The 56535-nt window shown below is 67.2% G+C and carries 52 protein-coding genes and 2 pseudogenes; 32 read left to right on the top strand and 22 right to left on the bottom strand.

What is annotated here, in order from left to right; translation table 11 throughout:
* Nucleotides 1–19 precede the first annotated feature (19 nt).
* The gene (locus tag DQ353_RS16875) at nucleotides 20–937 is read left to right on the top strand and encodes a LysR family transcriptional regulator (protein ID WP_113764295.1); all 918 of its coding nucleotides are present in this window, start codon (nucleotides 20–22) and stop codon (nucleotides 935–937) included.
* 101 nt (nucleotides 938–1038) lie between these two features.
* Nucleotides 1039–2112, top strand: coding sequence for an FUSC family protein (locus tag DQ353_RS16870; protein WP_286166870.1), 1074 nt, complete (start codon nucleotides 1039–1041; stop codon nucleotides 2110–2112).
* A 28-nt stretch (nucleotides 2113–2140) separates the two neighbouring features.
* On the opposite strand, the gene DQ353_RS16865 is transcribed toward DQ353_RS16870, so the two are convergent.
* From DQ353_RS16865 to DQ353_RS16850, 4 genes are all read right to left on the bottom strand, one after another.
* Nucleotides 2141–3094 (bottom strand): CobW family GTP-binding protein, encoded by a 954-nt coding sequence (locus tag DQ353_RS16865; RefSeq protein ID WP_113764293.1) that lies wholly within the window; start codon nucleotides 3092–3094, stop codon nucleotides 2141–2143.
* On the bottom strand, nucleotides 3091–4770 hold the full coding sequence (locus tag DQ353_RS16860; protein ID WP_113764291.1) for an amidohydrolase: 1680 nt from the start codon (nucleotides 4768–4770) through the stop codon (nucleotides 3091–3093). The genes DQ353_RS16865 and DQ353_RS16860 overlap by 4 nt, the downstream gene beginning before the upstream one ends.
* Nucleotides 4771–5051: 281 nt before the next feature.
* Entirely contained in the window at nucleotides 5052–5798 is a 747-nt protein-coding gene (locus DQ353_RS16855) for an aspartate/glutamate racemase family protein (protein ID WP_113764289.1), read from the bottom strand.
* A gap of 47 nt (nucleotides 5799–5845) precedes the next feature.
* Nucleotides 5846–7366, bottom strand: coding sequence for an NCS1 family nucleobase:cation symporter-1 (locus DQ353_RS16850; protein WP_113764287.1), 1521 nt, complete (start codon nucleotides 7364–7366; stop codon nucleotides 5846–5848).
* Between the two features lie 301 nt (nucleotides 7367–7667).
* Between DQ353_RS16850 and DQ353_RS16845 the strand changes: the two genes are divergently transcribed.
* From DQ353_RS16845 to DQ353_RS16820, 6 genes are all read left to right on the top strand, one after another.
* Nucleotides 7668–8459, top strand: a complete 792-nt coding sequence (locus tag DQ353_RS16845; protein ID WP_113764309.1) for a hydroxypyruvate isomerase family protein — start codon at nucleotides 7668–7670, stop codon at nucleotides 8457–8459.
* Nucleotides 8460–8530: 71 nt separating this feature from the next.
* On the top strand, nucleotides 8531–9448 hold the full coding sequence (locus DQ353_RS16840; RefSeq protein WP_113764285.1) for a 2-hydroxy-3-oxopropionate reductase: 918 nt from the start codon (nucleotides 8531–8533) through the stop codon (nucleotides 9446–9448).
* Nucleotides 9449–9617: 169 nt separating this feature from the next.
* Nucleotides 9618–11423: a glyoxylate carboligase gene (gene gcl / locus DQ353_RS16835; RefSeq protein WP_113764283.1), complete on the top strand. Its 1806-nt coding sequence runs from the start codon at nucleotides 9618–9620 to the stop codon at nucleotides 11421–11423.
* Between the two features lie 27 nt (nucleotides 11424–11450).
* Nucleotides 11451–12599 (top strand): glycerate kinase, encoded by a 1149-nt coding sequence (locus tag DQ353_RS16830; protein ID WP_113764281.1) that lies wholly within the window; start codon nucleotides 11451–11453, stop codon nucleotides 12597–12599.
* A gap of 61 nt (nucleotides 12600–12660) precedes the next feature.
* A complete protein-coding gene (gene allB / locus DQ353_RS16825; protein ID WP_113764279.1) occupies nucleotides 12661–14052 on the top strand; it encodes an allantoinase AllB in 1392 nt (463 codons plus the stop codon).
* Nucleotides 14053–14353: 301 nt separating this feature from the next.
* Nucleotides 14354–14770: a hypothetical protein gene (locus DQ353_RS16820; protein WP_113764277.1), complete on the top strand. Its 417-nt coding sequence runs from the start codon at nucleotides 14354–14356 to the stop codon at nucleotides 14768–14770.
* Between the two features lie 12 nt (nucleotides 14771–14782).
* Here the strand turns inward: DQ353_RS16820 and DQ353_RS16815 are convergent, their stop codons facing one another.
* The gene (locus DQ353_RS16815; protein WP_181578454.1) at nucleotides 14783–15958 is read right to left on the bottom strand and encodes a siderophore-interacting protein; all 1176 of its coding nucleotides are present in this window, start codon (nucleotides 15956–15958) and stop codon (nucleotides 14783–14785) included.
* Between the two features lie 127 nt (nucleotides 15959–16085).
* The gene (locus tag DQ353_RS16810) at nucleotides 16086–16979 is read right to left on the bottom strand and encodes a LysR family transcriptional regulator (RefSeq protein ID WP_113764307.1); all 894 of its coding nucleotides are present in this window, start codon (nucleotides 16977–16979) and stop codon (nucleotides 16086–16088) included.
* Between the two features lie 84 nt (nucleotides 16980–17063).
* Here DQ353_RS16810 and DQ353_RS16805 point away from each other — a divergent pair, with 84 nt between their 5' ends.
* Complete coding sequence (locus tag DQ353_RS16805) at nucleotides 17064–17984, top strand: EamA family transporter (RefSeq protein WP_286166869.1); 921 nt, start codon at nucleotides 17064–17066, stop codon at nucleotides 17982–17984.
* A gap of 367 nt (nucleotides 17985–18351) precedes the next feature.
* Here the strand turns inward: DQ353_RS16805 and DQ353_RS16800 are convergent, their stop codons facing one another.
* The 3 genes from DQ353_RS16800 to DQ353_RS16790 all read right to left on the bottom strand — a co-directional run bounded on the left by DQ353_RS16800 (nucleotide 18352) and on the right by DQ353_RS16790 (nucleotide 21698).
* Entirely contained in the window at nucleotides 18352–19416 is a 1065-nt protein-coding gene (locus DQ353_RS16800) for a maleylacetate reductase (protein ID WP_113764273.1), read from the bottom strand.
* Nucleotides 19417–19549: 133 nt separating this feature from the next.
* Nucleotides 19550–20029 carry a MarR family winged helix-turn-helix transcriptional regulator gene (locus DQ353_RS16795; protein WP_181578453.1) on the bottom strand — a complete coding sequence of 160 codons (480 nt, stop codon included), beginning with the start codon at nucleotides 20027–20029 and terminating at the stop codon, nucleotides 19550–19552.
* 10 nt (nucleotides 20030–20039) lie between these two features.
* Complete coding sequence (locus tag DQ353_RS16790) at nucleotides 20040–21698, bottom strand: MDR family MFS transporter (protein WP_502696411.1); 1659 nt, start codon at nucleotides 21696–21698, stop codon at nucleotides 20040–20042.
* 315 nt (nucleotides 21699–22013) lie between these two features.
* Here DQ353_RS16790 and DQ353_RS16785 point away from each other — a divergent pair, with 315 nt between their 5' ends.
* The 6 genes and pseudogenes from DQ353_RS16785 (at nucleotide 22014) to DQ353_RS16760 (ending at nucleotide 26073) form a co-directional block, all read left to right on the top strand.
* The gene (locus DQ353_RS16785) at nucleotides 22014–22721 is read left to right on the top strand and encodes a FadR/GntR family transcriptional regulator (RefSeq protein ID WP_113764269.1); all 708 of its coding nucleotides are present in this window, start codon (nucleotides 22014–22016) and stop codon (nucleotides 22719–22721) included.
* Nucleotides 22718–23683: an asparaginase gene (locus DQ353_RS16780; protein WP_113764267.1), complete on the top strand. Its 966-nt coding sequence runs from the start codon at nucleotides 22718–22720 to the stop codon at nucleotides 23681–23683. The genes DQ353_RS16785 and DQ353_RS16780 overlap by 4 nt, the downstream gene beginning before the upstream one ends.
* 139 nt (nucleotides 23684–23822) lie before the next feature.
* Nucleotides 23823–24585: pseudogene (locus DQ353_RS16775) on the top strand (lyase family protein); the annotation flags it as partial.
* Between the two features lie 7 nt (nucleotides 24586–24592).
* The gene (locus tag DQ353_RS16770; RefSeq protein WP_353616706.1) at nucleotides 24593–24850 is read left to right on the top strand and encodes a hypothetical protein; all 258 of its coding nucleotides are present in this window, start codon (nucleotides 24593–24595) and stop codon (nucleotides 24848–24850) included.
* Nucleotides 24851–24947: 97 nt separating this feature from the next.
* A complete protein-coding gene (locus DQ353_RS16765; RefSeq protein WP_113764265.1) occupies nucleotides 24948–25199 on the top strand; it encodes an SHOCT domain-containing protein in 252 nt (83 codons plus the stop codon).
* Nucleotides 25200–25461: 262 nt separating this feature from the next.
* Nucleotides 25462–26073 carry a hypothetical protein gene (locus DQ353_RS16760; protein ID WP_113764263.1) on the top strand — a complete coding sequence of 204 codons (612 nt, stop codon included), beginning with the start codon at nucleotides 25462–25464 and terminating at the stop codon, nucleotides 26071–26073.
* Nucleotides 26074–26091: 18 nt separating this feature from the next.
* Here the strand turns inward: DQ353_RS16760 and bcp are convergent, their stop codons facing one another.
* Nucleotides 26092–26580 carry a thioredoxin-dependent thiol peroxidase gene (gene bcp, locus DQ353_RS16755; RefSeq protein ID WP_113764261.1) on the bottom strand — a complete coding sequence of 163 codons (489 nt, stop codon included), beginning with the start codon at nucleotides 26578–26580 and terminating at the stop codon, nucleotides 26092–26094.
* Between the two features lie 291 nt (nucleotides 26581–26871).
* Here bcp and DQ353_RS16750 point away from each other — a divergent pair, with 291 nt between their 5' ends.
* Nucleotides 26872–28605 (top strand): ABC transporter ATP-binding protein, encoded by a 1734-nt coding sequence (locus DQ353_RS16750; RefSeq protein WP_113764259.1) that lies wholly within the window; start codon nucleotides 26872–26874, stop codon nucleotides 28603–28605.
* Entirely contained in the window at nucleotides 28606–30687 is a 2082-nt protein-coding gene (locus DQ353_RS16745; RefSeq protein ID WP_113764257.1) for an ABC transporter ATP-binding protein, read from the top strand.
* 23 nt (nucleotides 30688–30710) lie between these two features.
* Here DQ353_RS16745 and DQ353_RS16740 read toward each other — a convergent pair whose 3' ends face one another.
* The 3 genes from DQ353_RS16740 to DQ353_RS16730 form a co-directional block, all read right to left on the bottom strand.
* The gene (locus tag DQ353_RS16740; protein ID WP_113764255.1) at nucleotides 30711–32378 is read right to left on the bottom strand and encodes an ABC transporter permease; all 1668 of its coding nucleotides are present in this window, start codon (nucleotides 32376–32378) and stop codon (nucleotides 30711–30713) included.
* Complete coding sequence (locus tag DQ353_RS16735) at nucleotides 32375–33316, bottom strand: ABC transporter ATP-binding protein (protein WP_113764253.1); 942 nt, start codon at nucleotides 33314–33316, stop codon at nucleotides 32375–32377. Before DQ353_RS16735 ends, DQ353_RS16740 begins: the two co-directional genes overlap by 4 nt.
* A gap of 515 nt (nucleotides 33317–33831) precedes the next feature.
* Nucleotides 33832–34026, bottom strand: a complete 195-nt coding sequence (locus DQ353_RS16730) for a hypothetical protein (RefSeq protein ID WP_146755299.1) — start codon at nucleotides 34024–34026, stop codon at nucleotides 33832–33834.
* Between the two features lie 979 nt (nucleotides 34027–35005).
* On the opposite strand from DQ353_RS16730, the gene DQ353_RS16720 reads away from it, so the two are divergent.
* From DQ353_RS16720 to DQ353_RS16705, 4 genes are all read left to right on the top strand, one after another.
* The gene (locus DQ353_RS16720) at nucleotides 35006–37213 is read left to right on the top strand and encodes an acyltransferase family protein (RefSeq protein ID WP_113764247.1); all 2208 of its coding nucleotides are present in this window, start codon (nucleotides 35006–35008) and stop codon (nucleotides 37211–37213) included.
* Nucleotides 37214–37352: 139 nt separating this feature from the next.
* Nucleotides 37353–37997: a pentapeptide repeat-containing protein gene (locus tag DQ353_RS16715; RefSeq protein ID WP_181578452.1), complete on the top strand. Its 645-nt coding sequence runs from the start codon at nucleotides 37353–37355 to the stop codon at nucleotides 37995–37997.
* 56 nt (nucleotides 37998–38053) lie between these two features.
* Nucleotides 38054–38818, top strand: a complete 765-nt coding sequence (locus DQ353_RS16710; protein WP_113764243.1) for a CPBP family intramembrane glutamic endopeptidase — start codon at nucleotides 38054–38056, stop codon at nucleotides 38816–38818.
* Between the two features lie 58 nt (nucleotides 38819–38876).
* Entirely contained in the window at nucleotides 38877–40097 is a 1221-nt protein-coding gene (locus DQ353_RS16705; RefSeq protein ID WP_113764241.1) for an MFS transporter, read from the top strand.
* A gap of 251 nt (nucleotides 40098–40348) precedes the next feature.
* Here the strand turns inward: DQ353_RS16705 and DQ353_RS16700 are convergent, their stop codons facing one another.
* Both DQ353_RS16700 and DQ353_RS16695 read right to left on the bottom strand, forming a co-directional pair.
* A complete protein-coding gene (locus DQ353_RS16700) occupies nucleotides 40349–40696 on the bottom strand; it encodes a transcriptional regulator (RefSeq protein ID WP_113764239.1) in 348 nt (115 codons plus the stop codon).
* Nucleotides 40697–40698: 2 nt separating this feature from the next.
* Nucleotides 40699–41100, bottom strand: a complete 402-nt coding sequence (locus DQ353_RS16695; RefSeq protein ID WP_113764237.1) for a hypothetical protein — start codon at nucleotides 41098–41100, stop codon at nucleotides 40699–40701.
* Between the two features lie 408 nt (nucleotides 41101–41508).
* On the opposite strand from DQ353_RS16695, the gene DQ353_RS16685 reads away from it, so the two are divergent.
* A complete protein-coding gene (locus tag DQ353_RS16685) occupies nucleotides 41509–42864 on the top strand; it encodes an MATE family efflux transporter (RefSeq protein ID WP_113764233.1) in 1356 nt (451 codons plus the stop codon).
* A 12-nt stretch (nucleotides 42865–42876) separates the two neighbouring features.
* On the opposite strand, the gene DQ353_RS22760 is transcribed toward DQ353_RS16685, so the two are convergent.
* A complete protein-coding gene (locus DQ353_RS22760; protein WP_181578457.1) occupies nucleotides 42877–43311 on the bottom strand; it encodes a hypothetical protein in 435 nt (144 codons plus the stop codon).
* 51 nt (nucleotides 43312–43362) lie between these two features.
* On the opposite strand from DQ353_RS22760, the gene DQ353_RS16675 reads away from it, so the two are divergent.
* The 7 genes and pseudogenes from DQ353_RS16675 (at nucleotide 43363) to DQ353_RS16650 (ending at nucleotide 47415) form a co-directional block, all read left to right on the top strand.
* Nucleotides 43363–43608, top strand: coding sequence for an alpha-hydroxy-acid oxidizing protein (locus DQ353_RS16675; protein WP_502696409.1), 246 nt, complete (start codon nucleotides 43363–43365; stop codon nucleotides 43606–43608).
* A 430-nt stretch (nucleotides 43609–44038) separates the two neighbouring features.
* A complete protein-coding gene (locus tag DQ353_RS22015) occupies nucleotides 44039–44224 on the top strand; it encodes a hypothetical protein (RefSeq protein ID WP_220094038.1) in 186 nt (61 codons plus the stop codon).
* Nucleotides 44225–44242: 18 nt separating this feature from the next.
* Nucleotides 44243–45193, top strand: coding sequence for an RNA-guided endonuclease InsQ/TnpB family protein (locus tag DQ353_RS16670; RefSeq protein WP_286166867.1), 951 nt, complete (start codon nucleotides 44243–44245; stop codon nucleotides 45191–45193).
* 63 nt (nucleotides 45194–45256) lie between these two features.
* A pseudogene (locus tag DQ353_RS16665) lies at nucleotides 45257–45802 on the top strand (alpha-hydroxy acid oxidase); the annotation flags it as partial.
* A gap of 34 nt (nucleotides 45803–45836) precedes the next feature.
* Complete coding sequence (locus tag DQ353_RS16660; protein WP_181578451.1) at nucleotides 45837–46409, top strand: DUF308 domain-containing protein; 573 nt, start codon at nucleotides 45837–45839, stop codon at nucleotides 46407–46409.
* Nucleotides 46410–46447: 38 nt separating this feature from the next.
* The gene (locus tag DQ353_RS16655; RefSeq protein WP_113764227.1) at nucleotides 46448–46753 is read left to right on the top strand and encodes a hypothetical protein; all 306 of its coding nucleotides are present in this window, start codon (nucleotides 46448–46450) and stop codon (nucleotides 46751–46753) included.
* A gap of 260 nt (nucleotides 46754–47013) precedes the next feature.
* Entirely contained in the window at nucleotides 47014–47415 is a 402-nt protein-coding gene (locus tag DQ353_RS16650) for a hypothetical protein (protein ID WP_113764225.1), read from the top strand.
* Here DQ353_RS16650 and DQ353_RS16645 read toward each other — a convergent pair.
* Nucleotides 47412–47741, bottom strand: a complete 330-nt coding sequence (locus DQ353_RS16645) for a hypothetical protein (protein WP_113764223.1) — start codon at nucleotides 47739–47741, stop codon at nucleotides 47412–47414. The two genes, DQ353_RS16650 and DQ353_RS16645, sit on opposite strands and share 4 nt — an antisense overlap.
* 58 nt (nucleotides 47742–47799) lie before the next feature.
* Nucleotides 47800–48354 (bottom strand): CGNR zinc finger domain-containing protein, encoded by a 555-nt coding sequence (locus DQ353_RS16640; protein ID WP_113764221.1) that lies wholly within the window; start codon nucleotides 48352–48354, stop codon nucleotides 47800–47802.
* A gap of 146 nt (nucleotides 48355–48500) precedes the next feature.
* Here DQ353_RS16640 and DQ353_RS16635 point away from each other — a divergent pair, with 146 nt between their 5' ends.
* On the top strand, nucleotides 48501–49475 hold the full coding sequence (locus tag DQ353_RS16635; RefSeq protein ID WP_113764219.1) for an EamA family transporter: 975 nt from the start codon (nucleotides 48501–48503) through the stop codon (nucleotides 49473–49475).
* Between the two features lie 97 nt (nucleotides 49476–49572).
* Here the strand turns inward: DQ353_RS16635 and DQ353_RS16630 are convergent, their stop codons facing one another.
* From DQ353_RS16630 to DQ353_RS16620, 3 genes are all read right to left on the bottom strand, one after another.
* On the bottom strand, nucleotides 49573–51873 hold the full coding sequence (locus DQ353_RS16630) for a heavy metal translocating P-type ATPase (protein WP_113764217.1): 2301 nt from the start codon (nucleotides 51871–51873) through the stop codon (nucleotides 49573–49575).
* An 83-nt stretch (nucleotides 51874–51956) separates the two neighbouring features.
* Nucleotides 51957–52283, bottom strand: a complete 327-nt coding sequence (locus DQ353_RS16625) for a heavy-metal-associated domain-containing protein (protein WP_113764215.1) — start codon at nucleotides 52281–52283, stop codon at nucleotides 51957–51959.
* Between the two features lie 40 nt (nucleotides 52284–52323).
* Nucleotides 52324–52653, bottom strand: a complete 330-nt coding sequence (locus tag DQ353_RS16620; RefSeq protein ID WP_113764213.1) for a metal-sensitive transcriptional regulator — start codon at nucleotides 52651–52653, stop codon at nucleotides 52324–52326.
* An 82-nt stretch (nucleotides 52654–52735) separates the two neighbouring features.
* On the opposite strand from DQ353_RS16620, the gene DQ353_RS16615 reads away from it, so the two are divergent.
* Nucleotides 52736–54004: a carboxylate--amine ligase gene (locus tag DQ353_RS16615; RefSeq protein WP_113764211.1), complete on the top strand. Its 1269-nt coding sequence runs from the start codon at nucleotides 52736–52738 to the stop codon at nucleotides 54002–54004.
* 320 nt (nucleotides 54005–54324) lie between these two features.
* On the opposite strand, the gene DQ353_RS16610 is transcribed toward DQ353_RS16615, so the two are convergent.
* A complete protein-coding gene (locus DQ353_RS16610) occupies nucleotides 54325–54741 on the bottom strand; it encodes a VOC family protein (protein ID WP_113764209.1) in 417 nt (138 codons plus the stop codon).
* Nucleotides 54742–55097: 356 nt separating this feature from the next.
* Between DQ353_RS16610 and DQ353_RS16605 the strand changes: the two genes are divergently transcribed.
* Complete coding sequence (locus DQ353_RS16605; RefSeq protein WP_113764207.1) at nucleotides 55098–56408, top strand: GAF domain-containing protein; 1311 nt, start codon at nucleotides 55098–55100, stop codon at nucleotides 56406–56408.
* Nucleotides 56409–56535: the final 127 nt, after the last annotated feature.

Raw genomic sequence — 56535 nt, 5'->3', positions numbered from 1 at the left:
GATGCTGTAGACCGGAGACATGTTCATCCGGCAACTCGAGTACATGGTCGCCCTCGCACGCGAGCGGCACTTCGTTCGCGCCGCCCAATCCTGCTCGGTCTCCCAGCCCGCGCTCTCGGAGGGGATCCGGAAGCTGGAAAAAGAACTGGATGTTCCCCTGATCCGCCGGGGCAACAGATTCGAGGGCCTGACCGCCGAGGGGCAGGAACTTGTCACCTGGGCGCGAAGGATCCTCGCGGACCGGGACGCCATGAACGACGAGATCGCCGCCATGCGCACCGGGGTCTCCGGGCAGCTGCGCTTCGGCTCCGTTCCCACCGCCTCGATCGCGGTGTCGCTGTTGAACGCACCGTTCTGCGGACTTCATCCCCAAGCCACCGTTCAGGTGGTCTCCGACCTGACCTCCGGGGACGTCCTGGGCAAGCTGCGGTCCTTCGAGATCGATGCGGGGATCACCTACATCCAGGATCCGGTGCCGGAGGAATTCCGCGTTCTCCCGCTGTACCTGGAACGCCATGTGCTGCTGACCGCCCGGGGTGCCGTGAGCGCGTCCTCGGCAAACTGGGCGCAGGCGGCGGCCCTGCCGCTGTGCCTGCTGGCCCCGAGCATGCAGGGCCGGCGGCGCATCGACGAGGTCTTTGCCGAGGTGGGTGCCATTCCCGCGCCCCGGCTCGAAACCGACTCCGTGGCCTCGCTCTTCGCGCACGTGCAGACGGGTTTGTGGTCGACGATCGTGCCCTCGGCCTGGCTGCATGTCTTCGGGGTCCCGGCCAATCTGCAGGCCGTGCCGTTGGTTTCTCCCCAGCGCTCCGTGCCGGTCGGGTTGGTGACCCTGGCCCGCGACCCCGCCCCGGTATTGGTCCGCGCCTTGCTGTCCGTGGCGGAATCGACCGATCTCACGTTCTTGGAGCACCTCCCGGCCGAGCAGTCACGATAGCCAGCACTTATAACCACATCACCATTGCCTCTTTGACGCTCATGGCCGGAACCGCGCACAGTTGACCCCGGGGCGCGGCGCCCCAAGGTGCGGGAGGCGCAATGGCAGAGATGGTCGAAGCACGGGGAACCGAACCACGTGGCGGGGATGCGGCCTTCGGGGCACTTGATCCACGCGCGCTCCTGGCCATGGGACCGGCGCAGGGCGACCGGCTGGCCGCCTGGCGCGTGGCGCTGGGAGTTGCCGTCCCCTCGCTCGCACTGTTGGCAATCGGCCGGCCGGACCTGGTCATCTACGCCGTCTTCGGGGCCTTCGTCGGCATGTACGGCAGGAACGAGCCGCACCAGCTGCGGATCATCCACCAGGGGCAGGCCGCGGTGCTGCTCGTCGGCGGGACCGTGCTCGGCATCGGACTGGCAGCGGCGCACGTCGGTCCGTGGACGCTGGTGGCGTTCGAGGCCCTGGTCGCGAGCGTGGTCTCGATGGTTGCCGACAAGTACAAGCTCAAGCCCGGCGGCCCCTTCTTCTGCATCTTTGCCTTGGGGGCCTGTGCCTCGGTTCCGCTCGCGGTGCCGTGGTGGTGCGCCGCGCTCATCTGCCTCGGTTCGGCACTCGTTGCCGTGCTGGTCGGGTTCGCCGGTTGGATGGGGTCGCGGGGCTGGGTGCCCGGCGCCGTCCGCCCGGTCGAACCGGCAATCTCGCCGGCGATCCTCGTCCACGCCCTGCGCTACCTCCTGGCCGTCGGCACCGCCGGGGCCGCGGGAATGCTGATGGGGATCGGGCACCCCTACTGGGCGATGGCCGCCGGCGCGGTTCCGCTGGCCGCCGAGACCCTCGGGGCGCGCATCGTCCGCGGAATCCACCGCGTGCTCGGAACGCTGGCCGGGGTCGGTGTGACCGCACTGATCCTGCTGCCGCAGCCCCCCATCATGGTCCTGGGGCTGGCGGTGGTCGTGCTGCAGTTCCCCTCGGAGTTGTTCATGACCCGCCATTACGGGCTGGCGCTGGTCTTCTTCACGCCGCTGATCCTGGTGATGACGTACCTGGCCTCCCCGATGGATCCCGGCATTCTCATGGTCGACCGGGCCGTGGAGACGGTGATCGGGGCCACGGCCGGGGTGCTGGTTGCCGTGTGCATCCGCGAGCCCCGGCCGGCTGGACCCGTGGTGCGCTGAACCGGCTTTCCGACACTGCGGGAGCGGACTACCGGCGAAGTACCCCGCCGGGGTTGCCCAGAACCCCGGTCAGGGCGGCCCGGGCGGACTCGAGCGCGCCGGAGGGATCCGACCCGGCGGCAATCAACACCAGGCCCGGATTCGCCGGGGCGGGACGGCCATCGGCGCGCGGGAGAACCTCCACCCGGCCTGCGGCCAGCTGCACCTCGTGCCAGCGACCGTCGCCTCCCTGCAGCGCGCCCTTGGCACGCACCAGTTCGTGCGCCTGCCCTTCCAGCGCCCGCACCACGGCAGCCATATCGAGCGGTCCGGGCGCGGCCAGGGTGCATCTGGCATGGGAATCGGCATGGGCGTCGGAACCTGCCGCGGGGCCCCGCGTTTCCGGCTCCGGCCGCGGGGCCACGGCGAACGCCCGGGCAGCGGTTCGTTCCGGGTGGGCCCGATCCTGCTCCAGCACCCTGGCCTCCGGGGCCGCTGCCGCGCAGGCACCCAGCGCGGCACCGATTTCCGCGGACATGGCCAGGTCCGTCTTGGTCAGCAGCACCACCTCGGCGGCGGCCAACTGCCGGGCCACGGTGTCCCCGACATACTGATCGCGCAGCAGCCGCACCACGTCGGTGGCATCCGCGCAGACCAGCACCGGCCCGGGGGAGAAACCGGGGTAGCTGCGCCAGGTGGCCAGCTCTCCGGGATCGCCCACGCCGCTGACCTCGCAGAGCACGTTGTCCAGGTCGGTGCGCGCGGCAAGCGCGGTCATGGTGCGGGCCACGTCGTCGCCCAGCTGGCAGCAGATGCAGCCGTTGGTCAGTTCGATGGTGTCTTCGTCCGCCGAGGCGATCAGGTCCGCATCGATGTTCACCGAGCCGAAGTCGTTGACCACCACCGCGGTGCGCCCGGGCAGGGCCCCGGCCAGCAGCACGTTCACCAGCGTGGTCTTTCCGGACCCCAGGTACCCGCCGATGATGCCCAGCCGGGCGCTCACCGGGCTCCCGCAACGGCCGGGGCCTGCACGTTGCTGGTGTGGTGGCGCCCGCCCACCACGGTGCCGTACACGTGGATGGTGCCGATTTCCGCCGCCGGGACCTCCAGCGGGTCCTCGGCCAGCACGGCCATGTCGGCGAACTTCCCGGCCTCCAGCGAACCGATCTCGTGGTCCATCTTGAGCATGTACGCCCCGCCCAGGGTGATGGCCTCCAGCGCCTGCTGCGCGCCGATGCGCTCGGCCTCGCCCATGACCCGTCCGGAAACGGTCAACCGGGTGACCGCGTGCTTCATGGTGTGCAGCGGGCCCAACGGGGTGACCGGGGTGTCGGAGTGCAGCGCGATCGGCACCCCGTGGCGCAGCGCGGTGGCCGCCGCATTCATCCGGGCCGCGCGGTCCGGCCCGACGGTGATGTCCATGTGCTGGTCGCCCCACGCCCAGATGTGGTTGGCGAAGATGTTGGCACAAGCGCCCAGGGTTGCCATGCGCTTGTATTGGGCCGTGGTGCTCATCTGCGAGTGGGTGCAGGTGTGCCGGTGGTCCGGGCGCGGGTGCGCGGTCAGGATGGCTTCAAGGGTGTCCAGGAACAGCTGGGTGGTCTGGTCCCCGTTGCAGTGCACGTGCACCAGCACCCCTGCCTTGTGGAAGGTCTCGAAGGCCTCGCGGAATTCCTCGGGACTCACGGCCCAGATGCCGTTGGGCTGGTCGCCGTAGTAGCCGGGTTCCAGCAGCCGGGCGGTGAAACCCTGGATGGAGCCGTCCAGCATGAGCTTCACGTTGCCGAAACGCAGCTTGTCGGTGGACAGCCCGCGCAGCTTGACCAGCCTTTGCGCTGCCTCGGACAGGGACAGGGCTACTTTTCCGACGCCTACCCCGAAGTGGAAGACGTTCAGACGGGCGGGGAACGCGTCTGTCACCTGCGTGCGGAAGAGCTCGACGCCGGCGTCGTCCATGAGCAGCCGCGAGCCCAGGTCAGTCAGCGTGGTGGTGCCGGTGTTCACCCCGTCCTGGCCGAAGGCGGCAAGCGCGGCGGGGTTCACGCCCATCAGCGGGGCACCCTCGACCAAGGGTGCCCCCAGTGCCATGGCGGCGAATTCCTGCAGTTCCCCGGTGGGCTGTCCGGCCTCGTCCTTGGCCACCCCGGTGACGGTGGTGGACGTGTCGATGCCGCAGGCCCGCATTGCTGCGGAGTTCAGCGTGACCACGTGCCCGCTGGAATGGGTGATGTGCACTGGTCGGGTTGCCGAGACCCGGTCCAGCGCGGTGGCCGAGAGGCGCTCGCCGGGGAAATAGATCGGGTCCAGCCCCCAAGCGAGCAGAGGGGCCTCGGGGTCCTTGAGTTCGGTCTCGGCGGCGCAGAGCCGTGCAATGATGTCCTCGATGCTGCGGCACCCTGGCCAGCGCCGCCCGTCCGGGGCGGTGCGGTCCACAAGCCCCACATAGGTGCTTGCCCACACGTTCCCGGAGCCTGCGTGGCTGTGTGCCTCGACGAACCCGGGCACCAGCACCGCGCCGGCGTAGCGCTCGTCGAGCACCGCCCCGGTGTATTCCATCAGCATCCGGGTCTGGCCTACGGCCCGTATCCGGTCCCCGCGCACCGCCACGGCTTCGGCCGTGGGGTTGGCCGGATCCATGGTGCGGACCAGGCGGGCGGGATAGACGATGGTGGGTTCCATGGGGAAAGTGCCTTTCGCTGGGTACTGGCGATCAGGATAGCGGAACGGGCTTGGATGCTGCCCGGGCCCGGACGGCCAGTGCCACAGGCTCCGGGTGGCGGCGGCGCTTTGCCGGTTGCCCGTGCCGCCCTCGGGGGGGCGGAAGACCCGGGCGTTCGGTGCGGCACTGCTTCGCGGCCGGAGTGCCGCGGCCGGCAAATGCGCGGAGCGCAACAATGGCGATGGCGTCCATGCCCGAACGGGAATGAACGCCATCGCCATGTGCTTTGGTGTTGCCGGAGCTAGGAGATCTCGACCTTGACGTCTGCCTTGGTGATCGGCCAGCCGGTGACGACCTTGGGCCGCGGGGTCGCGTAGGTGCGCACCTTGGAGGTGCTCAGTCCCAGGCGCACCAGCGACTCGGCGATGGTGACCGCGGCGCGCACGCCGTCGACGATGGGCACTCCGGTCGCCTCGGCAACCTTGGCCTCAAGTTCGGCCATGCCGCCGCAGCCGAGCACGATGACCTCGGCCTTGTCGATCTCCACCGCCTGGCGCGACTGCTCCACGATGGCAGCGACCGCACGCTCCGGATCGGACTCGAGCTCGAGCACGCCCAGTCCGCTGGCGCGGACCGAAGCGCAGCGGTCGGTGAGCCCGGCCAGCTTCAGCCGGTCCTCGATCAGCGGCACCGTGCGGTCCAGCGTGGTGACCACGGAGTACTTGTGGCCCAGGAACTGTGCGGTGGAGGCCGCTGCCTCGGTGATGTCCACGACCGGGACGTCGAGCAGTTCCTGCAGGCCCTCGCGGCCGTGTTCCCCGTAGCCGGCCTGGATGACCGCGTCGTACGGTTCGGTGTAGTTCACGACCTTGTCCATCACGGCGATCGCCGCGAGGTAGCTTTCGAAGTTTCCCTCGCAGGAATCCGCTCCGAAGTTGGGCGTCAGCTCGATGATCTCGGTGCCCGGGGAGGCCGCCGAGCGGGCCGAATCGCCGATCGAGCGGGTCATGGACGCCGTGGTGTTGACATTGAGGACCAGAATTCGCATGGGGGAATGCTCCTGTGTAGCTGTGGATCTGAAGAGGGGCAGGCGCCCTAGTGGGTGGGTGCGACGGCGATTTCCTCGCCGCTGACATCCTCGTGTACCTGGCCGCGCTTGGCAATTGCCAGGTAGACGATGGCGCCGAGGCCGGAGCCGATGAACCAGGCGAAGGCCGAGACGGCATGCAGCGCCGGGTTGAAGGCCAGGACCAGGGCCGCGACGGCCGAGACGCCCAGGGCGATGATGGCTCGGAAGTTCACGCCGCGGGTGAAGTGGTACGTACCCTCGGGGTTGGCCCGGTACAGGTCCGGGATGTTGATCTTGGAGCGGCGCATGATCCAGTAGTCGGCCATGATGATGCCGAACAGCGGGCCCAGCAGGGCGCCGAGGCCGCCGAGGAAGTAGGTGATGACCGCGGGGGAGTTGTAGAGGTTCCACGGCAGGATCAGCAGGCCGATGACACCGGAGATGATGCCGGCGCGGCGGAAGTTCAGGTGCTTCGGGAAGAGGTTGGTCAGCGCGTAGATCGGCGCGACGAAGTTGGCCATCAGGTTCACCGCGATGGTCAGGATCAGCAATGCGGCGGAGGCTGCCAGCAGCAGGAAGGTGTTCGGGATGGCTGCGACGACGTCCGAGGGGCTGTCGATGATGGTTCCGTCGATCTTGAACTGCGCACCGGTCAGGACCACGACGATCAGGCCGAAGAGCAGCATGTTCAGCGGGATGCCGAAGAAGTTGCCGCGCACGATCGAGCCCTTGGACTTGGCGCTGCGGGTGAAGTCGCAGAAGTTCAGCACGAAGGTGGCGTAGATGGAGACCCACAGTGCGCCGCCGCCGAGGATTCCGATCCACATGTCGACACCGGTCTTGGTGTCGCCGGTGGACCAGGCGATCGAGCCGCCTGCCTGGATGAACATCCACACGGCCAGTGCACCCATGGTGACAAGGATGACCGGGCCCGCGAAGGCCTCGTACTTGCGGATCATTTCCATGCCGTAGCTGACGATGACCAACTGCAGTGCCCACAGGGCCACGAAACAGATCCATCCGAGGGTGGACAGCCCCAGGAAGAGGTTGGAGTTCAGGGCGGACGCCCCGGGTGCCACGGCCAGGACCATGACCACCAGGACCACGGAGGCCAGGTAGGTCTGGATGCCGAACCAAGCGATGGCGACGCCGCCACGGAGCAGCGCCGGGATCTGTGCCCCGCGGATGCCGAAGGCAATGCGGCTCATGACCGGGAACGGTACGCCGGTCTTCTCTCCCATGAAGCCGGAGAAGTTCAGCAGACCGAACAACAGCAGCGCGCCGAAGCCCAGTGCCACCAGGATCTGCCAGCCACCTAGGCCGAGGGCGAAGAGCCCGATCGCAAACGCATAGTTGCCGAGGGAGTGGACGTCGTTGGCCCACAGCGTGAAGATGCTGTAGCTGGACCAGGTCCGGCCGGCCTTCGTGGTGGGAGCGAGGTCGCTGTTGTAGAGCGAGGCGCTAAGCCCATGGGGGTTCAACTCGTGCAATTCTGTCGACGGCACGCTTGGTACGGACGACGCTGTGCGCACATCTGGATGGGTCATGACTGGTCGTACCTTTCACCACAGGGGGTGTGACGGGGATTACTACGTTGAACGATAATGACACGGTTCCACGTAAAAGAAAAGAGTTTTCGCCTGATGGAAACATTCCGGAAATGCTTGCGGTGGGGATGTTGGGCATTCCCGCCCATGTCGGGTGTCGAAAACCATGAGGTGCGCGGCGGCTGGAAAGGATTTTTGTCCGAGGCGCTTCTTGACAGTGACTCAGACCACTCGGTAGAGTTCTCATCAAGCAATAAACATATTTCACAATATGGAAGTTGGAACCATGAAGGAGTCGAAGATGGCCTACACCGTCAACTGTTCAATCCTGCTCACCGAGCTGCCCCTCCTGGAGCGTGCCGCTGCGGCGAAGTCCGCGGGTTTTGACAGCGTTGAATTCTGGTGGCCTTTTGCCACCGCGGTTCCCTCCGATTCCGAGGTCGATGCCTTCATCGCCTCGATCAAGGACGCGGGCGTCACTCTCGATGGCCTGAACTTCTTCGCCGGGGACATGCCGGCCGGGGACCGCGGCCTGGTTTCCTGGGTGGGACGCGAATCAGAGTTCCTGGCCAACATCGATGTCGTCGCCGGCATCGGTGAGGCGACCGGATGCAAGGGTTTCAACGCCCTGTACGGCAACCGCCAGCCGGGCCTCGACGGCCAGGCACAGGACAAGCTGGCCATCGAGAACCTTCTGGCGGCCGCCAAGGGCGTCGAGCGCATCGGCGGAACGGTGTTGCTCGAACCGATCTCCGGTTCCGAGGCCTACCCGCTGAAGACCTCGGCCGACGCGTTCTTCGTCCTGGACAAGGTCCACGCCGCCGGCGCCTCCAACGTGAAGCTGCTGGCCGACTTCTACCACCTGGCCGTCAACGGCGATGACGTCGCCGCACTGATCGAGGGCCACGCCCACGAATTCGGCCACATCCAGATCGCCGACGATCCGGGACGCGGCGCCCCGGGCACCGGCACCCTCCCGCTGGGCGAATGGGTCACCCGTTCCCGCGACCTCGGCTACGCCGGCGGCGTCGCCCTGGAGTACAAGGCCGCCCACGCGCAGGCCTTCACCTGGCTCATCCGCCAGTCCGCCTAACCCGCACCCCCACCTCTTCCGGGCCACCAGCGCCCAAGCCACCAGCACACACAAGTTTTCAGGAGCACGGCATGTCGAACACGCAAAAAATCGCATTCATCGGCCTGGGCATCATGGGGCTGCCCATGGCCATCAACCTGGCCAAGGCAGGCTTCGAGGTCACCGGCTACAACCGCAGCCCGGAAAAAACCGCGGAACTGGTGGCCGCCGGCGGCAAGGGCGCGGGTTCCATCCCGGAGGCCGTGGCCGGCGCCGACGTCGTAATCACCATGGTCCCGGACTCCGCGGACGTCGAAGCAGTGGTCACCGGCGAGGCGGGCGTCTTCGCCAACGCCAAGGCCGGCACCCTGTGGATCGACAACTCCTCCATCCGCCCGGATGTCTCGTCCCGCCTGGCCGTCGAGGCCCGCGCCGCCGGCATCCGCCCGCTCGACGCCCCGGTCTCCGGCGGCGAGGCCGGCGCCATCGGCGGTGTCCTGTCCATCATGGTCGGCGGCGAGGCGGAAGACTTCGCCGATGCCGAGGCCGTCTTCAACGCCGTGGGCAAGACCATCGTGCTGGTCGGCCCGGCGGGATCCGGCCAGACCGTCAAGGCAGCCAACCAGCTGATCGTGGCCGCCAACATCCAGGCCCTCTCCGAAGCCGTGGTCTTCCTCGAGGCCTACGGCGTGGACACCGACGCGGCCCTGAAGGTCCTCGGCGGCGGACTTGCCGGCTCCAAGGTCCTTGACCAGAAGGGCCAGAAGATCCTTGACCGGTCCTTCGAGCCCGGCTTCCGTCTGGCCCTGCACCACAAGGACATGGGCATCGTGACCTCCGCGGCCCGCGAGGCAGGCGTCGTGCTTCCGCTCGGCGCACTGGTCGCCCAGCTCGTGGCCTCCACCGTGGCCAGCGGCGACGGTGCCCTCGACCACTCCGGACTCTTCCGCGGCGTACAACGCCTCAGCGGTTCCGCAGACGTGCCGGCCGAACCAGTGGCCGCCAACTAGCCCCACGCACCGACGGCGCCCGACCGCTTCCCCTGCGGGAAACGCGCCGCCCACACCACTCGGACCGCCACGCAGCACACGCTGTGCGCCGACGGCCCAACCACACTTCACCGCCTCCCGCCCGCCAGGCACCGCCGGCGACCGGGATTGACACAAGGAGCAGTACACCATGGCAAAGATGCGCGTTGTCGATGCAATTGTCTTGATTTTGGAAAAGGAAGGCGCCACCGAGGCCTTCGGACTGCCCGGAGCGGCGATCAACCCGCTGTACTCGGCCATGCAGCGCCGCGGCACCATCCGCCACACGCTGGCCCGCCACGTTGAAGGCGCCAGCCACATGGCCGACGGCTATTCGCGTGCCACCGGCAAGATCGGCCTGTGCCTGGGCACTTCCGGTCCGGCCGGCACCGACATGATCACCGGCCTCTACGCCGCGATCGCCGACTCCATCCCGATGCTCTGCATCACCGGGCAGGCGCCGACCGACAAGCTGCACAAGGAAGATTTCCAGGCCGTGGACATCGAGTCCATCGCCAAGCCGGTCACCAAGTTCGCGGCCACCGTCCTGGAGCCGGGATTGATCCCGGGCTACTTCGCCAAGGCCTTCCAGATCATGCGCTCGGCACGCCCCGGCCCGGTCCTGCTGGATCTGCCGATCAACGTGCAGATGGCCGAGATCGAATTCGACATCGACGCCTATGAGCCCTTGGTCCCGGACAAGCCGGCAGCCACCCGCGGCCAGGCCGAAAAGGTCCTGGACCTGCTGGTCGCCGCCAAGCACCCGATGATCATTGCCGGCGGCGGCGTCATCAATGCCAACGCCTCGGACAAGCTTGTCGAGCTGGCCGAACTGCTGAACATCCCGGTCTCCCCGACCCTGATGGGCTGGGGCGTCATCCCGGATGACCACCGCCTGCAGTCGGGCATGGTCGGCATCCAGACCCACACCCGCTACGGCAATGTCTCCTTCCTGGCCTCCGACTTCGTGCTGGGCCTGGGCAACCGCTGGGCCAACCGCCACACCGGCGGCCTGGACACGTACCGCAAGGGCCGCAAGTTCGTGCACATCGACATCGAGGGCACCCAGATCGGCCGGGTCTTCTCCCCGGATTTGGGCATCATCTCGGACGCAGGTGCGGCGATCGACCAGCTGCTGGCCGCTGCCCGCGACCGCAAGGCCGCAGGCACCCTGCCCGACTACTCGGCGTGGGCCGACGAGTGCACCGCCCGCAAGGCAACGCTGCACCGCAAGACGAACTTCGACAACGTGCCGATCAAGCCGCAGCGCGTGTACCAGGAAATGAACGCCGCCTTCGGCAAGGACACCACCTACGTGTCCACCATCGGCCTGTCGCAGATCGCCGGCGCGCAGATGCTGCACGTCTACGGCCCGCGCCAGTGGATCAACGCCGGCCAGGCCGGCCCGCTGGGCTGGACCGGTCCCGCTGCCCTGGGCGTGGTGCGCGGCAAACCGAACTCCACCGTTGTGGCGCTCTCGGGCGACTACGACTTCCAGTTCATGATCGAGGAACTTGCCGTCGGCGCTCAGTTCAAGCTGCCGTACATCCACGTCGTGGTCAACAACTCCTACCTGGGCCTGATCCGCCAGTCCCAGCGCCCCTTCGAGATGGATTACCACGTCTCGCTGGGCTTCGAGAACATCAACTCCCCGGAGACCAACGGCTACGGCGTTGACCACGTCAAGGTCGCCGAGGGCCTGGGCTGCAAGGCCGTGCGCGTGGAGGATCCCTCCAAGCTGGCCGAGGGCTTCGCCGAGGCCGGACGACTGGCCGCCGAGTTCCAGGTACCCGTCGTCGTCGAGGTCATCCTGGAGCGTGTGACAAACATTGCCATGGGTGCTGAACTGGATGCAGTGAACGAATTCGAGGACCTGGCCGACGCGGCGGCGGACGCGCCGACGGCATTGGCCCCGCTGGAATCATCGCACGGCGTCCACGTCGGCGCATCGGTCTAGTCAACAAAGGGTAGGGAAGGGCATCTCATGCTGATCGTTGTGGCACCGGACAAGTTCAAGGGAACTCTCACGGGCGCGGAAGTTGCCGCCTCGATCAGTGCCGGGGTGCGCCAGGCGCTGCCGCAGGCCCGCACCCTCACGGTGCCCGTCGCGGACGGCGGCGAGGGAACCCTCGCCGCCGCCCTGGAATGCGGCTTCGTGCAGCACCATGCACGGGTCTCCGGTCCCACCGGGGAACAGGTCCGTGCGGCCTGGGGCCTGTCTGGACACACCGCCATCGTGGAGATGGCCGAGGCCTCGGGCCTCGACCGCCTGGCGGGCGGGGTGAAGGACGCCCTGGGTGCCAGCAGCCTGGGCACCGGCCAGCTGATTGCCGCGGCGCTGGATGCCGGGGCCACCGAGATCATCCTGGGCGTCGGCGGCAGTGCCTGCACCGACGGCGGGGCCGGCATGCTCCAGGGGCTCGGCGCGAAGCTGCTCGACGCGGCGGGCAACGAGGTTGCCCGCGGCGGCGGACCGCTGGGAACCCTGCACCGGGTGGAGCTGTCCGGGCTCGACCCGCGGATCGCCGCCACCTCCTTCACGCTGGCGGCCGACGTGGAAAACCCGCTGACCGGGTCCAATGGCGCGGCCTTCGTCTTCGCCCCGCAAAAGGGCGCGAGCGACGCCCAGGTCATCGAGCTTGACGCGGCGCTGGGCCGTTTCGCGCGGGCCCTGGGTGCCGAGCTCGGAGAGCAGCACATCTCCGGCATCGCGGCATCCCCGGGCGCCGGGGCAGCCGGCGGCGTGGGCTTCGCCGCACTGGCGGTGCTGGGTGCCACCCGGCGCCGCGGCATCGACGTGGTGCTGGAACTGACCGGGCTGGAGGCTGCGCTCGAGGGTGCTGTCGCCGTGTTCACCGGCGAGGGCAGCCTTGACACCCAGTCGCTGGAGGGCAAGACGCCGGTGGGCGTGGCCCAACTGGCCGCCGCCCACGGCATTCCCGTCTACGCAATCTGTGGACGCAACCAACTTTCCACCGAGCAGGCAACATCCGCGGGGTTCACCGCGGTACGATCGCTGCTCGAGCTGGAACCAGATGTTGCCCGTTGCATGAGTGAGGGTGGATCTCTTGTGCAACGGGCGGCAACCCTCTTGGCCCAGGAATTCCTGGCCGCCAACGCGGCCAACGCCTAGGGCCGGGCTATTCTTTCCCCAACCACCATTTTTCCAACGCACGAGATGTAAGGATGCGATCATGGGCAACACCGAGCTCACCGAGTCAGGCACGCCGTCACCGGAAGCAAACACAGGCACCGACTTTGATCTGGTGATCCGCGGCGAGCAGATCGTCACCGGCGCCGGCACGGTCGCGCGCGAAATCGGGGTCCGCGACGGCAAGATCGTCGCCATCGAGCCACTGGGCAACAACCTCACCGGCACCACTGTCATCGAGCTGTCCGCCGAGCAGGTCCTGATCCCGGGGCTGGTCGACACCCACGTACACATCAACGAGCCCGGCCGCACCGAGTGGGAGGGCTTCGAGTCCGCCACCAAGGCCGCCGCCGCCGGAGGCGTGACCACCGTGGTGGACATGCCGCTGAACTCCATCCCGCCGACCGTGAACGTCGCGGCGCTGGAACTCAAGCAGGCCGCTGCGCGCCCCAAGGCCTTCGTCGACGTCGGATTCTGGGGCGGCGCCATCCCGGGAAACAAGACCGATTTGCGCGAGCTGCACGACGCAGGGGTCTTCGGCTTCAAGTGCTTCCTGCTGCACTCGGGCGTCGAGGAATTCCCGTACCTCGAGCCGGACGAGATGGAAGAGGACATGACCGAGATCGTGTCCTTCGACTCGATGATGCTCGTCCATGCCGAGGATTCGCGCGCCATCGACCGCGCCCCGAACGCCGAGGGCGACCACTACGACCGCTTCCTGGCCTCCCGCCCGCGCGGCGCCGAGAACGTCGCGGTGGCCGAGGTCATCGAACGCGCCCGCTGGACCGGGGCCCGCGCCCACATCCTGCACCTGTCCTCCTCCGACGCGCTGCCGATGATCGAATCGGCCAAGCGCGACGGTGTGAAGCTGACAGTGGAGACCTGCCCGCACTACCTCACGCTGCTGGCCGAGGAAATCCCCAACGGCGCGACCGCGTTCAAGTGCTGCCCGCCGATCCGCGAGGCCTCCAACCGCGAACTGCTCTGGAAGGGCCTGGAGGACGGGATCATCGACTGCATCGTCTCGGACCACTCGCCTTCGACCATCGATTTGAAGGACGTCGAGAACGGCGACTTCGGTGTGGCCTGGGGCGGGGTTGCCTCGCTGCAGCTGGGCCTGGCGCTGATCTGGACCGAGGCCAAGCGCCGCGGCATCAAGCTCGAGACCGTGCTGCACTGGATGTCCAAGCGCCCGGCGGAAATCGCAGGCCTGCACCACAAGGGCGCCATCGCGCTGGGCAACGACGCCGACTTCGCGTTCTTCGGGCCGGATGACAGCTTCGTGGTCGACGTGAACAAGCTGCACCACAAGAACCCGATCTCCCCGTACCAGGGCAAGGTCCTGGCCGGCAAGGTCAGCCGCACCTTCGTGCGAGGTGTAGAGGTCGACTTCAAGACCCCGCACGGCAAGCTGATCCGCCGCGGCGAGGTCTAAACACCCGCCGCCACATCCTTCCGGGCCGCCCCGGCTTCCCCCAGTTTTTCCAGCGCTCTCTTTGGTCAGTGAACACGTTGGAGCAACACCGGGGGTGCCGGGGCGGCCTGGTGCTTTAACCCTGCACCGGCTTGTCAATCGCTTTATCCAAGTGTTTGACTATAAGCTTGTACAGCGCGGGCTTGCCCCGCGCATCGCTCCACAACGAGGTGGTGCGCGATAATCTTGATCCCGCCGCACGGCCATGGCACCGATTGGTGCCGGGCCGCCGACGGAGGGGTGCGGGCAGGAAGGAACGGCAATGAACTGGAAGCAGGCGAACTTCCTGGGGATGGGTCTCTCGGCGACGCTGACAACGCTCGTCCTGGCCGTCATCGTCTCCAACGGCGCCGGGGGACTGCACGAGTTCCGCCTGGTCAACACGCTGCTGCTGGTGGTCTTCAGCTTCGTGGTGCTCGCCGCGGTGTTCAGCGCGCTGGGGGCAAAATTCCTCGGGTTCTCCTCCTGCCGCAACTGCATGCTTGCCGTGGGGCTGGCCTGGGCGCTCTCGGTCCCTTTGTCCGCCTGGATCAACATGGGCGGGGCCACCACGGAGGCCTTCGAGGTGTTCCCCGGCGACTGGGGGTGGGCACTGCTGCCCGCGCTGCTCTACGCCGGATCCATCGCCGGCCTGCAGCTGGACAGCCGCCGCCGCGAAGCGCGAGAAACCTCGGGCTGACCCGCCCCCGCACTACATGGAACCGGTGTCCGCCCCCGCGGCAGGCAACCGGCGCCAGCCGCGCTTGGTCTTCCCTGCGCTCCAGTAGCTGGAAATCTCGATCCTGCGTTGGTCCAGGTCCCAGTGCGTCAGCAGGCGCCTGATGTCCCGCGTGGCGTCGCGTTCGCCCAGTGCCAGGATCTCCACATGTCCGTGCGGGGCCCGCAGCTCGCGCAGCGCATTGGCCAGCATGGTGCTGGTGGCAGAGGGCTCTCCCGAGCGGTGGACCCAATGCAGCGCCATGCCCGCCGGTCGTTCGATCTCGAACTCGTCCTGGGCGGAATCGACCTCCAGGAACACCTGGCCCACCGCCTGGCGCGGCAACATCTCCAGGGCCGCGGCGATGGCCGGGATGGCCGATTCGTCCCCGACATACAGGTGCTGCTCCGCACCGGGATCCGGACGGAACTTGCCCTTGGGCCGCGAGAGCACCAACGGGTCGCCCGGTTTCGCCCCGGCCGCCCAGGATCCGCCGACGCCCTCGGTCCCGTGGACGAAGAAGTCGATCGCTATTTCACGGGCCACCGCATCATGGCGGCGGATCGTGTAGGAACGGGATACCGGCAGGTCCTCGCGGGCCAGGCGCCCGCGCAGCGAGCGCATCTCATAGGGCGGGACCAATCCCAGGACGGGGTTGGCGAAGTACAGCTTGACGTGCTGGTCGGCCGCGCCGTTGGACTCGAAGTCGGCAAAGCCCCCGCCCCCGGCAACAACGCGCACCATGCTTTGGCTCAGCCATTCCGTGCGCAGCACCTCGAGCACGATCTGCGGACCGCGCACCCGGGTGCGGACCGGGACCTCGGCTGCGACTTGGGCGGGACCCGCAACCGGGGGTGTCGATTCGGTGCCCGGGGCCGGATCCTGCGGCAAGGGGGGAAGCGCGCGGGCGCCGGCCTTGCGCAGCGCCCTGGTGGCAGCCGCGTAGGCTGCCCGGCCCCCGGCCCTCTCGGCGTCCCGCAGCGTCGCGTCCCGCAACGCCTTGGAAAGCCTGATGCCGCCGTGTCGTGCCGCACGCTTCAGCTTCTTCTTGGCGGCCTTGCGTCCGGCCCGCCGGCCTGCCTCCACGGCGGCTTCGAAGACCATGGCGTGTTCGCGGGCCAGTGCCGTGGGCAGCAGGCCGGGTTCCACCGGGTGCTTGGGGTGCGACATGTCGAGGGCTCCTCTCGGCCGTCTGGGGCGTGCGGGCATCTTCCGTATCCTCGAGTCTGGCCCGAGTGGCGCCCGGTTACAAGCGGACCGGTCCCATGGCGCGGCGTCCGGGGACCGACCTGTCCCGCTACCGGCACTGGTTCATCCGCCCGAGCACGAGCGCGAGGGCAGGCCAGGCACTGCGCCCGGCGCGGGTCCGGGCGAAGGCGCGCAGGCGCAGGCCGGGATTCTTCAGCGGCAGGATCGTGATCCCTTCCTTCCCCGGACGGTTTTCCGGAAGCAGCCCCACGCCGAGCCCGGCCAGGACCAGGTCCTCGACCAGATCCAGGCTGTCGGCCTGATGGCGCATGGCCGGGGCGAATCCGGCCATCGAGGACAGCAGCCGCAGCACCGTCTCGTCGGCGATGTTGCGCGAGTTCCCGATCCAGTCCCGGTCGCGGAAGGCGGAAAACACGTCCGCCGCACCGGGACCACCCGCGAAGCGCTCCGCGTCGCCGTTGGGCACGCCCAGGCCCCAGGGCGTGCTCCACAATTCCAGCGTTTCCACCCCGGGACCGACCGAATCCGGCGCCAGGTTGTAGTCGTAGGTCAGGGCCAGGTCGATGTCGTCGACGGCCAACTGGGCCAGGGCCTCGGCAGGCTCGTGCTCGAACACCACGATCCCCACCGCGGGGTGGTCGACGGCCAGCTCCTTGATGATGGGCATCAGCGTGGTGCGGATTGCGGTCGCGAACCCCGCCACCCGCAGCGTGCCCGAAGGCTCGGCGGCGGGATCCAGGTCCAGCGTGGCCGCATCGATGGCGCCGAGGATGGTGCGCGCGTGCTCGGCCAGCCGCCGGCCGGCCGGGGTGAGCCGAACCCCGCGCCCGTCGGGTTCCAGCAGCCGGGCTCCGGTTTCCCTCGAGAGCTGGGCGATCTGCTGGGAGACGGTCGAGGTGGTGGTGCCCAGCACGTCTGCGACGGCCCGCATCGAGCCCATGCGGGCCAGCTCGTAGTGGTATTGCAGGCGCCGGGTATCCATGAACACCATTGTGCAGGAAACCTGGACGATATGTTGATGGTTCTCGCGTGGACGTGGATGACCTGCCTCGGTTCTACTGAATCAATGACTTCAACACGCGCATCCGCAGGCAAGGGCGCCGGCGTCGGCTCCATGATGGCGTTTGCCGCGATGGGCTGCGTCCAGCTGGGCCTGGCCGCGTCGATCGGCCTGGCCGGAACCCTGGGCTCCGAGGGTGTCGCCTGGCTGCGCCTGGCCTGGGCCGCGGTGATCCTGGTGGCCGTTGCCCGCCCGTGGAGGATGCGACTCACCCGCGCCACGCTGGGAATCTGCGCACTGCTGGGCCTGGCCACCGCGGGCATGACTCTGGGCTTCATGAAGGCGGTGGAAACCATTGACCTGGGCACCGCGAGCGCCCTGGAATTCATTGGCCCGCTGGCCGTGGCGATCATCCAGGGCCGGGGTGCCGGGCGCTGGTGGGCGCTGGTGGCCGCCGCCGGAGTGCTCGGGCTGACCGAGCCCTGGAACGGGGCCGCGGATCCCACCGGCGTGCTTTTCGCCCTCGGCGGTGCGGTCTGCTGGGCCGTCTACGTCCTGCTGACCCAGCGCGCCGGGGACGCGATCGACGGCATCGGCGCGCTGGCCATCTCGATGCCCGTCGCGGCGGTGGCCGCAACGCTGGTGGTGGGTCCGGAGGTGATCGGGCGCATGGACGTGCAGTTGCTGGCGATCGGGTTCGCGCTCGCATTGTTGCTGCCGGTGATTCCGTTCAGCCTCGAGCTGCTGGCGCTGCGCCGGCTGACCACCGCGGCATTCGGCACGCTGATGTGCCTGGAACCGGCCATCGCGATGGCCGTCGGGCTGTTGATCCTGCACCAGGTCCCGCGCCCGGCCGCGATCTTGGGCATCTTGCTGGTCATCATCGCCGGGATCGGTGCCACGCGCACCGGCCGCCGCGACCCCGCACCGCTCGCCGCGGCCGCGGAGGATCCGGCCGCGGCCGCTGCTGCGCAGTCCATCCGGTAGGTCCCAGCCGTTTTCGGGAATCGCTGGGTCCTCACGCTGGGTTGACGCGCAATCTGCCCCCACTCGCGTCGGTCCATGCCCACTCACCAGAGTGGGCATGGGCGAGGATCCTGATGCGGTTCGTGAAACGGGAACAGGCCGGAACGGCCTAGTCAGCATGAATCTGCATGGTTCGCGACCAGCCATTTGGCGTGGGTGGGTTCCCTGGTCAAGACTCCCTCGGTCGAGGTCATCCACGAAATCCGACGACTGGGGTTGTCGAGTGTGGAGAGACGGTCCGAGTGTCCGGCAGGTAGCCGGGCCGTCCCCCGGCGATCCGTCTGGCCGCGCTCCGAGCATTTGGTACCGGTGGCCGGACCGGCCCGAATCAGTAGGTCGGTTCGGCTCCGTGGAGCGCCGCAGTGAGCAGGGCCCCCAGGTTTTCCGTGGTGACGGTCCGCGGGTTGTTCGCCGGGACCTGCGGCAGGATGAGGGACACCGCCTCGGCGATGTTCCCCGCCGTGAATCCGTGGTCCTTCAACGCACGCGGCGCATCCAGCCGTTCCCGCAGCGCGTCCAGGCCTCCGACGGCCGTATCCGATCCAAGTGCAGAAGCAATCCGGGCCTCTACCCCGGGTGCCGCGGGCGCGTTGAAGGCCAGCACGTAGGGCAGCACCGTGGCATGGGTTTGGGCGTGGGGCATGTTCCAGGTCCCGCCGAGCACGTGGCAGATCTTGTGGTGCAGGCCCGAGCCCGCAGAGGCGAAGGCGACGGCCGAAAGATAGGCGCCGTAGAGGGCCTGTTCGCGTCCCTCGCTGCCCGCCGGATCCGCGACAATTCCCGGCAGTCCGGTGGCGAGGGCGCGGATGCCCTCGGTGGCCAGCGCCGCATTGATCGGGTCGGCGCGTGGCCCCCACAGCGAGTCGATGCAGTGGGCCATGGCGTTCAGGCCGGAGGCCACCGAGAGGTCCACCGGCAATGACGTAGTCAGCGCGGCATCGTAGATGACGGTGGCGGGCAGCACGCGGGCATCGACACCGGTGGTCTTGCGCCCCGCTTTGGTCAGTCCCCAGACGTTGGTGGCCTCGGAGCCGGCATAGGTGGTGGGGACGGCGACGATGGGCAACGCGGTGTCAAGGGCGATGGCCTTGGCCAGGCCGATGGAGGATCCGCCGCCGAGACACACCAGCAGATCGATGTCGTTGTCCCGGGCGGCGGCGCGGGCGCGCTCGGCACCTTCGATTGGCACGTGTTGGACGATGTCGGAGTAATTCAGGGCCACCGGGAGATGCGCGGTCAACTTGGCGACGTTGCCGGAATCGCGGCGGCCGGCGATCACCATCACCCGGGAAGCGCCGAATCGCTCCACCTCGGCGGCCAGGTGCCCGGCCGCCCTGCCGGTGCCGAAAAGGACCCGTTGGGGCAGGGTGTCGTGGCTGAAGTTCATTCCCATATAGGCACTCCTTGTATCGAGGTTCCGCGCGGGGACCCGAGGCGTTGCCTGAAACGCTACCCGATACGCAGGTGGTCGCTGTCGGCGGAACAAATAGTCCCGCCGACAGCGACCACCTGCAAAACCCGGGATTCTAGAGCGGGGAGTTGTTCAGCCGCGCCAGCAGGTCGGTGAAGCGGCGGACCTCGCCCGGCTCCCACTCCGCGAGCCGGTTGTGGAGCACGCGGCGGGCGTTGGCCAGATTCGCGTCGAAGCGTGCCCGGGCCTCGGGGGTCATGGAGACCAGCAGCGCCCGCCCGTCGCTGGGATCCATGCTCCGCTCGACCAGGCCCAGGTGATCGAGCTGCTTGATGGTCCGGCTCATCATGGCCTTGTCCACCTCCATCTCCTCGGCCAGGCACCCCTGCTGCCGGGCTCCCGAGCGGGAGAGGATCGTGAGCACCTTGAACCCCATGGGGGGCAGCTCCGGGTCGATGGCCGCGGCCCGGGCCCGGATGCTGTTGCGCGCGTTGACGAACATTGTCGCGAATTGCTTCTCGACCTCGTCGATCAATGGCGCCATGACGGCGTCATTGGCCCTGGCGGGTTCCGCGACGGCGAAGGGGTCGGCCACGGCGTCCATCTCAGCGGCGCGCCGAGGTGTTCTCGCCGTCCAGGCGCGGGGTCGCCGCGATGGCAGCCTCGCCGACCTCGACCAGGATTGTCTCGGCAGCCTCGAGCTCCGTGTGCTGCGCGGCGGCCGCATCGGTCGCCTCGCGCTGGTGGCGGGTCTGGGTGCCCAGCTCCAGGTTTGGCATGAAGGCCACCGCAAAGATGGTCAGGATGCTCAGCGGGGCAGCGACCATGAAGACGTAGGCCACGGCGTCGCCGTAGGAGGACTCGATGATGTTCCTGACCGAGTCCGGCAGGGAATGCACGGCCGGGATGCTCCCGGAGGCCAGCGCCGCGGCCAGGTCCTTGCCCTTGTCCCCGAGTGCGGCAATTGCGGCGCCCAGCTCGGCGCTCTTGGCACCCAGCAGGTCCGCGACCTTCGTGGCCATCAGGGCCCCGAGGACCGAGACGCCGATGGTGCCGCCCAGCGAGCGGAAGAACGCGATGCCAGAGGAGGCCACGCCGATCTCCGCCGGGGTGACGGCGTTCTGCACGATCAGCACCAGGTTCTGCATGACCATGCCCAGGCCTGCGCCCAGGAGGAACATGTACACGGAGACCAGCACGAAGTTGGTGTCGTAGTGGATGGTTCCCAGCAGGTAGAGCCCGGCAAGCTGCAGCACCGAGCCGGTGACCATGATCGCCTTCCACTTGCCGTGCTTGGAGATCAGGGCACCGGCGATGGTGGAGATGACCAGCAGCCCTGCCATCATCGGGATGGTCATGAGCCCGGACTGGGTGGCGTTGGCGCCGCGGGCCAGTTGCATGTACTGGGCCAGGAAAACCGAGGTGCCGAACATCGACACGCCCACGGAGATCGAGGCGATGACCGAGAGGGTGAAGGTGTTGTTCTTGAACATCGTCAGCGGGATGATCGGCTCTGCCGCCTTGAACTCCACGATCACGAATGCGGCAAGCGCGGCAACGGCGCCGCCGACCATCCATGCGGTCGTGGCCGAGGCCCACTCGAAGTTCTTGCCGGCCATCGAAACCCAGATCAGCAGCAGCGAGACACCGGCCGAAAGCAACACGATGCCCGCGTAGTCGATGGATACCTTGCGCTTGGCCACTGCGGGCAGGTGCAGGGTCTTCTGGATCAGGACGATCGCGATGGCCGCAAAGGGCAGGGCGATGAAGAAGTTCCAGCGCCAGTTGATGGCGTCGGTGATGAATCCGCCGATCAGCGGTCCACCCACGGTGCCCAGCGCCATGACTGCGCCAAAGAGACCCATGTACTTGCCGCGCTCGCGCGGGGAAATGATGTCGGCCATGACGATCTGCGTCAGGGCGGTCAACCCGCCGGCGCCCAGGCCCTGGAAGACGCGCATGGTGATGAGCATCGAGGTGTCCTGCGAGAACCCGGCGATCGCCGAGGCGACCACGAAGATCAGCAGCGAGAGCTGCAGCAGGAGCTTGCGGTTGGACAGGTCGGCCAGCTTGCCCCAGATCGGGGTGGAGATGGTGGTGGCCAGCAGGGTCGCGGTGACCACCCAGGTGTAGGAGGTCTGGTCGCCGGCCAGGTCGGAAATGATGACCGGGAGCGAAGTGGAGACGACGGTGCCGGCGAGGATCGAGACGAACATGCCCATGAGCAGGCCGGTCAGTGATTGCAGCACCTGGCGGTGGGTCATGCCCGATTCGGACATTTCCGGTGCCGCCTTCGTGGTGGTGGGTGTCTGGGACAAAAGGGGACTCCAAAACAAGGGGGAAGATGGTTGATTGATATCAACTATATGGAATTGGTTGTCCAGATGCAACTAGTTTCACTGCGGGGTCGAGCGCCCGGTGCCGCCGCCCTCCGCTTCCGGGGCGCCCGTCGGCGATTTGGGGCCACCCGGCTCCCGCCTGCGCCCGCGCCCGCCGGGGGGCTGGCGTGCGCCCCCGCTCCCGCGGCATCGCCACGGCGCGCCTTGACGCCCTTTTGTGAGGCGTGGCATAGTCGGAGCATGAACCTGTCAGACAGCCGGGCAGTCGGACCGCAGCCGATCGTGCGAGTCAGTGCGGCCGAGGCCGTATTCTCCTCCATCCGCGACGCCATCGAGTCGGGCGAACTGCCCGTCGGCAGCAAATTGAGCGCCGAATCGGTGCTCGCCGCCCAATACGCGGTCAGCCGCTCGGTCATCCGCGAGGCCCTGCGCTCCTGCGCGGCACTCGGGCTCACCCGGACCCAAACCGGCAAGGGCACCTTCGTCATTGCCCCGCGCGCCGGTGGCGACCTGGTGCTCGGGGCCTTCTCCGCGCGCAGCCTCATGGAGGCACGCCCGCACATCGAGATCCCCGCGGCGCAATTCGCCGCCACCCGCGCCAGCGCCGACCAGCTTCTCCAGCTGCGCGGCATCATCGAGGCCATGGAAGACGAAGACGACCCGGAAATGTGGGTCACGCTCGATGCCAGCTTCCATGCCGCCATCGCCGCGGCCAGCGGCAACGGCGTCTTCGCACGCGTGGTCAACGACATCCGCGACGCGATGGTCAACCAGTCCGAGACCATCAACCTCATCACCGGCCGCCAGCACCCCTCGCACGCCGAACACCGCGAGATCCTCGCGGCCATCGAAGCCGGCGACGGTCCCGCGGCCGGGGCGGCCATGGCCGCGCACCTGGCCGCCGTCGACGAAGCCCTGACCCTGATCCTTGGAGCGGACAAGCCGTGAACCTCGCCCATTTCCCCGCCCACGCCCCGCTCGCCGTGCAAACCCGCGGCCTGCTGGTTGAAAGCGTCCACTACGGCTCGCTGGCGGCCCTGGACCCGAACGGCAGCACCGTGCTCACCCGCGGTGAACCCGGAGCCCGGATCTACCCGCGCTCGGCCCTGAAGCCGCTCTTCGCCGTGGCCATGGTGCGCGCCGGGCTCGAGCTGCCCGCTGACCAACTCGCGCTGGCCGCGGCCAGCCACTCCGGCTCCGCCGACCACCAGGACCTCGCCGCCAAGATCCTGGCCGAGGCCGGGCTGGAAGCCGCCGCGCTGCGCAACTCCACCGACCTGCCCTACGGAACCGCCGAACGCCACGCCTGGATCCAGGTCGGCAACGGACCCACCCGCTTGGCCCAGAACTGCTCGGGCAAGCACGCCGCGATGCTGGCCACCTGCGTGCTCAACGGCTGGGATACCGAAACCTACCTGCACCACGACCACCCGCTGCCCACCCTCATCCGGGCGGTCGTCGCCGAACTCACCGGCGAGGACGTGACCATCACCAGCACCGACGGGTGCGGCACCGAGGTCTTCGCGCTGAGCCTCACGGGCATGGCCAGGGCCTTCTCCAGGCTGGTCACCGCCGCCGAGGGCACCGCCGAACGCCGGGTCGCCGAGGCCATGCGCGCGCACCCGTTGATGGTTGCCGGGACCGGGCGCGATGTCACGGCGCTCATGGAAGCCGTGCCCGGGCTGCTGGCCAAGGACGGGTTCGAGGGAATCCAGCTCATCGCCCTGCCCGACGGCTCCGCGCTGGCGCTGAAGATCTCCGACGGGTCGGACCGGGCCCGCATGCCCGCCGCCGTACCCGCTTTGCTGGCCCTGGGCCTGGCGCCCGGGCCGCTGGAACCCTTCAACAACCTCCCCGTGCTCGGCGGCGGCCACCCGGTCGGCACCCTGTCCGGACTGCCCTTCGGCTAGCTCCGCTCCCGGCGCCGCATCGCGGCCCCATCCAAGACGCACCACCGCGCGCTGCCTTGCCGCGCCCAAAAACAGCCCTTTCAGCGCACCGCGCCATCCATCACCCACGCGCCGCCCAAGCACAGGAGATCCTCCCGCCATGAACGAATCCACCGCCACCTTGCATGCTCCGGCCGCCCAGTGCACCCGCAGCGAACACGATTTGATCGGCGACCGGGACATTCCCGCGGACGTCTACTGGGGCGTGCACACGCTGCGCGCCGTGGAAAACTTCCCGATCACCGGCCAGCCGCTGTCCACCAACACCAACCTGGTGATCGCCCTGGCCATGGTCAAGCAGGCCGCCGCCCAGACCAACCTGGAACTGGGCCTGCTCGATGTGCCCCGCGCCGAGGCCATCATCGCCGCCTGCGCCGAAATCATCGCCGGCAAGCTGCACGAGCAGTTCGTGGTCGACGTGATCCAGGGCGGCGCCGGGACCTCCTCGAACATGAACGCCAACGAGGTCATCGCCAACCGCGCGCTGGAAATCATGGGCCGCGCCAAGGGCGAGTACCACTTCCTACACCCCAACGACCACGTGAATCTCAGCCAGTCCACCAACGACGTGTACCCCACCGCGGTCCGCGTGGCCACCATCTTCGCCGCCACCTCTCTGGTCGCGGCCATGGAGCACCTCGGTGCAGCCTTCGCCGCCAAGGCCGTCGAGTTCCGCACCGTGGTGAAGATGGGCAGGACGCAGATGCAGGACGCCGTGCCGATGACCCTGGGCCAGGAGTTCAACGCCTATGCCGTGACCCCTGGGGGAGGACCGCCTGCGCCTGGCCGAGGCCACCTTGCTGGTCCACGAGATCAACCTCGGCGCCACCGCCATCGGCACCGGGCTCAACGCCCCGGCCGGCCTTCCGCATGGTCGGGGCGCCCTACACCGGGTACCTGACTCTCGCCTTCCTGGCCGCGGTCATCGTGCTGATGGCCTTCGATTCGCCGGTGGGCACCTGGACCGTGGCCTCGATCATCGTCATCGTCCCGGCGTTGATGATCGGTTGGTACGCCTCCCGCGGGCGCATCCGCGACATCGCCGCGGCACGCGATGCGGCCGACGCACGCGCCGAACAGGCAAGGTTCGCCGAGTTCTCGGTCGCCGGTACGGGAGACGCGGATTAACGGCCCGGCCGGACGATGACCAAATACCCTGTGCAACGGACGTGGAAGGAACGAGACTTGGCACAGGTGGGCGGCATCTACGTCGAGGAGTCTAGTCATGATGTACGGATGGGACGGAAGCTGGGGGGCAGGGGCCTGGATTGCCATGGGGCTGATGATGCTGCTGTTCTGGGGAGGCCTGGCCGCGGTGGTCATCGTCCTGCTGCGTGGGGGCCACTCCGGGGGAAGGAACAATTACGGGCCACCGGGGGACGACGCCGAGCGTATCCTCAACGAGCGGTTCGCCAGGGGCGAGATCGATGAAACAGAGTTCACGGCCCGCCGCGCAGCCTTGCGGCGCCGACCCTGAACGGCCTCCCCGCCTTGCCCGGGTGGCGTCCGGCCGGGCAGGGCGGGGATCGCGCTCGGGACACCTGCCGCGTCTCGCGGTGCGGGCAGCATCCCCGTCAGCCGAAGCCCACCGCGGCCTCCTTCGCAGATGCCCGTTGCTTTCCTCGCCGGCTCTGTTATTCTCGCAGCATGAGGCACCCATCATGCGTTGCTTTGCCACCCCTCAACCACCCCGACTCCGCAGCCGGCACGTGTGCCGGCATGCCCCACGGCTGCCGGCCATGAGCACCATCCAGTGCGGCGGCTGGGAAACGACCGCCCGGGCCCGAGAGCAGGCCGAGGCCGCCGACCTGGGGCGCTGGCTCTACACCCTGCAGCTGGAACGCGAGGAAGACCGCAAGTCGTTGATGAACAACGTCGCAGGTCTGGTCGTCGGGCTGATTGTCACCACCGCCAGCATCATGTTCCTGGTGCGAGCACACCCCGCGGTGCTCGGATTCCGGCTCGGCGGGATGGCGCTGAGCGCGCTGGGCCTGGGGTTCGTGCTCGTGTGCGGCTACCGGATGCTTTTCAAGGACCGCGAGGGCATCCGCGGGATCCTGCTCGGCCACGTCTACGAGGGTGGCCTGGTCCTTGAACGCACCCGGGGCCTATGCCACGTGGTGCCCCGGGATGCCAGCTCCCTGCGCCACGTCGCCTGGGACGCCGGCGGCGACGAACGCCCGCGTGAGCAGCTGTGGATCACGCTGCCCGGCGGCGTCGTGCGCGGCATCGAAACCTGGAGCGGGTTCGAATGCCGGCAGCTGGCGCAGCTGGCGACCCACTTCGGGAGGCCGGACGAACCGGAGCGGATCGCCCCGGTCCATCCCGCAGACATCCCCGAACTCCTTTAGGGGGAACCGGGGACGCGGTTAGATGCCGAGCTCCTCGCGCAAGCGGGCCACGTGCCCGCCGGCCGCCACGTTGTACTCGGCCAGTGAGACCAGTCCGGCGTCGTCAACCACCACGGTGCTGCGTAGCGTGCCGGAGGACTTCTTGCCGTTGAACTCCTTTTCCCCGTACGAGCCGTACGCAGAGGCAACCGCAAAATCGGGATCCGAAAGCAGCGGGAAGTTCAGCGACTCGGACGCCGTAAACGCGGTCAGGGCCTCGCCCTCGTCCGGGGAAACGCCCAGGACCTCGTACCCGGCGGCCTGCAGCGAGTTCAGGTTGTCCCGGAAATCGCAGGCCTCGGTGGTGCAGCCGGGGGTGGCCGCCTTGGGGTAGAAATACACGACGACGTTCTTGCCCGCGTAGTCGCCCAGCGAGACCTGCCGGCCGGTGGCATCGGCCAAGGTGAATTGCGGTGCGCGCTGCCCGACGGCCAGCGGTGATGAAAGTTCAGACACAAAAGACTCCATTCGTTTCCACATCCTGATAATTCAATTTCATACTAAGGCTTGTGTGGCGGACCAACAAGGGGTTCAGGGGACAAAAACCACGCATTGCACAGCGGTGCGGGAAAGGATCGGGCCCGCATACCGCGCAGGATGTACGCGGGGGGGTGAAAAGTCGGTCTTGGGGAGGGTCAAACCGTGGGTGATCGCGTGTAGAGTGACCAATGCCCGGCTGAAAAGTGCCGCGTTGCCGCCCCGGCTGGGCCACTGGACCACGGTGGCTGCGCGGGGCAAAACCATGAGGAAACCCACCCGATGCTCTTAAAGCTCATTCTTCGACATTCGAAACCCTACAAGTGGTGGATCGCGGCCGTGCTGTTCTTCCAGCTCGCCACCACGATCGCCACCCTGTTCCTGCCCAGCCTCAACGCCCGGATCATCGACACCGGCGTGGTCAAGGGGGACACCGACTACATCTGGCGCACCGGCGGCGTGATGCTTGCGGTCGCCTTCATCCAGGTGCTCACCGCGATTGCCGCGGTGTACTTCGGGGCCAAGACCGCCATGGCCATCGGCCGCGACCTGCGCCATGCCGTCTTTGACGCAGTCACCGGCTTCTCCGCCCAGGACGTGAACAAGTTCGGTGCCGCAACGTTGATCACCCGCGGCACCAACGACGTGCAGCAGGTGCAGATGCTGGTGCTGATGGGCCTGAATTTCATGGTTTCCGCCCCCATCATGTGCATCGGCGGCATCATCATGGCGCTGCGCGAAGACATCGGCCTGTCCTGGCTGGTCTGGGTCTCGGTGCCCGTGCTGCTGGTCGTCGTCGGCGTCCTGGTCATCTTCCTGATGCCGCTCTTCCGCCAGATGCAGGACCGCATCGACGACATCAACGGGGTGCTGCGCGAGCAGATCACCGGCATCCGCGTGGTGCGAGCCTTCGTGCGCGAACCGCATGAGACCGAGCGCTTTGAGGAAGCCAACGCCAAGCTCACCCGCGTGGGTGTGAAGGTGGGCAACCTCTTCGTGCTGATGTTCCCGCTGATCGGCATGATCCTGCACGTTGCCACCGCCTCGGTGCTGTGGTTCGGCGGACACCGCGTGGAAACAGGCGCCATGCAGGTCGGCGCGCTGACCGCGTTCCTGCAGTACCTGTTGCAGATCCTCATGGCCGTCATGATGGGCACCTTCATGGCGATGATGATCCCGCGCGCCATCGTCTGCGCCGAGCGCATCGACGAGGTCACCACCCTGGTCCCGTCCCTCACCGACCAGCACGAGCACGTCGCCGACATGGCCGCCCCCGGAACCGTCGAGTTCCGCAACGTCACCTTCGGCTACCCCGGTGCCGAGGCCCCGGTGCTGAACAACATCTCCTTTACCGCCAAGCGCGGGCAGATGACAGCGATCATCGGATCCACCGGCGCGGGAAAGTCCACGCTGCTGAACCTGATCCCGCGGCTCTACGACGCCAACGAGGGCCAGGTGCTGGTGGGCGGGGCCCCCGTCACCGAGCTGACCCGCGCGCAGCTTTCGGGTTCCGTGGCCACCGTGCCGCAGCGCCCGTACCTCTTCTCCGGCACCGTCGCCTCCAACCTGCGCTTCGGCGCCGATGCCGCCACCGACGAGGAACTCTGGGATGCCCTGCGCACCGCCCAGGCAGAATCCTTCGTCGCCGCCCGCGAGGACGCCCTGGAGTCGAAGATCTCCCAGGGCGGCACCAACGTCTCGGGCGGACAGCGCCAGCGCCTGTGCATCGCCCGGGCCCTGGCCGCACGCCCGGAGATCTACCTCTTTGACGACTCCTTCTCGGCCCTGGACGTGGCCACCGATGCGCGGCTGCGTGCCGCGCTGAAGGAACCGACCAGGGATGCGGCCGTGATCATCGTGGCCCAACGCGTCTCCACGATCACCGCGGCAGACCAGATCCTGGTCCTGGACCACGGCGAGATCGTGGCCCGTGGAACGCACGAGGAGCTCCTGGAGTCCTCCGAGACCTACCAGGAAATCGTTTCATCCCAGCTTGCAGTGGAGGAGGTGGCCTAAATGGCAAAACGCACCAAGGAATCATCGACCGCCGTCGTGGAAACCCCCGACGAGATTGACGACATCGACGAGTTCGACACCGCCGGGTCCTCCGACATGTTCGGGGACTCGGTTCCGGTCCGCAAGGCCAAGCACTTCTGGCCCTCGGCCAAGCGCCTCGTGGGGCTGCTGGCCCCGGAGAAGCTCGGCATGTCCATCGTGCTGCTCTTCGTGACCGCCGGCGTCGTGCTCTCGGTCATCGCCCCGAAGATCCTGGGCAAGGCCATGGACGTCATCTTCGCCGGCGTCTTCAGCAAGAACATGGACCCCAACGTCCCGGTCGACAAGCTGATCGCCGGGTTGCGCGCCTCCGGGCAGAACGACCTGGCGGACATGATGTCCAGGATGAACCTGGTCCCCGGCTTCGGCATCGATTTCCCGCTGCTGAGCCGCTACATCCTCATCGTGCTCTCGATGTACTTTGTGGCCTCGCTGTTCATGTGGATCCAGGGCTGGCTGCTGAACCGGCTGGTCATGAAGGTCGTCTACCGGCTGCGCCGCGACGTCGAGGACAAGCTGAACAAGCTGCCGCTGAACTACTTCGACACCCGCCAGCGCGGGGACCTGCTCTCACGGGTCACCAACGACGTGGACAACATCCAAAACGCCCTGCAGCAGGCCATCAGCCAGCTGGTCCAGTCCCTGCTGACTGTCATCGGCATCGTGATCATGATGTTCATCGTCTCCTGGCAGATGGCGCTGATCGCGCTGATCGCCCTGCCGCTGTCGGCCGTCGCTGCCGGGGTCATCGGCTCCCGCGCCCAGGGCATGTTCACCGCCCAGTGGAAAAACACCGGCGCGCTGAACGGGCAGATCGAGGAATCCTTCTCCGGCCACGACCTGATGAAGGTCTTCGGGCGCGAGCAGGACATGCTCGATCGCTTCCACGAGAAGAACGAGGAGCTTTACAAGGCCTCCTTCGGCGCCCAGTTCGTCTCCGGGATGATCTTCCCGGTCATGAACTTCATCTCCTACCTGGCCTACGTCGGCATCGCCGTGGTCGGCGGGCTGCGTGTGGCCACCGGCCAGATGTCCCTGGGCGACGCGACGGCGTTCATCCAGTACTCGCGCGAATTCACCCAGCCGCTGGGGCAGATGGCCGGGATGGCCAACATGCTCCAGTCCGGCGTCGCCTCCGCGGAGCGCACCTTCGAGCTGCTGGATGCCGAGGAGCAGGACCCGGACACGGCAACCGACAAGTTGCCGGCACGTACCGACGGCCACGTCGAATTCGAGAACGTCACCTTCTCCTACGCGGAGGACAAGCCGCTGATTGAGGATCTGTCCTTCGAGGCGCACCCCGGGCACACCGTGGCCATCGTCGGTCCCACCGGCGCGGGCAAGACCACGCTGGTGAACCTGGTCATGCGCTTCTACGAGCTGAACTCCGGGCGCATCACCCTTGACGGGGTCGACGTCACGGCGATCAGCCGCGCGGACCTGCGCTCCAAGGTCGGCATGGTGCTGCAGGACGCCTGGCTCTTTGGTGGATCCATCCTGGAGAACATCCGCTACGGGCGCCTGGATGCCACCGACGAAGAGGTCATGGCCGCGGCCAAGGCCACCTTTGTGGACCGGTTCGTGCGCGCGCTGCCCGACGGCTACGAGACCGTCATCGACGAGGAAGGCACCAACGTGTCGGCCGGCGAGAAGCAGCTGATCACCATCGCCCGTGCGTTCGTGGCCAACCCCTCGCTGCTGATCCTCGACGAGGCGACCAGCTCCGTGGACACCCGCACCGAGCTGTTGGTGCAGCACGCCATGGCGGCGCTGCGCAGCGACAGGACCAGCTTCGTGATCGCGCACCGCCTTTCCACCATCCGCGACGCCGACACCATCCTGGTGATGGAAGAGGGCAAGATCGTGGAGCAGGGAAACCACGAGGTGCTGCTCGCGGCGCGCGGGGCGTACTACCGGCTGTACCAGTCGCAGTTCGCCGGTCCGGCCCATGATGCCGACGCGGAAGCAGCCGGCGGGGGAGCCCCGGTGCTGACGGGCATCGAGCCCGGCACGGATCAGGCCGAGCCGGACGCCATCGGCTAGCGGCAAGGGGTCGCCGGTTCCGGTCAACCGGCGGTGGCCGGCGTGGAATCGCGCCGTCGCGCCGTCGCCGCAGCACGGGTGTGGTTCGCCTTCTCCGACCGGAACCTCGCGGCGATCACAACGACGCCCACGGCGGCCCACGCAAGAATCACCCCGAGGTGATCCCACGGGAACGGCGCAGCAATGGTCGAGACCGAATCCGTCATTGCGCGTGAAGCGTGGCGTAGCGGGAAGAACCAGGAGACGGCATCGAGCACGTCGGGCAGGTCCACGCCGATGACGAAGATGTCCGAGATGAAGCACAGCGGCAGCAAGGTGCCCAGCGTCACGCCCAGAACCGCCTGTGCCGAGTGCACCAGGGAGGCGACAGCCAGGCCCACGATGGCGAAACCGGTGGCCGAGACCACGAAGACCAAGAGCCCAACGGGCCAGCCGGGCGGGACGGGCAACGAGAACATCCCCATCGCGAGCAGGGCGATGGCGAACAGGGTAAGAAGGGAAACCACCAACGCTGCCACCACCCGCCCGGCCAGCAGCACGCCCGTGGGCAACGGAGTGGCGCGTGTGCGCTTCAGCACGCCGCGTTCGCGCTCCTCCGAAACGTTCTGCGGCATGTTCACGAAGGAGGTGACCGCCGCCCCGTAGATTGCCATCGTGGCCGCGAAGAAGCTGCCGAGCAGCAGCCCGCCGCCGACATCGAGGTCCCCGCCGCCGTTGATCGTCGGGATGATCGCCACCAGCAGGAGCGGGAATACGATGGCGAAGAAGACCGAGGAGGCATCGCGCCAGAGAACCATCTGGGCGTGGGCAATCTGGCCGACAAAAAGGACCCATAGCGGGGGGCGTCCGGCGCGGCGGGGCACCGCATCTGCGGCGCTGGCTCGGACGTGGCTGGTCGGGTCGGAGACCGGGTTGCGCTCGCGGCCGGACCGCAGCGCCCACACGGAGGCGGCCGCCCCGCCGATGCCCCACAAGGAGATCACCGCGAGGTGGTCCCATTGGAAGCCCGAGCCGGTCAGCTGAGGGTTCAACGCGTCGGAGAACACCGTAGCCATGTGCTTAAGCGGAAAGAACCACGCGGCGGTGTCCATCCACTGCGGGGGTGATCCGCTCGCCGTGAATAGCCCGGAGATGAACGACAACACGATCGCGAAACCGTTGGCCACGGCGACCACCATCGCCGGCGTGGGCAGCAGCAACGCGAGCGCGATGCCGAGCGCCGCGAAGGCGAACGAGGAGAGCAGCAGATTCACGGCCACGGCGAACAGCGATCGACCCGGCAACTGGAGATCATAGAAGAACACGCCGACCGACAGCACGAGCGTCACCGCGATGAGTCCGAGGAGCACTGCGGCGCCGATGCGCCCGCCGATGAGGGCCCAGCGCGGCAATGGCGTGCTGGTCTGGCGCTTGAGCACACCGGTGGCCCGCGCCTCGGACAGCCCGGAGGCGAGAAACGAGAACGTGGCCATCAGCACGCCGAACGACGCCAGCCCCGGCGCGAGGAACTGCACCACCCGCACGCCGGCGCGTTCGTCCACCACAGCGTTGCCGGTCAGCGCGGCCAGCAGGATGAAGAACAACAGCGGAAAGCCGACGCTGAGGATCATGGTCAACGGCGTGCGCATCAGCGAGACCAGCTCATGCCGGATCTGCCGCCCCAAGACCGGGCCGGCCGCGTTGCGGTTCAAGTGGCCACCCCCGGGTCGACATCCTCACCAACAGGCGCAGCAGGCCCACCCACGAGCTCGAGGTAGATGTCCTCGAGACTGGGACGCGCCAGCGTCAGGTCCTCAAGCTCAAATCCCCGTGCCAGCGCCCATTCGGACAGGACGGCGATGTCGGCCGTCGTCGAAGCGGTGCCCAACTCGACGATGTTCCCCCCGACCCGACGCGTCGTCCCCACGGTGGGAAGGTCCGCCGCCTCCACGCCCGCAGGCAGGCGAAACGAGATCACGGTTCCGGTGCCCGCCGCGGCGGAGAGCTCAGCCGGAGTACCGGAGGCGATGACGCGGCCGTGGTCGATGATGACGACGCGGTCTGCCAGGTGCTCTGCTTCATCGAGGTAATGGGTGGTCAGCAAGATGGTGGAGCCAAGGTCGCGAAGGGAGTCCACCAGCTCCCAGGCGTGCCGCCGGGCGGATGGGTCGAAACCGGTGGTGGGTTCGTCAAGGAAAAGCAACTCCGGACCACCCACGATGCCCAGTGCGAGGTCGAGGCGGCGGCGCTGCCCGCCGGATAGGGTGCGCACCCGCGCGTTGGCCTTCTCGTCAAGCCCGGTCAGCCCGATGACCTCGTCGACGGCACGGGGATGCGGGTAGTAGCCGGCGTGCAGCCGGAGCAGTTCCCGCGGTGTGAAGTTGTCCTCGAAACCCGCATCTTGGAGAACCACGCCGATTCGTTCCCGGAAGGCCCGCCCGCCCGTTTGCGGGTCCATGCCCAGCACCGTAACCGACCCGGAGTCGCGTTGCCGGTACCCCTCAAGAATCTCCACAGCAGTGGTCTTTCCGGCGCCGTTGGGGCCAAGCAGGGCCACCACCTCGCCGCTCTCCACGGTGAGATCGAGTCCCGCGACCGCCTCCACACTGCCATAGGACTTTCGGAGCCGCGCAACCTCAATCGCCGCCATGATGGCCTCCGCCGAGCGCGAACGATTTCGCTACCACCGGATGCTGCGGTTCGACCGGCCCAAGATGGCCGACCACCCCGGGGAATGACTTCCCTGTTGCACCCCTGGCCGTGGTCGCGGCAACCAACTGTCCTGTCGTCCCGAAAGCGTCGAATAACGCTCGTCTCATCCGGTCCTCCTCGTTGAAAACGGTTGCTGGCAGTGCCGTGCGCCTACCCGTGCGCACTGCGGCATGTCGGCTATTCCTCCAGATGGTCCTCTTGTCCGCCCCCGCTGGCCAGAGTCGATGGTCCTTACCCGGCGAAGGCAATCAAGACAATGCTTGAGAATCGCCGGAACAACGGCCAACCGGGATCACTCGGTTCGGCCCTGGTCGCTCTCCTTCCCTCCGCCCTGTGCTTCGTGGAGGTCGTGATCGGAGTAGCGTGACCCCGATGTCTGCCGCAGTCGAGCACATGCAGGGCAGCGGAAACAGACCCAACGCCCATTTCTTGGGCAACCGCAGGGTTCGTGGGCTACGCCACCGAAACGTCTGATGCGGTGCGGTCCACGACCAAGGGCCGGTCTCCGCCCCGCACCGAAACGGTTTGCACGCGTCGACCCCGGGGGTGTCCCAATCCTGATTTCTCGAGGGCTGCGCTCCAGATGACCACGGCCTGGAGCACCACGGCAGAGCGGTAGGCCAGGGCGAGCTTGTCGTACCGGTTCACCATCCCTCGCCACTGTTTCGGGGCATTGAAATTGTGCTCGGCTTTCGTTGCGGCACTTGTAGGCGTCCTTGTCGCAGGTGACAGGCCTTCCGCCTGCCGAGCACTTGCATTTCCGGTTGGCCTTCTGGCCGTCCTTTTCGGGGGTCGCGCAGTGGATGCCGCGGTCCCGGAGGTGTTTACGGTTGCCTCGGGAGGCGTAGGCCTTGTCGGCCATGGCCCGTTCCGGGCGTCTGCGGATCCTCACGGTGGCGGGGTTCGTGGCCCTCAGGGCGCCCGGGGGCAGGACCTCGGGGAATCTCAGCCCCTGCCTGGGCCCGAGCATCGCCACCAGCGGGCGCTGCTTCCCGCCAGCCAGAAAGTGGATCTTGGTGCTCAGCGCTCCGCGGGACTTGTCGATGGCGTGGCCGAGGCCCTTGGTGAGGATTCTTGTCATCCGGCAGGACCCCTTGTGTGGCGCAGGCGGTCGGTGCCGTGCTCGAGGTTTCGGTTGATCTCGGAGTCCACCGAAACCTCCCATTCGATCGGGCCCTTTTCCTGGGCAATGCCCGGATACGCCGCCGGCAGCGTCCCGCGTGCCATCGGCGGCGTAGCGGCGGTGGAGCTTCCGCACGGTCTTCCAGGAACCGATGTGCTCCGGGATCGCGCCAAGGGACCCCTGCGCGGTAGCGGCAGATGACGCCCCGGACCACGAGCCGGTGGCCCAGGGCGCATGTTCCGCATTGCCCGAGGAACCGGGCATCAACCGGGCAAGTGGCCCCCCGCGGAATTGGGAGACACTCCCAGGCCCCGCCGGGCACCTCGGGTTGGCTGCGGATGCCGATTTCGGGCCACCGCATCGGCCACGCACCGAGCGGACCGACGTCGGCCGCGGCACTCCGTGCCTGCTCCCGCTTTGGGAGAGAACGCTGGCAAAGACCAGCCCTGCTATCACTTTCAGCGATGAGATCGGGGCGCGCGAGGATGGGCTAGGCTTGAAAAAGTGACTGTTCGAACCGGCTCCGCCCCGCAGCAAACCCCGCACAAGACCCCCTCCGTGAAGGCCCGGCCGGCCGCCGGGCGCGGATCGTCGATGGGGTTCCGGGCCGACATCCAGGGGCTGCGCGCGATCGCCGTGCTGATGGTGATCATCCACCACCTGCGCCCCGGCGCGCTCAGCGGCGGGTTCATCGGCGTGGACATGTTCTTCGTGATTTCCGGGTACCTGATCACCGCGCACCTGTTCCGGGAAATGCGTGCCACCGGAACCATCAAGCTTGCAACGTTCTGGGCCAGGCGCATCCGGCGGCTGCTGCCGCTGGCCTTCACGGTGCTGCTGGCCAGCGCCGGGTTGGTGTATTTCTTCATCCCCGCCACCGAGCACGGCACGATGTTCAAGCACATTGCCGCGGCGGGCCTCTACGTGGAGAACTGGGCCCTGGTTGCCGATGCCACCGACTACTCCGCCGCCGGGCAGATGGCCACTGCGGTGCAGCATTACTGGTCGCTCTCGGTGGAGGAACAGTTCTACATCGCCTGGCCGTTGCTGCTTTTGGGCGGTGCGTTCGTCGCCGGGAAGCTGGTGCCCCGATTCGGACGACGGACCAGCATCGGCCGGCACACCTTCGCCGGGCATGGCACCCGGCAGCTCTTCCTGGGCGTCATCGGCGCGATCACGCTGCTCTCCTTCGCCTACGGGCTCTGGGTCACCGCCGCCAGCCCGCAGGCCGCCTACTTCGACACCGCCGGACGTGCCTGGCAATTCGCCGCCGGCGGGGTGGTGGCCCTGCTCTGCGTGAACCGCGGGCTCGGCGGAGCGCTCGGTGCGCTGCTGGGCTGGGGAGGCATCGGACTGCTGGTGGCCGGCGCGGTGCTGATCCCCACCGAGACCCGCTTCCCCGGCACGATGGCGCTGGTTCCGGTGCTCGGCACCGCCGCGGTGCTGGCGGCCAGCGGCACCCGGAGTCCCGGTCTGCGCTGGTTCTCCCCCTCCACCTGGCTCTCGATCGGGCCCATGCGCTGGGTCGGGGACATCAGTTACGGTGCGTACCTCTGGCACTGGCCGCTGATCATCGTCGCCCCCTTCGTGCTGCACACCGAACCCAAGTGGTACCACGAGGCCGGAATCCTGGCCCTGACGCTGACCCTGGCCTGGGTCTGCCAGCTGCTCATCGAGGACCCGCTGCGCTTCGGGACGTGGCTGAAGCCGGCGCGCAACGCGTTCGTCTTCGCCCTGGCCGGGATGCTGGTGCTGGCCTCCCTGGCCTGGGCCGGAACCGCTGCCTCCGCGCAAAGCACCAACCTGCCAAGGATGGATGTGAACTCCCAGTGCTACGGAGCCGGGACCATGGCACACCCCAAGGACTGCCTGCCGGTTTCCTCCGACTTCGCCCCCTACCCCTCGGCGGTCGCGGTGTCCCAGCAGGTGCGCGCCCCCTTGTTCCCGGGCTGCGAGACCGACACGCTGCAGGTGGGCGAGTCCAGCTGCCGGCTGGGCAACACCACCAACCCCAAGCTGCGCGTGGCGGTGGTGGGGGACTCGCACGCCACGGCCTGGCTCCCGGCCCTGGCGGTGATCGCCAAGGCGCGCGACTGGGAACTGGTCACGCACATCCGCTCCGGCTGCTCGCCGTCGGTGGCCGCGCTCAAGGATGCCCAGAAACTCAGCGGCGCGGCCGAACGCCTGTGCACCGAATCGGTGCGCGCCCTGGGGCCAAGCCTCGCTGCGGATCCGGGCATCGACGCGGTCATCGTCGCCGCGCAGGGCAACAAACGCAGCTGGATCTCCTCCCCGGGCTACGAGTTCCAGGACCCGGCCACCGAGGGTTTCACCAGCCTCTGGAAGCAATGGGCCGACGCGGGCAAGACCGTCGCGGTGATCGGCGAGGTGCCGCGGCTGGGCAACAAGAACGTGCCCACCTGCGTGGCCTCGAACCCCGATGACCCGCTGGCCTGCTCGGTGACCCGCAAAAAAGGCCTGTCGATCCGGCACAACCTGCAAAAGGCACTGGAGAGCGACACGGCCCCGACCGGAATCGTGCGCGCGGACCTGACCGATTCCATCTGCTCGGATGAAACCTGCTTCGCCGTCATCGGCTCGCTGATCACCTACTCCGACCAGTCGCACCTCTCCCACGACTTCTCCGCCTCGCTGGCCCCCCGGCTGGCCAGCGAACTGGAGAAGGACCCCGTCTTCGCCGCCGGCAGGTAGGCGCGGCGGGAGGCGGATGCCCCGGGCCCGGAGACGCCGGGACCGGTTCCGTCAAGCCGCATGTGGGTGAGAATGCCAACGCGCGCTCCGGCGGGAATCGTCCCCGCCGCCGCATAAGCTATTGCCCATGCCTGCATCCGTGAAAGCCCCCCGCCTGCCCGCCTTCAAGGAACCGGCCACCACCGGCTCGGGGGACCTGACCGGGCTGGATCTGGATGGACGCGCCGAGTCCCTGCTCTTCGAATCCGACGACGCCGACGGGGTGGACCTGGAGGACGCGGTCTTCACCGAATGCATCTTCCGCGCCGTCTCCCTGCAGGGTGCCCCCATGGCGCGGGTGACATTCGGGGACTGCCGCATCGAGGAGGTCAACGCCCCGGTGCTCGAGGCCCCGGACTCCGGCTGGTGGAACACCGCGGTCATCGGCGGGCGCATCGGATCGGCGGAACTCTACGGGGCAACGTTCCGCTCGGTGAAGTTCGAACGCGCCAAGCTCGGCTACCTGAACCTGCGCCGCGCGAAGATCAAGGACGTCGAATTCCGCGACGTGCACATCGACGAACTCGACGCCGGGGGAGCGAACCTGGAACGGGTCACCTTCACCGACTGCACCATCGACACCTTGGTGCTCAACGGCGCCAAGCTCAAGGACGTGGATTTGCGCGGGGCGCGGCTGCGATCGCTCTCGGGCATCTCCGCGCTCAAGGGCGCCACGGTCAGCTTCGAGCAGCTCATGGACCTGGCCCCGATCCTCGCGAACGAACTGGGCCTGCGCGTCCAGTAGCTCCGCCGCGGGGCGGCGCACACACCGGGGTGTCCAAGGTCGATAGGGTGGAAACCATGCACCAGCCGCCCGTACCTTACCCCTTTGCCCCGCCGCCGAAGAAGCGGCAACCGGTCTTCGACGCCGGACCCATGCGGCGCGGGGACCTGGTGGTCGTGGGCATCTATCTGGCGCTGTTCGTCTTCGGCGCCGCCGGGCTGCTGGCCCTGGTCCCGGGCTTCATCGAGGCGTTCAAGGACCAGGAATCCGCGCTGTTCGGAGTGAACCTGATCATGTACGTGGTGGTGTTCACCGGCGCGATCATCATGGGCTTCGAGACGCTGCGCAGCTCCTTTGCCACCTTCAAGTACCACCCGTGGGCCAAGGCGCTGATGGTGCCCGGCGGCTGGCTGGGGTCCCTGATCGTCAGCGCCATCGTGCTGGTGTCCATGGGCAACCCGGTCAAGAGCGAAAACCAGCTGGCCCTGGAGGGCATGACGCGCGCGGTCCCGTTCATCACGATGTTCGTGGTCACCGCGATCCTGGGCCCGTTCGTGGAGGAGTACATCTTCCGCCACCTGCTCATCGGCAAGCTCAGCCGCAGGCTCAACGTGTGGGTCTGCGTGGCGATCTCGGTGGTGCTTTTCACCGCGCTGCACTTCATCGGCTCCGGGTCCTTCGATGTGACCTCCGCGATTCCGTACACGACGCTGGGCATCATGATGTCGGTGGCCTACGTGCTCACCGGCAAGTCGCTGGCGTATTCCTACGTGCTGCACGTGTTCAACAACGCGGTGGCGCTGTCCCTGTCCTACACGCTGCTGCCGCTGATCCAGCAGTAGCCGCCCGGATCCACCCGGCTCCCCGGAACCCGGCCAAGATGAGGAACGAAAAGCGCACGTGAGCAACGACCCCGGCCAGGGCGGACCCTGGCACGGCCACATCCACGGCAGCGACGGCTACCGCCGCATGATCCTGGCGCTCTTCGCCGCCGGGGTTGCCACCTTCTCCCAGCTGTACTCGGTGCAGGGGGTGCTGCCGGAACTGGCCCGCGATCTGGCGGTGTCCGAGGCCGACGCGGCGTTGGCGGTCTCCGCCGCGACCCTGGGTCTGGCCGCCTCGGTGCTCTTCTGGTCGCTGCTGGCCGACCGCATGGGCCGGCTGCACACCATGACCATTGCGGTGCTCGCTGCCGTGGTGCTGGGCCTTGCCGTCCCGTTTTCCCCGGGCTTCGAGGTGCTGCTGGCCTTGCGCTTCATCGAGGGACTGGCCCTGGGCGGGATCCCCGCGGTCGCGCTGGCCTACCTCTCCGAGGAGGTCTCGCCGCTGCATTCGGCCGTTGCCGCCGGCACCTACATCTCCGGGACCACCCTGGGAGGGCTGGCCGGGAGGCTGGTCGCCGGTCCGCTGAGCGAGTTCGTCTCCTGGCGCCTGGGCACCCTGGTGGTCTCGATCATGGCGGCGATCGCCGCCTCGGTGTTCATCGCGCTGGCGCCCAGGCCGCGCGGATTCACCCCGGTGCCCTGGCGCAGCCCCAACCGCATCCCCCTGTGGAAAAAGCTGTGGATGAACCTGCGCAAGGGGCAGCTGCTGGTGCTCTACGCACAGGGATTCCTGCTCATGGGCGGCTTCGTGGCCGTCTACAACTACCTGGGCTTCCGGCTCGAGGCGCCGCCGTTCCTGATCCCCGCCTCGCTGGCGTCGCTGGTGTTCATCGCGTACCTCTCGGGCACGTGGTCCTCGCGGCAATCCGGGGCGATGGTGGCCCGCTTCGGGCGGCTGCGCGTGCTGGTGGCCTCCATCGGGCTGATGGCCGCCGGGTTGGCGGTGACGCTGGCCGACTTCCTGCCCGCGATCATTGCCGGGCTGCTGCTGTTCACCGCCGGGTTCTTTGCCGCGCACTCGGTGGCCAGCGGGTGGATCCCGATGCTGGGCGTCGGGGGCCGGGCGCAGGCGGCCAGCCTGTACAACCTGGCCTACTACTCCGGGTCCTCGCTCTTTGGCTGGGCCATCGGCTTGGCGTTCAACGCCGCCAACTGGCCGGGGCTGGTGCTGGCCGTGTCCGCGCTGCTGCTGCTGGCGGCGCTGCTGGCGCTGGGCGGGTTGCGTCGGCACCCCTAGGCTTTTGGGGAAAGCTGGCCCGAGGACGGGTTTTCCCCGGCGAGTCCGTGCAAATCGTGATGGCTCCGGCGTCGCCACCCGCTATGCTGAAAAAGTTCTCTCTATACCCATATTGAGAAGTAACAACGAAGAGATTGGAAGTGGACCACATGCGTGGAAGCAACCTTGTATGGACAATCGTAGGCGTTCTCGTCGCCGTTGCCTTGGTAATCTGGATCGCTTCTGCGATCTAGGGCATCGTCTCTGAGTAGTTAACGGCAAGTCCCGTCCAGCAATGGACGGGACTTGCTGCATCCCGAGGAAAGGCGCGTGGGTTTGAGCAGCTGGATGAGCTGGACCTTGTACGTTTCGAAGGCCGCAACGCCCCGGGCGCTGATCCCCACATAGGTGGCCGGACTTCTGCCCTCGATGACCTTGTCCTGCGAGATGTACCCAGCGTCCTCGAGCTTGCGCAGATGGGTGGAGAGGTTCCCGGCAGTCATGCCCAGGATCTCGCGCAGCTTCGGGAAGGCGATGGATTCATGCAGTCCCAGGGTGTTCAGGGCCGACATGGCCCGCAGCCTGGCATCGGCGTGGATGACCGGATCGAGTTCGGCCACGGCTACTTCACCGACCCTGCGGTTTCGCGGCGGCGCAGCGCGACCATGGTGATGCCCGCGGCGACGAAGAGGACCGGGCCGCCGACGGCGAAGATCGAGATGAAGGCTGCAGACCCGGCGATCAGCCCGGCGGCGTTGAGCAGAGTGAAGCAGGCACCCAGGAGGAACATCGGGCGGTCCTGGAAGATCGCGGCGCCGGCCATGTACATGATGCCCACCACGAGGATGGCCACGGAGTTGATGAGCCAGCCGGTGACTAGCTCATTTTCATCGCCCAGCAACCTGGAGATGGCGATGGAGAACAGCGCGACGACCAGGAAGCCGCCCATCCAGCTCATCCCGTCGGCCATGCCGGCGAACCTGGAGTCCCCGCGGATCTGGGAGCCGGACCGGATTCCGGCCACCGCCGTGTAGGCTACGGCAGCGAGCAGGACGGCGGCCCCAATGGGCAGTGCGGTGCCGTAGGCCAGCGGCAGACAGCCGAAAGCCGCGCCGTGCAGCAGGACCGTAGCCCAGGAGGTAGGCAGCGGCCCAGACGAAGTAGATCACCGCGGTGTTCGGCTCGATGGAGGCGCGGGTGGCGGCCGCGGCCTGGTTCATCGAGGACAGTGCGGCGCGGGGAACGAGTGCCGGTTCCGGTGTGGCTGGCTGGTTCGTGCTCATGGTGCGTTCCCTTCGGTGGTGGCGGTGGGCCGTGCGGCAAACCATGGTGTATCTGCAAATCAGTTTGTAACGAGAACTTGTTTGTTTGAAGTGACCTAGGAAAAACCTTTGGCGCCCGTCCCGGACCGTGCCCCCGGTAGTCTGGAGGGGTGAAAGAAACCGCCAAAAACCAGGTCACGGCCCCCGACTCCGCGCGCGGGCTGGGACGCACCATCCTGGCGCTGGCGGTTCCCGCTCTCGGCGCACTGATCGCCGAGCCGCTCTTCCTGCTGGCGGACATGGCCATTATTGGGCACCTGGGTATCAACGAGCTGGCCGGCGCCGGGCTGGGGACCACGGTCCTGCAGACCGCCGTGGGACTCATGGTGTTCCTGGCATACTCCACCACCCCGGCGGTGGCACGGGCCATCGGCGCAGGAGACATGGGCAAGGCAATGGCCGCCGGGCGCGACGGGATCTGGCTTGCCGTCGTCCTGGGCGTGGTCCTGGCGCTGGCCGGGTTCTTCGGGGCCCCGATGCTGGCCGCCGCCATGGGTGCCGAGGGCGAGGTGCGTGGGTTCGCGGTGGACTACATCCAATATTCCACCTTCGGCATACCAGCGATGCTGCTGGTGCTCGCCGCAACCGGGGTGCTGCGCGGCATGCAGGACACCAGGACCCCGCTGTACGTGGCCGGGGTCGGCTTTGCCGCCAACATCGCGCTGAACTTCATCCTGGTCTATCCGCTGGGCATGTCCGTTGCGGGTGCCGCGCTGGGCACCTCGATCGCCCAGTGGGGGATGGCAGCGGTCTACCTGTGGATGCTTGTCCCGCGGATCCGCAAGTCCGGACAGTCGCTGGCCCCCCACCCCCGCGGGGTGCTTGGCACCGGACAGGTCGGATCCTGGCTGATGCTTCGCACGCTCTCGCTGCGTCTGGCCCTGCTCGCCACGGTCTGGGTTGCCACCGGCCAGGGGGCGCTCACGCTCGCGGCACACCAACTGGTGTTCACCATCTTCACCTTCATGGCCTTCGCCCTGGACGCGCTGGCCATCGCCGCGCAGGCGCTGATCGGCAAGGAGCTGGGTGCCGGGAATGCAGGGCGGACCAACCTGCTGACCAAGACCATGTGCCGCTGGGGCGTGTACTTCGGGCTGGCAACCGGCGCGGTACTGGCTCTCATCGCGCCCTTTGTGGGTGCGCTGTTCACCACGGATGACTCGGTGCGCCAGGCGACCATGGTCGGGGTCTGGATCCTCGCCGCGTCCCAGCCGGTGTGTGGCCTGGTGTTCGTGCTTGACGGCGTGCTCATCGGCGCCGGGGATGCACGCTACCTGGCGGTCGCCGGCATGATCAACCTGGCGGCCTACCTGCCGATGTTGTTTTTCGTCACGCTTTTCGAACACCCCGGGGTCTCCGCCGTCGCCTGGATCTGGGTGGCCTTCGGGCTCGGGTTCATGCTGGCCCGCGCCGCAACCCTGTCCTGGCGGGTGCGCAACGGCAAGTGGATGCGCCTGGGGGCCTGAGGCGCGGGGCGCTCAGGCCTCCAGGCTGCCGGGATCGGTGAACTGCTGGGCCATGGCGTTGCGGATGGAGCGCAGGTGCACGCGCATGGCTTCCTCCGCCGCCCGTGCATCCGCCGCGGCGAGGGCGGCGTGGATGGCCTCGTGCTCGGCAAGCTCGGTGGGGCGCCCATGTAGTGCTGCAGCCCGGGAAGCAGGTGGTGGGCGCGGGCGGTCTCGTCGAAGCAGTGCCGCAAGGAATCTGCCAGGTGTGAATTGCGCGATGCATCCGAGATGGCTTGGTGGAAGTCTTGGGACGCATTCATGGCGCCCAGCGGGTCGGCGGCAGAGAGCACCGCCTGGGCGTCGAGCAGCTGGCGCGTGCGGTTCCAGGAGTATGCGCAGGTCCAGGGTCTTCTGCACGTCGGTCAGGCCCATGGTGCGCACCAGGTAGCGCTTCTTCGGCAACACAGTGAGCGGGCTCTGGGAAGTGAGCAGGCGCAGCGCCTCCCGAACTGGGTCTTGGAGACGGCGTATTCCTCTGCCAGCCGCTGGTTCCAGCGCTACCCGTGGAAGGACCGCGAAAAGTCCCGGGCGCTGCTGCAGCGCGCGGCAGCGGCGGGCTACGACACCCTGCGGGTCACCGTCGACACCCCGGTGGCCGGCCAGCGGCTGCGCGATGCCCGCAACGGCATGGTCATCCCGCCCAAGCTGAACCTCAAGACCGTGCTGGACGCCTCCTGCCGCCCCGAATGGTGGTTCAACTAACGTGTTGAGTGTGGAATCCTGATCCTTCGGGGCCGGGAGGGCGCGTCACCGGGTGGCTCGTTTCGGTGTTTTCGATCGGGATGTACTGCCGGTGCGAGGGCGACCAACCACGGGCACCCGACAGCTGGTTTGTCAACGTGCCTGCGATGGCCCTTCCGGCGCGACCGGGACGACACCCCTTTGAGCGACTTCAGCAACCCCGAAAGCCAGACTGTCGGAAGACCGTGGACTAATGGAGGAACAAGGCCTTCTGCACCAGCGGATTCCGTGGGCTTCGCAACAAGACCGTCGCCCCCTGCTTCGCGAGCGTCCCGCACGTACCAGGGGGCTCCCGGTTCGGGGCCCGCCACGGCCAAGTGGACATGGATGTCCCGAAGGGTTGGTCGTCCACGGCGAGCATCCGGGTGATGCTCCCGGCGGGGAAGGAAACATGAAGCGCACCATCACGGTCAAGCTGCAGCCCGCCGCCGCCGAGGCCGATTCCCTGATGCGCACCCTGGTGGCCTGCAACGAGGCCGCTACGTTTGCCGCCCGGGCCTACCACGAACGCCAGGCCGAGGGCAGGCGGACCCTCCAGGGGCTGGTCTACCCCGAGCTGAAAGCCCGCGGGCTCTAGGCCCAGCCCTCCCTGCTGGTGATCAGCAAGGTCGCTGGGGCCTACGCCACGATGAGGGCGAATCTGAAGGCCGGAAGCTACGGCAAGAAGGACTCCGAGCGACGCAAGGCCGTGGAGGTCAAACCCATCAAGTTCCGCCCCACCGCCGCCCAGCCGTTCGACGACCGCTGCCTCTCTTGGCAGCACGACGCACGGACGGTGTCCATCTGGACGGTGGAGGGACGAATCAAGAACATCCCCTTCCTTGGCAAGCCGGAACACCTGGGCCTGCTGGCCTCCAGCCGAAAGGGCGAAACCGACCTGATGTACGTCGGCGGGGAATACCACTTGGCCGCGACCATCGACAAACCGGCCCCGGAACCGCTGGACCCGGTCGGGTTCATCGGGGTGGATTTGGGCATCGTGAACATCGCCACCACCTCCACCGGACAGAACTGGTCCGGCGGAGCAGTCACCGAAAAGAGGAAGAAAGACCGGCTCCTGCGTGGAAAGCTTCAGGCGAAGGGGACCAAGTCCGCCAAGCGCCTGGCCAGGAAGCGTGCCAGGAAGGAATCCCGGTTCGCCACCGACACCAACCACAAGATCAGCAAGAAGATTGTGACCGAGGCCCAACGCACCGGACGCGGCATCACCCTGGAGAAACTGACGGGCATCCGCGACCGCGCACGGCTACGCAAGCCCCAACGGGTCGCACTCCATACCTGGGCCTTCGCCCAGCTCGGCGCCTTCATTTCCTACAAGGCGATGGCCGCCGGGGTCCCGGTTCTCTTCGTCGATCCCGCCTACACCTCCCAGGAATGCTCCCAGCCCGGGTGCGGGTACATCGACAGGAAGAACCGGCCGAACCAAGCGGATTTCGTCTGCCGGAAGTGTGGCACCTCGTTGGGTTCCGACGACAACGCCAGCCGGAACATCCGGAACCGCGGCGAAGGCCTCTGGGCAGTAATCAGCTGTCCGCACGCAGCCTAAACACCACACCCAGTGGTGGACACGAGCAGTAAACCCGGCCCTTCAAGGCCGGGGACCTTGATCTTCCTGACCACCGACTCGCTGAAGTTCGCCTCGTTGTCCAACAGCGCCACCGACCTGCCCACGCTGATCAACTCGATGTTCGACCCGACGCTGTCCTTTGCGGACCTGGAATGGATCCGCTCCATCTGGGACGGGAAGCTCTTCGTCAAGGGTGTGCTCACCGCGCAGGACGCCCGCAAGTCCATCGCCGCCGGGGCCGACGGGCTGGTCGTCTCCAACCACGGCGGCCGCCAGCTGGACCGCGCGCCGGTCTCCTTCGAGGCACTGGCCGAGGTCCGCGCCGAGGTGGGTGCGGGAACCGAGATCATCCTGGACTCGGGCATCATGTCCGGCGCCGACATCGTCGCCTCGCTGTGTGCCGGAGCCGACTTCGTGCTCTTCGGACAGGCCTATCTCTACGGCCTGATGGCCGGAGTGGAAGCGGGCGTGGATCGGGTCATCGAGCTGCTGGCCAAGGAGATCGAGGCCAACATGCAGCTCATGGGAGCCGCGACTATCGCGGACGTGGGCCCGGAGCTGATCCGCCGGCGGCCCGGGCGCGAATAAGGCCCAGGGCCCCGCTGCCGGTAGACTCATGGGCGTGCCTGCAGTAAAGATCCCCGCAACCATTGCCGCCGAAGTAGCCGTCCCAGTCATGGGGCGCGCCGCCACGGCCGCCGGTTTTGCGCTCCTGTCCATCTTCTGGCCCGCCGCCACCAACCAGGTGCTGGCGTATGCGCTGGCCGCCTTCATGGTGGTCAGCTCGAAGTTCCTCTGGGACTACGCCAGTGCCCCGAGCGCGCCGAAGTCGGTGCGCGGTCTCTACGCGGGGGCCGCGGTGGTCATGATCATCGCGGGTCTGGCGATGGCCTTCCGGCCCGAGACGCTGGTGATCGCGATCGCTGCGGCAGCGGCCTGGATCATCGCCGGGGTGCTGGAAATCGTCGTCTTCATCCGCCACCGCGCAGACTTCGCCCCGTTCAAGGACCAGCTGGTCACCGGCTTCGTGTCGCTGGGCGCCGGTGCCGCCCTGCTGATGGGGCTGGACCTGGACGCGCACGGATTGCTCGGCCTGGCCGGCGGCGGGGCCATCATCCTCGCGGTGTTCGAACTGATATCGGCCTTCGGCCTGCGCCATGCGGCCAAGGAACCCGAGACCGGGCTTTGGAGCTAGAATAGATGTTGAACCAAAAATCCGTAGGAGGGCCTTTCGTGGGCAACACCCCAGCCGAGCAGAAGAAGTCTTGGCAGCAGAGCATCAAGGCACCCCTGTCGTTCTCCCTGGTCATGGCCATCATCGCGGGTGTCATCGCCACCATCTCGGCAACCGGCGGGTCCGAGAACCCGTTGCGGATCGACATCGGGCTGGTCGCCTTCGGCGTCGCCTTTGTCGCCTGCCTGCTGGTCATCTCCGTGATGACCATGGCCGGCAAGGACAACCCCGAGGAAATGGGCACGGGATCGGGCGTCAACCGCTCGTCGTCCACACCGGACGAAAAGCCGGACACCAAGAAGTAGATAGTCGTTTCACCGTTGCCGCCCTGGAAAAATCCGGGCGGCTTCGCTGCTTAACGAGCGGATCGGTGGCTGCCGGAGGCTGGCCGAGGTGCTCAGCCAGGGCGCATCATGGATGAAACGCCGCAGATGGGCATCGATTCGCCGCTGATTTCTTGTCGGTTTGATGCAGGCGGTTCCGCATCGGACACCGCCACGGTGAGGTTGCCCCGTCGCACATGTTCCACCCGGGAGGAAGCATCGCAGGCGAAGGCGCGACACCGTTGGGCAAGCTGTTCGCAATCCTGCCAATGGCGGGATTCCTTGCGTGCGTCCCGGTGTTTGTGGCACTGCCGTTCATCGCGGGCGTCGTGATCCACGGGACCGCATCCATCCGCGAAGGTGCCCTGCCCTGGCTCGTTCCCATCTGCGTGGGTGCGCTGATGGCCAGCCTGGCCCTGGACCCGCTCGTTGACATGGTGGCCGACCGGTTCCTGCCCGGCAACAGGCTCGTCACCGGGGCTGCTGGCGTTCCTCCCGATGGTCAAGCGATCAGCGGGAAGGTCCAGGGCACAGCGGCAATAGCCTGCGGCGCCGGGTGTCCGGGGACTGCGGCGGACAGCCACGTTGAGCGTCAGACATCCCTGGGGGCAGGGCGCCGGCTGGACGCCGGGAAACGTTCCTAGAGCGCCGGCTCGGCGCCGTCACGTCCGCCCCAGCGGTCCAAAAACTCCTCGTGTCCCAGCTCCTCCAGGTCGGAGCGGACCATCGCCACCAGTGACTCGGCCTCCTCGATGCTGCCGGCATTGATGCGCAGCACCTCGGCGTCGTTGTCGATGCGGTGGACCACGACGGCGGCTCCGACGGCATCGGACCCGTCCCCACCGAAGAATGCATCGACCAGGCCGGCCGCCCAGCGGGCCGCGGCGCGGACCGGGCCGTCATTGGACTTCTCCAGTTCGACTTCGTACTCGTCAGCTGCGTGCGGTTGCGGGACTTCTTCGCTGTTCACGGGGACTCCTCCGTTCGGCGGGCCGAATGCACTTTCGCCCCATGGCTCCAGTGTATGGTCACACCCCGGGTTTTTGCTCGGATTTCCGGTGGCGGTATGCGCGAACGTGCTCGCGGTTGGCGCAGTTGCCGGTGTCGCAGTAGCGCTTGGATCGGTTTCGGGACAGATCCAGCAGCACCGCCTCGCAGTCCGTGGCCGCGCAGACCCGCAGCCGGGACAATTCCCTTGAGCGCAGCACATCGACCAGCGCCATGGCGGCTTCGACCGCCATGCGTTCGCTCAGCGGCGCCTCCGGGGTGGTGGCGTGGATGTGGTATTCCCAGCCGTCATGCTTGACCAGCTGCGGCAACGCCCGGGCGTTGCGCAGGATGTTGTTGACCGCATCCACCGACTGTTGCTCGTCGGCCAGCCAGATGCCATGCAGCTGGCTGCGCAGCTGGCGCACCGAGCGCAGTTCCGCCTCATTGCGGGTGCGTGATCCGGTGAACCCCTGCTGGTCCAGGAAGTGGTCGAGGTCCGCGCCGGTGCGCAGGTCGTCGGAATCCTGGGTTGCCGAGTTGATGAGCGCCACGATGGTGCCCAGGGCAACTTCTGTGTCAGGGGCAAAGATCATTGTGACTCCTGTGGGGGCGCGTGGATTGACGGACGAACCCGTGTGGTTCTAGTGTCATTAGCATACATACTTTTACTCCTGACAGTCGATTTGGCTCCCGTGCCCCTCGACCGTCGGAGCAACCTCGCCCCAGGGAGCGTTTCGCCGTGCCAAGAGAAGAAATCCATACACAGGTGGCACCTTCGGCGCCGCTCCCGGTATCCCCGACGCTGCGCAAGCCAGGCATGGGCGGGATCGGCATCGCCCTGTTTTCCTCGGCGGTCTTCGGGGTTTCGGGTTCGTTCGCCAAGGCATTGCTCGAAGCCGGATGGAGCCCTGCCGCGGCGGTCACCCTGCGCATGGCAGGTGCCGCCCTGGTGCTGCTGCTTCCGACGCTCTTGGTCATGCGCGGCAAATGGCCACTGGTGGCGAGCAACTGGAAGTCCATCCTGCTCTTTGGGCTCTTCGGCGTCGGCGCCTGCCAGTTCTTCTACTTCCTGGCCGTCGAACGCCTTGACGTCGGGGTGGCGCTGCTGCTGGAATACCTGGCGCCGGTGCTGATCGTGCTCTTCCTCTGGGTGAAGTTCCGCAAGCGGCCCAAGGTCATGACGATCGGGGGCACGCTGCTCTCGCTGGCCGGGCTCGTATTGGTTCTTGACCTCACCGGGGACACCCGGGTCGATCCGATCGGCGTCCTCTGGGGATTGGGTGCGGCAGTGGGGCTGACCGTGTACTTCTTCGTCAGCGCCCGGGCGGACGGCGCGCTGCCGCCGATCGTGCTGGCCACCGGCGGGCTGCTGGTCGGAGCGGCGGCCATGGGCCTGCTGGCCTTTGTTGGCCTGCTGGAGATGAAGATGACCTTCGTGCCGGTGCGGTTGGCGCAATGGGAGACGCAGTGGTGGGTGGCCTTGGGCGGGCTGATCCTCATTTCCACCGTCATTTCCTATGTCACCGGGATCATGGCCGCCCGCGCTCTGGGCTCGAAGCTGGCGTCCTTCATTTCCCTGACCGAGGTGCTCTTCGCGGTGCTCTGGGCGTGGCTGCTGCTGGGAGAGCTGCCCGCCGGTATCCAGCTGCTCGGCGGCGTGTTGATTGTCGGGGGCGTGCTGCTGGTGCGTGCCGACGAACTTCGCAGCCCGTAGCGAACTGATGCCTCGACCCGGACAAGCCAAACGCCGGACCCCTGCGCCTCCATCGCAGAAGGAGCGGGGGTGCCGGCGTCGTGCGAGCGGACGGAGCCTACTTGCGGCCGAAGCTGCGCAGGCGCAGCGAGTTGGCCACCACCAGCACGGAGCTGGCGGCCATCGCGGCCCCGGCGATCATCGGGTTCAGGAACCCGAGCGCGGCAATCGGGATGCCGGCGGTGTTGTAGGCGAAGGCCCAGAACAGGTTCATCTTGATGGTGCCCAGGGTCTTGCGGGACAGCTCGATGGACTGCGCCACCTGGGCCAGGTCGTTGCCCATGATGGTCAGGTCCGCGGCCTCGATGGCGACGTCGGTGCCCGATCCCATGGCGATGCCGAGGTCGGCCTGGGCCAGCGCCGGTGCGTCGTTCACGCCGTCGCCGACCATGGCGACAACCTGCCCGCGGGCCTGGAGCTCGCGCACGGCCCGGGCCTTGCCGTCCGGGAACACATCGGCGAAGACGTCTTCCTCGGCGATGCCCACCTGGGCGGCAACCAGCTTGGCGACCGCAGCGTTGTCACCGGTGAGCAGCACCGGGCGCAGGCCCAGTTCCTTCAGCTTGGCAATGGCGACGGCGGAGGATTCCTTGATGGTGTCGGTCAGGTTCACGAGTCCGGCGAAGGTTCCATCCACGCCGACCATGATGGAGGTGGCTCCGGCTTGCTGCGCCGCGGCCAGGACGGTGCGGTGCGCATCGGTGAGTTCGATGCCGTTTTCCTGCAACCAGCTTTCCCGGCCCGCGACAACCACTCGGGTGCCGACCGTGGCGCGCACGCCGCCGCCCGGTGCGGAATTGAATCCGCTGGTCTCTCGCAGCGAGTCCTTGGCGCGGGCAGCTGCGACGATCGCGTGGGCGATCGGGTGCTCGGAGGCTGACTCGGCGGCGCCGGCCAGGGCCAGCAACTGAGCCTCGTCGAATCCCGCGGCCGGGCTCAGCGAAGTGACGGCAAGGTTGCCCTCGGTGATGGTTCCGGTCTTGTCCAGCAGCACGGTGTCGATCTTGCGGGTGTCTTCCAGGACCTGCGGTCCGCGGATCAGGATGCCCAGCTGGGCCCCGCGACCGGTGCCGACCAGCAGCCCGATCGGCGTGGCCAGCCCCAGGGCGCACGGGCAAGCAATGACCAGCACGGCGACGGCTGCGGTGAATGCGGAGTTGACCTCTCCGGTGAACACCAGCCAGAGGATGAAGGTGAGAACCGCGGTGACCAGCACGATCGGCACGAAGACGGCGGAAATGCGATCGGCCAGCCGGGCGATGGGTGCCTTTCCGGTCTGCGCCTCGGATACCAGCCGGCTCATCTGGGCCAGGGTGGTGTCCGCCCCGACGCGGGTGGCGCGCACCAGCAGGGCCCCGGAGGTGTTGATGGTGGCACCGGTGACGGTGTCGTCCGGCCCCACCTCGACGGGCACCGATTCACCGGTGACCAGGGCGGTGTCGATGGCCGAGTGCCCGGCGACGACGTAGCCGTCGGTGGCGATCTTCTCCCCGGGCCGGACGACGAACTCGTCGCCGGGAACCAGCTCAGAGGCCGCGATCTGTGTTTCCACGCCGTTGCGAAGCACCGTGGCTTCCTTGGCGCCCAGGTCCAGCAAGGCCTTCAGCGCGTTGCCGGCGCGGGATTTGGCGCGGGCCTCGAGCCATCGGCCGAGCAGCAGGAACGTGGCCACGACGCCTGCGGTTTCGAAGTACAGGGCGTGTTCGCTCATCGACATGCCGATGTGGGCCGTGATGTTCGGGTCGGCGATCAGCTGCCAGAGCGAGAAGAAATAGGCTGCCAGCACACCGATGGAGACCAGGGTGTCCATCGTGGAGGCGAAGTGGCGGGCATTGATCGCCGCGGCGCGGTGGAACGGCCAGGCGGACCAGAAGACCACGGGCGTTGCCAGGACGAGGGCGACCCAGCCCCAGTGGGGGAATTGCGCCCCGGGAATCATGGAAATGATGAACAGCGGCACCGTGAAGATCGCACCGATCACCAGGCGCTTTTTCAGCTCGTCTCCCGCGGTGTCCGACGCGTGGTTGGTGCCCAGCTGCTTGCTCGGTTCGCCCGTGGCGGCGGGCGAGGGAGCTTCGCCGGATTCCCCGTTCCCGGGGGTACCCGTGGCGGCGTACTGGTCGACCTTGAGGCTTGCCTGGTAGCCGGCAGACTGGACCGTTGCAATGAGCTGTTCATTGCTGACGTTTTCGGGGACCGTGATGCGTGCCGATTCCAGGGGCAGGTTCACGAGGGCCTCGACGCCGTCGATCTTTCCAAGTTTTCGCTCGACTCGGCCCACACAGGATGCGCACGTCATGCCCCGGATATCCAGTTCGACGATGCGTTGGTTGGCGGGGAACGTGATGTCGTTGCTCATGATTCCATTTCTTGTCTCGGCCGCGGGCGGAAGATCCCGACGTCCGGTCCGGACCCCTGCCCTGGGGCGAGCGGGGGAGAAGCTTAGGCGCTTGCGGAGACGAGCGTGTAGCCGGCCTCCGTCACTGCGGCTTCGAGAACCGAGTTCTCGACGGGGGAGTTGGTGGTGACGACGGCGGTGGATGTTCCTCCGGCGGACAGGATGACCTCGACGTTGCTGACACCGGGAACCTCGTTGAGTTCCTCGCTGACGGAGGCGACGCAGTGGCCGCAGGTCATACCAGCAATCTTCAGGGTGATGGTGCTCTGGTTCATGGTTTCCTCGGAGGGCTTGGCGGTGATGGTGAGGCCTTCGTTTGAGTTGCTTCCGCAGCCGCAGCCGCCGCAACCGCAGCTTGATTCGTTGCTCATGAGTTCTCCTTGAGGGGTTGTTGAAAAGTGGTGGGGGTAATTAGCGCAGCAGGCGGCCGATGGCCGTTGTCACTTCGCTGACCTTGTCGTCCACGTAGGACCGGTCCCCGGTTTGAACGCTCTGTTCCGCGGCATTCACGACGCAATGGGAAACGTGTTCTTCCAGCAGGCCGAGACTTACCTTGTGCAGGGCCGCATTGATGGCAGAGATCTGCGCGAGGATGTCGATGCAGTACTTGTCCTCGTTCACCATGCGGCTGACGCCGCGAACCTGGCCTTCGATGCGGCTGAGCCGCTTTGTCAGGGCTTCCTTGTTGGCCGTATATCCGTGCCCGACGTGTGCGTCGAGGGGAAGGGCAATGTTTTCCATACCCAAACAATACCCCCTGCGGGTATATTGTCAAGTACCCCTATGGGGTATTCGATTTGTGGCAGGTTGATAGTTTTGGATCATGCAGATCAGCGAGAACCAGCCCTTTGTCCCTGTCATTCTCGGCGGTGACATCGGCGCCTACTCGTTGGCGCGGGAATTCCACGAGCAATACGACGTCCATTCGGTGGTTGTCCCCTCGGTGATGACCGGGATTACCGAGCATTCGCGCATCCTGCTGCCGCGGCCCTTCGCGCAGCAGGACGACCCTGAGGCGTTTGCCGCCTTCGTCTTGAGGTTGGGACGCGAATTCGGAGGTTCCAACGGCACCAAGCGGCCGCTGCTGCTGCTGGGTGCGGCGGACCAGCACATCCGCTTCATCGCCACGCACGCCGAGGAGCTCTCCGAATGGTTCACCATCCCGTACGTCGGCAACGTGGAACTGGACCGGGCCACGGAGAAGGACGCCTTCTACCAACTCTGCCGCGACCTGGGCGTGAGCTACCCGGCGACAGTGGTCCATGACTGTTCCGGCAGTTCCGTTGACGCCCCGGCGCTGGAAGCCGAGCTGGCCGCCGAAGGGGTGCCGTTCCCGGCCATCGTGAAGCCATCGGACGGGGTTGCCTGGGGAACCCTGGAATTCCCGGGCAAGAAGAAGGTCCACACGGTTGCCTCGCTGGCGGAACTCACCGACCTGGCGGACAAGGCGTCCGCCGCCGGGTACGCCGGCACCCTCGTCATCCAGGACCTGATCCCGGGCGATGACAGTGGCATGCACCTGGCCACGTTCTTCAGCGACAAGGCCGGCCGGGTGCGCTTTGTCTCCTGCGGCCGGGTCATCGTCGAGGAGCATGCTCCCGGCGCCCTGGGCAATTCGGCGGCCATCGTCGCCCAGCCAAACGATGTCGCGGTGGCCGAGGGAACCCGGCTGCTTGAGGAACTCGGATGGACCGGATTCTCCATGTTCGACATGAAGCTGGACCCGCGCGACGGGGCGTACAAGTTCTTCGAGTTGAATCCCCGCCTGGGCCGGAACCACTTCTATGTCACCGCGGCCGGGCACAACGTCACACGTTTCTACGTCGAGGAGTACCTGCGCGGCGGACTGGCCGGGGGCAACGACCTGCAGGTGGCCAGCGAGCGCCACCTCTACAACATCCTTCCGCTGCGGCTCCTGCGACGCTATGTGCCCGGCGACATGAAAAACGGGGTGGAGGAACTGATTTCGTCCAAGAGGTATAGCCATCCGCTGTACTACAAGAAGGAAACCAACCCCCGGCGTTGGCTCTACATCCTGCTGAGCACCGTGAACCACTACCGCAAGTTCAAGCGCCACCACCCGGCAGCCTAGAGTTCCGAACCCGGCCCGGCGTAGAGTGAAGAAAAGCCCTCGGGGGGCGGTTCTAAGGGAGGCAATAATGGGTGACTACAAGTTGTACACGGATGCCGAGCGTACGTCGTATCTATCACCGGCATGTGAGCGTTGCGGGCAACGCCGGCACGTCGTGTGGGAGGACAAAGGCGAGGCCGAAGCCCACTGGTTGCCTCGCGACGCCGGTTGTACCAATGAGGCCTGCACGGCCTGATCCGAAGCGTTCCCGGAGGGCCAAGCGGGCGCAAACATGAGGCGGGTCGCCGGGCCATGCCCGGTGACCCCCCTTTCACATGCGGCTAGGCCCCCTGGACGGCCGACATGTCCATCCAGCCAACCTCCCATTCGTGCCCGTCGGGATCCAGGAATGCCACCGAATACATGCCCGGGAACTCCTCGGCTGCCTCTCGATAAATCGTGCCGCCATGGGCGAGGGCGCGGCTGGCGAACTCGTCGACCTCTTCGCGGGTTTCCCCGCTGATGGCGTTGAGCACCTCGCGGGGCCCGGCGCCGTAGGTGGCCTCGTCGCCATGGCGCAGGAATGAGGAATAGAACTCCTCGGTGAGCACCATGACCCAGATGGTTTCGGTGATCATCCAGGCGCTGGCGACCTCGTTGGAGAAATCGGTGTTCTTCTCGAATCCCAGCCCGGCGTAAAAAGTGTCCGAGGTTTCCAGGTCCTTGGTGGGAAGATTGACGAAAATCATGCGTGCCATCGGATCGTTCCTTTGTTGGTGTGCGATGGATGAGTCGGGAAATCATCCCGCACCCATGATCCGTTCCATTCCGTTGCGGTGGCAATAGCAGACGGCAATTCCCACCCGTCTGATCGCCCGAAACGGCCTGACCTGCCGACTTTCGGAGGCCTTGGCCATTCGCTCGATGTCCCGCGAGCGGCGTGCGAATCGCTGCCTTGTGTTGAGAGGTTCGCCCCCGGGCGGCCCGAGCGACTCCGCCGGGGTTCTGCTGCTGTCGAATCTCCCCTAAGCTAGGACCTAAATCGTGAAGGGGGTCACACGGATTGCCGCTTGGGTGCCCGTGCACCGATTTCCTGACTCGTGGAAGGTGAAAGATGCCTCTGGTGACTCCGGCCTCGATGGCTCTGCAGCGCCGTGCGCTTGCTGCGCACGAGGATTTGGGAGCCGGCACCCCGGACGACGCGGCATGGCAGCTTCGCGATGTGGTCCGCGAATCATGGTTGCGCTCTCTGGAGTACAGGAACAGCGTCGAATCCAATGCCCACACGGTGCTCAGCGATGAGGCACTGCGTGATTTGCGGACCGCCTCGCCGCTGCGCTTGGTGTTGCCCGTCTTTGACCGCCTGCTCCTGGAGCCGACGCGGGACACCAATCTGATCCTTGCCATCGGCGATCCCAATGGGCGCCTGCTCTGGGTCAAGGGCGATGGTCAGGTGCTGCGTGACGCCGAATCCATGGCCTTTGTCCCCGGTGCAGACTGGTCCGAACGCGCCGTTGGAACATCCGCACCTGGAACCGCACTGGTCACCGGCGGGGGAGTGCAGGTTGCCGGCGCCGAGCACTTCGATCCCATTGCCCACCGTTGGAGTTGCACCGCGGTTCCCATCCACTCGCCGGACACCGGGGAGATGCTCGGGGTCGTGGACATCACCGGCGGCGCAGATGCCGTGGCTTCGCACTCACTGGCGCTCTTGAAAGCAGCCGTGGCGGCGGCCGAGTCGGAACTGCGCTGGCACCAAGAGCATGCCGAACCGGAACGCAGGTCCTTCATCGTTCCAGCCTCCCTCAAACCGCAGGCAACGCCTGTCCTCGAATCGACGCTGCACCTGACCTCCGGGTCGGGTGCGGAACTGCGCCGCGGAAACACGAGCATTGAGCTATCCACCCGGCATGCGGAGTTGCTTGCGTTGCTGAGCTGGCACCCCCGGGGCCTCAGTGGCGAGGAGCTTGTTGAGCTATTGCACGTCAATCCGGATGCGGCCGATGTGGGCACGCTTCGTGCCGAACTGGTGCGGTTGCGCAAGATGCTTGCAGACTTCGACAAGTCGTTGGTCCCGCTCTCGCGCCCCTACAGGTTGGGAACCCTGCCGCGATGCGATGCCCGCGAGGTCCTCAGGGCCATCGAGAAGGGCGACCTGGACGCCGCCCTGTCGCATTACGAGGGTCCCATCCTGCCGCGTTCGATGGCCCCTGGTATAGACGAGATCCGTGACGAGGTGTTCGCGGCCCTCCGCCAGGCAATGCTGCAAGACGGCAGCGACACGCAACTGATTCGCTTCCTGGAATTGTCCGAGGCCCAGGGCGACGAAGAGGTCTTGGGCACCACATTGCAAGTTTTGCCACCCCGTTCCCCGCACCGCGCCCTGGTGGTCGCGGCGCTGGAACGGATCAAATCCCGAGGCTAGTCGGTGAACATCGGCGGGGTGTATCCGGCGGTGCGCAGCTCGGGATGCCAGTAGAGGTTCCGTTCCGGGTCCCCGCGCGGCTGGCCCGCCCGGGCGACGACGTAGGGAATGCCGTTGATCATTTTCA

This window comes from Arthrobacter sp. AQ5-05 (genome assembly GCF_003287975.1).
GTDB lineage: Bacteria > Actinomycetota > Actinomycetes > Actinomycetales > Micrococcaceae > Paeniglutamicibacter.
This window is presented reverse-complemented; position numbering and strand designations above follow the sequence as displayed.

What these genes read in the sequence shown, in the direction of transcription:
- DQ353_RS16875 (WP_113764295.1), top strand. Translation starts at nt 20, where the DNA reads ATGTTCATCCGGCAACTCGAGTACATGGTCGCCCTCGCACGCGAGCGG.
- DQ353_RS16870 (WP_286166870.1), top strand. Translation starts at nt 1,039, where the DNA reads ATGGCAGAGATGGTCGAAGCACGGGGAACCGAACCACGTGGCGGGGAT.
- DQ353_RS16860 (WP_113764291.1), bottom strand. Translation starts at nt 4,770, where the DNA reads ATGGAACCCACCATCGTCTATCCCGCCCGCCTGGTCCGCACCATGGAT.
- DQ353_RS16855 (WP_113764289.1), bottom strand. Translation starts at nt 5,798, where the DNA reads ATGCGAATTCTGGTCCTCAATGTCAACACCACGGCGTCCATGACCCGC.
- DQ353_RS16850 (WP_113764287.1), bottom strand. Translation starts at nt 7,366, where the DNA reads ATGACCCATCCAGATGTGCGCACAGCGTCGTCCGTACCAAGCGTGCCG.
- DQ353_RS16845 (WP_113764309.1), top strand. Translation starts at nt 7,668, where the DNA reads ATGGCCTACACCGTCAACTGTTCAATCCTGCTCACCGAGCTGCCCCTC.
- DQ353_RS16840 (WP_113764285.1), top strand. Translation starts at nt 8,531, where the DNA reads ATGTCGAACACGCAAAAAATCGCATTCATCGGCCTGGGCATCATGGGG.
- gcl (WP_113764283.1), top strand. Translation starts at nt 9,618, where the DNA reads ATGGCAAAGATGCGCGTTGTCGATGCAATTGTCTTGATTTTGGAAAAG.
- DQ353_RS16830 (WP_113764281.1), top strand. Translation starts at nt 11,451, where the DNA reads ATGCTGATCGTTGTGGCACCGGACAAGTTCAAGGGAACTCTCACGGGC.
- allB (WP_113764279.1), top strand. Translation starts at nt 12,661, where the DNA reads ATGGGCAACACCGAGCTCACCGAGTCAGGCACGCCGTCACCGGAAGCA.
- DQ353_RS16820 (WP_113764277.1), top strand. Translation starts at nt 14,354, where the DNA reads ATGAACTGGAAGCAGGCGAACTTCCTGGGGATGGGTCTCTCGGCGACG.
- DQ353_RS16815 (WP_181578454.1), bottom strand. Translation starts at nt 15,958, where the DNA reads ATGTCGCACCCCAAGCACCCGGTGGAACCCGGCCTGCTGCCCACGGCA.
- DQ353_RS16810 (WP_113764307.1), bottom strand. Translation starts at nt 16,979, where the DNA reads ATGGATACCCGGCGCCTGCAATACCACTACGAGCTGGCCCGCATGGGC.
- DQ353_RS16805 (WP_286166869.1), top strand. Translation starts at nt 17,064, where the DNA reads ATGACTTCAACACGCGCATCCGCAGGCAAGGGCGCCGGCGTCGGCTCC.
- DQ353_RS16800 (WP_113764273.1), bottom strand. Translation starts at nt 19,416, where the DNA reads ATGGGAATGAACTTCAGCCACGACACCCTGCCCCAACGGGTCCTTTTC.
- DQ353_RS16790 (WP_502696411.1), bottom strand. Translation starts at nt 21,698, where the DNA reads ATGACCCACCGCCAGGTGCTGCAATCACTGACCGGCCTGCTCATGGGC.
- DQ353_RS16785 (WP_113764269.1), top strand. Translation starts at nt 22,014, where the DNA reads ATGAACCTGTCAGACAGCCGGGCAGTCGGACCGCAGCCGATCGTGCGA.
- DQ353_RS16770 (WP_353616706.1), top strand. Translation starts at nt 24,593, where the DNA reads ATGGTCGGGGCGCCCTACACCGGGTACCTGACTCTCGCCTTCCTGGCC.
- DQ353_RS16765 (WP_113764265.1), top strand. Translation starts at nt 24,948, where the DNA reads ATGATGTACGGATGGGACGGAAGCTGGGGGGCAGGGGCCTGGATTGCC.
- DQ353_RS16760 (WP_113764263.1), top strand. Translation starts at nt 25,462, where the DNA reads ATGAGCACCATCCAGTGCGGCGGCTGGGAAACGACCGCCCGGGCCCGA.
- bcp (WP_113764261.1), bottom strand. Translation starts at nt 26,580, where the DNA reads ATGGAGTCTTTTGTGTCTGAACTTTCATCACCGCTGGCCGTCGGGCAG.
- DQ353_RS16750 (WP_113764259.1), top strand. Translation starts at nt 26,872, where the DNA reads ATGCTCTTAAAGCTCATTCTTCGACATTCGAAACCCTACAAGTGGTGG.
- DQ353_RS16745 (WP_113764257.1), top strand. Translation starts at nt 28,606, where the DNA reads ATGGCAAAACGCACCAAGGAATCATCGACCGCCGTCGTGGAAACCCCC.
- DQ353_RS16735 (WP_113764253.1), bottom strand. Translation starts at nt 33,316, where the DNA reads ATGGCGGCGATTGAGGTTGCGCGGCTCCGAAAGTCCTATGGCAGTGTG.
- DQ353_RS16710 (WP_113764243.1), top strand. Translation starts at nt 38,054, where the DNA reads ATGCACCAGCCGCCCGTACCTTACCCCTTTGCCCCGCCGCCGAAGAAG.
- DQ353_RS22015 (WP_220094038.1), top strand. Translation starts at nt 44,039, where the DNA reads ATGAAGCGCACCATCACGGTCAAGCTGCAGCCCGCCGCCGCCGAGGCC.
- DQ353_RS16640 (WP_113764221.1), bottom strand. Translation starts at nt 48,354, where the DNA reads ATGATCTTTGCCCCTGACACAGAAGTTGCCCTGGGCACCATCGTGGCG.
- DQ353_RS16630 (WP_113764217.1), bottom strand. Translation starts at nt 51,873, where the DNA reads ATGAGCAACGACATCACGTTCCCCGCCAACCAACGCATCGTCGAACTG.
- DQ353_RS16625 (WP_113764215.1), bottom strand. Translation starts at nt 52,283, where the DNA reads ATGAGCAACGAATCAAGCTGCGGTTGCGGCGGCTGCGGCTGCGGAAGC.
- DQ353_RS16620 (WP_113764213.1), bottom strand. Translation starts at nt 52,653, where the DNA reads ATGGAAAACATTGCCCTTCCCCTCGACGCACACGTCGGGCACGGATAT.
- DQ353_RS16615 (WP_113764211.1), top strand. Translation starts at nt 52,736, where the DNA reads ATGCAGATCAGCGAGAACCAGCCCTTTGTCCCTGTCATTCTCGGCGGT.
- DQ353_RS16610 (WP_113764209.1), bottom strand. Translation starts at nt 54,741, where the DNA reads ATGGCACGCATGATTTTCGTCAATCTTCCCACCAAGGACCTGGAAACC.
- DQ353_RS16605 (WP_113764207.1), top strand. Translation starts at nt 55,098, where the DNA reads ATGCCTCTGGTGACTCCGGCCTCGATGGCTCTGCAGCGCCGTGCGCTT.